Origin of the sequence: Desulfosporosinus paludis (genome assembly GCF_045689965.1) — a bacterium.
GTDB classification, from domain to species: Bacteria; Bacillota; Desulfitobacteriia; order Desulfitobacteriales; family Desulfitobacteriaceae; genus Desulfosporosinus; species Desulfosporosinus paludis.
Genome location: NZ_CP144211.1, coordinates 5,370,343 through 5,424,553, shown reverse-complemented (window position 1 = coordinate 5,424,553; position 54,211 = coordinate 5,370,343). Strand labels below are relative to the sequence as shown.

General features: G+C 40.8%; 57 protein-coding genes and 3 pseudogenes (1 of these 60 cut by a window edge). 6 read left to right on the top strand and 54 right to left on the bottom strand.

Annotation, left to right across the window (positions count from 1 at the left end):
• Positions 1–105: 105 nt before the first annotated feature.
• Positions 106–1,710, top strand: coding sequence for an IS1182 family transposase (locus tag VZF35_RS26895; protein WP_407307550.1), 1,605 nt, complete (start codon positions 106–108; stop codon positions 1,708–1,710).
• Positions 1,711–1,981: 271 nt separating this feature from the next.
• Here the strand turns inward: VZF35_RS26895 and VZF35_RS26890 are convergent, their stop codons facing one another.
• Both VZF35_RS26890 and VZF35_RS26885 read right to left on the bottom strand, forming a co-directional pair.
• Positions 1,982–2,968 carry an alpha/beta fold hydrolase gene (locus VZF35_RS26890; RefSeq protein ID WP_407309811.1) on the bottom strand — a complete coding sequence of 329 codons (987 nt, stop codon included), beginning with the start codon at positions 2,966–2,968 and terminating at the stop codon, positions 1,982–1,984.
• 71 nt (positions 2,969–3,039) lie between these two features.
• The gene (locus VZF35_RS26885; protein ID WP_407309809.1) at positions 3,040–3,498 is read right to left on the bottom strand and encodes an RrF2 family transcriptional regulator; all 459 of its coding nucleotides are present in this window, start codon (positions 3,496–3,498) and stop codon (positions 3,040–3,042) included.
• A 478-nt stretch (positions 3,499–3,976) separates the two neighbouring features.
• Between VZF35_RS26885 and VZF35_RS26880 the strand changes: the two genes are divergently transcribed.
• Positions 3,977–4,537 (top strand): flavodoxin family protein, encoded by a 561-nt coding sequence (locus VZF35_RS26880; RefSeq protein WP_407309807.1) that lies wholly within the window; start codon positions 3,977–3,979, stop codon positions 4,535–4,537.
• 160 nt (positions 4,538–4,697) lie between these two features.
• Here VZF35_RS26880 and VZF35_RS26875 read toward each other — a convergent pair whose 3' ends face one another.
• Complete coding sequence (locus tag VZF35_RS26875; RefSeq protein ID WP_407309805.1) at positions 4,698–5,042, bottom strand: hypothetical protein; 345 nt, start codon at positions 5,040–5,042, stop codon at positions 4,698–4,700.
• 462 nt (positions 5,043–5,504) lie between these two features.
• On the opposite strand from VZF35_RS26875, the gene VZF35_RS26870 reads away from it, so the two are divergent.
• Complete coding sequence (locus VZF35_RS26870) at positions 5,505–5,849, top strand: hypothetical protein (RefSeq protein ID WP_407309803.1); 345 nt, start codon at positions 5,505–5,507, stop codon at positions 5,847–5,849.
• Positions 5,850–5,895: 46 nt separating this feature from the next.
• Here the strand turns inward: VZF35_RS26870 and VZF35_RS26865 are convergent, their stop codons facing one another.
• The 28 genes and pseudogenes from VZF35_RS26865 to VZF35_RS26730 all read right to left on the bottom strand — a co-directional run bounded on the left by VZF35_RS26865 (position 5,896) and on the right by VZF35_RS26730 (position 27,113).
• Positions 5,896–6,591: an SDR family oxidoreductase gene (locus tag VZF35_RS26865; protein ID WP_407309801.1), complete on the bottom strand. Its 696-nt coding sequence runs from the start codon at positions 6,589–6,591 to the stop codon at positions 5,896–5,898.
• A 59-nt stretch (positions 6,592–6,650) separates the two neighbouring features.
• Positions 6,651–7,054 (bottom strand): annotated as a pseudogene (locus VZF35_RS26860) (cupin domain-containing protein).
• 182 nt (positions 7,055–7,236) lie between these two features.
• Entirely contained in the window at positions 7,237–8,352 is a 1,116-nt protein-coding gene (locus VZF35_RS26855; RefSeq protein WP_407309799.1) for an aldo/keto reductase, read from the bottom strand.
• A 31-nt stretch (positions 8,353–8,383) separates the two neighbouring features.
• Positions 8,384–9,772 carry an MATE family efflux transporter gene (locus VZF35_RS26850; RefSeq protein WP_407314854.1) on the bottom strand — a complete coding sequence of 463 codons (1,389 nt, stop codon included), beginning with the start codon at positions 9,770–9,772 and terminating at the stop codon, positions 8,384–8,386.
• Between the two features lie 64 nt (positions 9,773–9,836).
• Positions 9,837–10,766: a LysR family transcriptional regulator gene (locus VZF35_RS26845; protein ID WP_407309797.1), complete on the bottom strand. Its 930-nt coding sequence runs from the start codon at positions 10,764–10,766 to the stop codon at positions 9,837–9,839.
• Between the two features lie 180 nt (positions 10,767–10,946).
• On the bottom strand, positions 10,947–11,693 hold the full coding sequence (gene larB / locus VZF35_RS26840; RefSeq protein WP_407309795.1) for a nickel pincer cofactor biosynthesis protein LarB: 747 nt from the start codon (positions 11,691–11,693) through the stop codon (positions 10,947–10,949).
• Positions 11,694–11,715: 22 nt separating this feature from the next.
• A complete protein-coding gene (larC, locus tag VZF35_RS26835; protein WP_407309793.1) occupies positions 11,716–12,984 on the bottom strand; it encodes a nickel pincer cofactor biosynthesis protein LarC in 1,269 nt (422 codons plus the stop codon).
• Positions 12,985–13,283: 299 nt separating this feature from the next.
• A complete protein-coding gene (locus VZF35_RS26830) occupies positions 13,284–14,387 on the bottom strand; it encodes a DUF362 domain-containing protein (protein ID WP_407309791.1) in 1,104 nt (367 codons plus the stop codon).
• Between the two features lie 57 nt (positions 14,388–14,444).
• On the bottom strand, positions 14,445–15,206 hold the full coding sequence (locus VZF35_RS26825; RefSeq protein ID WP_407309789.1) for a carboxymuconolactone decarboxylase family protein: 762 nt from the start codon (positions 15,204–15,206) through the stop codon (positions 14,445–14,447).
• A 171-nt stretch (positions 15,207–15,377) separates the two neighbouring features.
• The gene (locus VZF35_RS26820; protein WP_407309787.1) at positions 15,378–16,010 is read right to left on the bottom strand and encodes a flavodoxin family protein; all 633 of its coding nucleotides are present in this window, start codon (positions 16,008–16,010) and stop codon (positions 15,378–15,380) included.
• A 25-nt stretch (positions 16,011–16,035) separates the two neighbouring features.
• A complete protein-coding gene (locus tag VZF35_RS26815; protein ID WP_407309785.1) occupies positions 16,036–16,572 on the bottom strand; it encodes a flavodoxin family protein in 537 nt (178 codons plus the stop codon).
• 3 nt (positions 16,573–16,575) lie between these two features.
• On the bottom strand, positions 16,576–16,962 hold the full coding sequence (locus VZF35_RS26810) for a MerR family transcriptional regulator (protein ID WP_407309783.1): 387 nt from the start codon (positions 16,960–16,962) through the stop codon (positions 16,576–16,578).
• Between the two features lie 296 nt (positions 16,963–17,258).
• Positions 17,259–18,811, bottom strand: a pseudogene (locus VZF35_RS26805) (recombinase family protein).
• A 13-nt stretch (positions 18,812–18,824) separates the two neighbouring features.
• Complete coding sequence (locus VZF35_RS26800; RefSeq protein WP_407309780.1) at positions 18,825–19,619, bottom strand: zinc ribbon domain-containing protein; 795 nt, start codon at positions 19,617–19,619, stop codon at positions 18,825–18,827.
• Positions 19,620–19,644: 25 nt separating this feature from the next.
• Positions 19,645–19,965, bottom strand: coding sequence for a recombinase family protein (locus VZF35_RS26795; RefSeq protein ID WP_407309778.1), 321 nt, complete (start codon positions 19,963–19,965; stop codon positions 19,645–19,647).
• A 49-nt stretch (positions 19,966–20,014) separates the two neighbouring features.
• Positions 20,015–20,293, bottom strand: a complete 279-nt coding sequence (locus VZF35_RS26790) for a hypothetical protein (RefSeq protein ID WP_407309776.1) — start codon at positions 20,291–20,293, stop codon at positions 20,015–20,017.
• Position 20,294: 1 nt separating this feature from the next.
• A complete protein-coding gene (locus tag VZF35_RS26785) occupies positions 20,295–20,741 on the bottom strand; it encodes a DUF6838 family protein (RefSeq protein ID WP_407309774.1) in 447 nt (148 codons plus the stop codon).
• Positions 20,734–21,147: an HK97 gp10 family phage protein gene (locus tag VZF35_RS26780; RefSeq protein ID WP_407309772.1), complete on the bottom strand. Its 414-nt coding sequence runs from the start codon at positions 21,145–21,147 to the stop codon at positions 20,734–20,736. The genes VZF35_RS26785 and VZF35_RS26780 overlap by 8 nt, the downstream gene beginning before the upstream one ends.
• On the bottom strand, positions 21,140–21,469 hold the full coding sequence (locus VZF35_RS26775; protein WP_407309770.1) for a phage head closure protein: 330 nt from the start codon (positions 21,467–21,469) through the stop codon (positions 21,140–21,142). The genes VZF35_RS26780 and VZF35_RS26775 overlap by 8 nt, the downstream gene beginning before the upstream one ends.
• Positions 21,470–21,483: 14 nt before the next feature.
• Positions 21,484–22,077 (bottom strand): head-tail connector protein, encoded by a 594-nt coding sequence (locus tag VZF35_RS26770; RefSeq protein ID WP_407309768.1) that lies wholly within the window; start codon positions 22,075–22,077, stop codon positions 21,484–21,486.
• A gap of 85 nt (positions 22,078–22,162) precedes the next feature.
• Positions 22,163–22,429: a hypothetical protein gene (locus tag VZF35_RS26765; RefSeq protein ID WP_407309766.1), complete on the bottom strand. Its 267-nt coding sequence runs from the start codon at positions 22,427–22,429 to the stop codon at positions 22,163–22,165.
• Positions 22,430–22,445: 16 nt separating this feature from the next.
• On the bottom strand, positions 22,446–22,640 hold the full coding sequence (locus VZF35_RS26760; RefSeq protein WP_407309764.1) for a hypothetical protein: 195 nt from the start codon (positions 22,638–22,640) through the stop codon (positions 22,446–22,448).
• Complete coding sequence (locus tag VZF35_RS26755) at positions 22,624–23,025, bottom strand: HNH endonuclease signature motif containing protein (protein WP_407309762.1); 402 nt, start codon at positions 23,023–23,025, stop codon at positions 22,624–22,626. Before VZF35_RS26755 ends, VZF35_RS26760 begins: the two co-directional genes overlap by 17 nt.
• Before the next feature lie 464 nt (positions 23,026–23,489).
• Entirely contained in the window at positions 23,490–23,918 is a 429-nt protein-coding gene (locus VZF35_RS26750) for a phage major capsid protein (RefSeq protein ID WP_407309760.1), read from the bottom strand.
• Positions 23,870–24,766, bottom strand: coding sequence for a phage major capsid protein (locus VZF35_RS26745; RefSeq protein ID WP_407309758.1), 897 nt, complete (start codon positions 24,764–24,766; stop codon positions 23,870–23,872). Before VZF35_RS26745 ends, VZF35_RS26750 begins: the two co-directional genes overlap by 49 nt.
• Positions 24,756–25,832 (bottom strand): head maturation protease, ClpP-related, encoded by a 1,077-nt coding sequence (locus tag VZF35_RS26740; protein ID WP_407309756.1) that lies wholly within the window; start codon positions 25,830–25,832, stop codon positions 24,756–24,758. Before VZF35_RS26740 ends, VZF35_RS26745 begins: the two co-directional genes overlap by 11 nt.
• Complete coding sequence (locus VZF35_RS26735; RefSeq protein WP_407309754.1) at positions 25,819–26,613, bottom strand: phage portal protein; 795 nt, start codon at positions 26,611–26,613, stop codon at positions 25,819–25,821. Before VZF35_RS26735 ends, VZF35_RS26740 begins: the two co-directional genes overlap by 14 nt.
• The gene (locus VZF35_RS26730) at positions 26,577–27,113 is read right to left on the bottom strand and encodes a phage portal protein (RefSeq protein ID WP_407309752.1); all 537 of its coding nucleotides are present in this window, start codon (positions 27,111–27,113) and stop codon (positions 26,577–26,579) included. The genes VZF35_RS26735 and VZF35_RS26730 overlap by 37 nt, the downstream gene beginning before the upstream one ends.
• 112 nt (positions 27,114–27,225) lie before the next feature.
• On the opposite strand from VZF35_RS26730, the gene VZF35_RS26725 reads away from it, so the two are divergent.
• Positions 27,226–27,813, top strand: a complete 588-nt coding sequence (locus tag VZF35_RS26725; RefSeq protein WP_407309750.1) for a hypothetical protein — start codon at positions 27,226–27,228, stop codon at positions 27,811–27,813.
• A gap of 23 nt (positions 27,814–27,836) precedes the next feature.
• Here VZF35_RS26725 and VZF35_RS26720 read toward each other — a convergent pair.
• The 8 genes and pseudogenes from VZF35_RS26720 to VZF35_RS26685 form a co-directional block, all read right to left on the bottom strand.
• Positions 27,837–28,046 (bottom strand): annotated as a pseudogene (locus tag VZF35_RS26720) (terminase TerL endonuclease subunit); the annotation flags it as partial.
• Positions 28,003–28,617, bottom strand: coding sequence for a DUF3102 domain-containing protein (locus VZF35_RS26715; RefSeq protein ID WP_407309748.1), 615 nt, complete (start codon positions 28,615–28,617; stop codon positions 28,003–28,005). The gene VZF35_RS26715 and the pseudogene VZF35_RS26720, both read right to left, overlap by 44 nt.
• 11 nt (positions 28,618–28,628) lie before the next feature.
• Positions 28,629–29,312 (bottom strand): HAD family hydrolase, encoded by a 684-nt coding sequence (locus VZF35_RS26710; RefSeq protein WP_407309746.1) that lies wholly within the window; start codon positions 29,310–29,312, stop codon positions 28,629–28,631.
• A gap of 554 nt (positions 29,313–29,866) precedes the next feature.
• A complete protein-coding gene (locus tag VZF35_RS26705) occupies positions 29,867–32,953 on the bottom strand; it encodes an efflux RND transporter permease subunit (protein ID WP_407309744.1) in 3,087 nt (1,028 codons plus the stop codon).
• Between the two features lie 12 nt (positions 32,954–32,965).
• Positions 32,966–34,123, bottom strand: coding sequence for an efflux RND transporter periplasmic adaptor subunit (locus VZF35_RS26700; protein WP_407309742.1), 1,158 nt, complete (start codon positions 34,121–34,123; stop codon positions 32,966–32,968).
• Positions 34,124–34,422: 299 nt separating this feature from the next.
• Positions 34,423–35,454 carry a sensor histidine kinase gene (locus tag VZF35_RS26695; protein WP_407309740.1) on the bottom strand — a complete coding sequence of 344 codons (1,032 nt, stop codon included), beginning with the start codon at positions 35,452–35,454 and terminating at the stop codon, positions 34,423–34,425.
• On the bottom strand, positions 35,451–36,128 hold the full coding sequence (locus VZF35_RS26690) for a response regulator transcription factor (protein ID WP_407309738.1): 678 nt from the start codon (positions 36,126–36,128) through the stop codon (positions 35,451–35,453). The genes VZF35_RS26695 and VZF35_RS26690 overlap by 4 nt, the downstream gene beginning before the upstream one ends.
• Before the next feature lie 80 nt (positions 36,129–36,208).
• Entirely contained in the window at positions 36,209–36,346 is a 138-nt protein-coding gene (locus VZF35_RS26685; RefSeq protein WP_407309736.1) for a hypothetical protein, read from the bottom strand.
• Between the two features lie 445 nt (positions 36,347–36,791).
• Between VZF35_RS26685 and VZF35_RS26680 the strand changes: the two genes are divergently transcribed.
• Positions 36,792–37,718: a phosphodiester glycosidase family protein gene (locus VZF35_RS26680; RefSeq protein ID WP_407309734.1), complete on the top strand. Its 927-nt coding sequence runs from the start codon at positions 36,792–36,794 to the stop codon at positions 37,716–37,718.
• A gap of 38 nt (positions 37,719–37,756) precedes the next feature.
• The gene (locus VZF35_RS26675; RefSeq protein ID WP_407309732.1) at positions 37,757–38,113 is read left to right on the top strand and encodes a hypothetical protein; all 357 of its coding nucleotides are present in this window, start codon (positions 37,757–37,759) and stop codon (positions 38,111–38,113) included.
• 192 nt (positions 38,114–38,305) lie between these two features.
• Here VZF35_RS26675 and VZF35_RS26670 read toward each other — a convergent pair whose 3' ends face one another.
• The 15 genes from VZF35_RS26670 to VZF35_RS26600 form a co-directional block, all read right to left on the bottom strand.
• A complete protein-coding gene (locus tag VZF35_RS26670) occupies positions 38,306–38,770 on the bottom strand; it encodes a DUF4829 domain-containing protein (protein WP_407309730.1) in 465 nt (154 codons plus the stop codon).
• 83 nt (positions 38,771–38,853) lie between these two features.
• Complete coding sequence (locus VZF35_RS26665) at positions 38,854–39,417, bottom strand: GNAT family N-acetyltransferase (RefSeq protein ID WP_407309728.1); 564 nt, start codon at positions 39,415–39,417, stop codon at positions 38,854–38,856.
• Positions 39,418–40,056: 639 nt separating this feature from the next.
• Positions 40,057–41,511: a hypothetical protein gene (locus VZF35_RS26660; protein WP_407309726.1), complete on the bottom strand. Its 1,455-nt coding sequence runs from the start codon at positions 41,509–41,511 to the stop codon at positions 40,057–40,059.
• A gap of 193 nt (positions 41,512–41,704) precedes the next feature.
• On the bottom strand, positions 41,705–41,989 hold the full coding sequence (locus VZF35_RS26655; RefSeq protein WP_407314852.1) for an AAA family ATPase: 285 nt from the start codon (positions 41,987–41,989) through the stop codon (positions 41,705–41,707).
• An 850-nt stretch (positions 41,990–42,839) separates the two neighbouring features.
• Positions 42,840–43,400: an arsinothricin resistance N-acetyltransferase ArsN1 family B gene (locus tag VZF35_RS26650; RefSeq protein ID WP_407309724.1), complete on the bottom strand. Its 561-nt coding sequence runs from the start codon at positions 43,398–43,400 to the stop codon at positions 42,840–42,842.
• A gap of 37 nt (positions 43,401–43,437) precedes the next feature.
• Positions 43,438–43,632 (bottom strand): HAD family hydrolase, encoded by a 195-nt coding sequence (locus tag VZF35_RS26645; RefSeq protein ID WP_407309722.1) that lies wholly within the window; start codon positions 43,630–43,632, stop codon positions 43,438–43,440.
• Positions 43,633–44,109: 477 nt separating this feature from the next.
• Positions 44,110–45,258 carry a hypothetical protein gene (locus VZF35_RS26640; protein ID WP_407309720.1) on the bottom strand — a complete coding sequence of 383 codons (1,149 nt, stop codon included), beginning with the start codon at positions 45,256–45,258 and terminating at the stop codon, positions 44,110–44,112.
• Between the two features lie 121 nt (positions 45,259–45,379).
• The gene (locus VZF35_RS26635; protein WP_407309718.1) at positions 45,380–46,504 is read right to left on the bottom strand and encodes a radical SAM protein; all 1,125 of its coding nucleotides are present in this window, start codon (positions 46,502–46,504) and stop codon (positions 45,380–45,382) included.
• 247 nt (positions 46,505–46,751) lie between these two features.
• Positions 46,752–47,330, bottom strand: coding sequence for a CHAP domain-containing protein (locus VZF35_RS26630; RefSeq protein WP_407309716.1), 579 nt, complete (start codon positions 47,328–47,330; stop codon positions 46,752–46,754).
• A gap of 321 nt (positions 47,331–47,651) precedes the next feature.
• The gene (locus VZF35_RS26625; RefSeq protein WP_407309714.1) at positions 47,652–48,227 is read right to left on the bottom strand and encodes a flavodoxin family protein; all 576 of its coding nucleotides are present in this window, start codon (positions 48,225–48,227) and stop codon (positions 47,652–47,654) included.
• Between the two features lie 230 nt (positions 48,228–48,457).
• Positions 48,458–48,967 (bottom strand): MarR family transcriptional regulator, encoded by a 510-nt coding sequence (locus VZF35_RS26620; protein ID WP_407309712.1) that lies wholly within the window; start codon positions 48,965–48,967, stop codon positions 48,458–48,460.
• A gap of 203 nt (positions 48,968–49,170) precedes the next feature.
• Complete coding sequence (locus VZF35_RS26615) at positions 49,171–50,523, bottom strand: APC family permease (protein WP_407309710.1); 1,353 nt, start codon at positions 50,521–50,523, stop codon at positions 49,171–49,173.
• A gap of 190 nt (positions 50,524–50,713) precedes the next feature.
• The gene (locus VZF35_RS26610) at positions 50,714–52,195 is read right to left on the bottom strand and encodes a long-chain-fatty-acid--CoA ligase (RefSeq protein WP_407309708.1); all 1,482 of its coding nucleotides are present in this window, start codon (positions 52,193–52,195) and stop codon (positions 50,714–50,716) included.
• A 403-nt stretch (positions 52,196–52,598) separates the two neighbouring features.
• Complete coding sequence (locus VZF35_RS26605) at positions 52,599–53,243, bottom strand: flavodoxin family protein (RefSeq protein WP_407309706.1); 645 nt, start codon at positions 53,241–53,243, stop codon at positions 52,599–52,601.
• A 351-nt stretch (positions 53,244–53,594) separates the two neighbouring features.
• Positions 53,595–54,211, bottom strand: the 3' portion of a protein-coding gene (locus tag VZF35_RS26600; RefSeq protein ID WP_407309704.1) for an ABC transporter permease subunit. It continues 181 nt past the right edge of the window; 617 of the gene's 798 nt are visible here — the last part of the coding sequence; the start codon falls outside the window, past its right edge — the gene reads right to left on this strand; the stop codon is at positions 53,595–53,597.

The following is a 54,211-nucleotide window of genomic DNA, read 5'->3' as shown; positions in this document are numbered from 1 at the left end:
GCGTTGCAAAACGAACTAAAATAGTTCGTAAGCAACGCCCCTTTTTCCTACTAGAAACAAAACTGCAGGTCCCAAAGAACCCGCAGTTGTCGTATAATTTGAGTTATGCTAACAACCAAATTACACTCTAAAAATTATACTGAATTAAGTGGACACTATCAATTAGTTCTACCATTTAATTTTGATGTGTTAATACCGGAGGATGACTCAGTTCGACTGCTAAGCCACATTTTGGAGGGATTGAATTACGAAGCGTTGTATCAGGCCTACTCTTCCACTGGAAGAAAACCTGTAGTCGAACCCAAAATCCTGTTCAAAGTAGTAGCCTATGCCTATATGAACAACATTTACTCAAGCCGCAAGATTGAAGTTGCTTGTAAAAGAGACATTAACTTCATGTGGTTGTTGGAAGGATGCAAGGCACCAGACCACAGCACCCTTGCTCGATTTCGGAAGAACTATTTAAAGGAATCCATAGAAGACCTCTTTTTCCAAATGGTGACGTATTTACACAAGCTTGGGGAAGTAGAGTTTAAGAACCTTTTTGTCGATGGAACAAAAATTGAAGCCAATGCTAACCGTTATACGTTTGTCTGGAAGAAAGTTGTTACTAAGAATGAGACCAAAATGTTCTTGAAAATTCAATCCTGTCTTGAGGAGATCAATTTGACCTATCTAAAGGACTTCAAGGCAACCAAAGAAACGTTACTTAAGGACCTTAAGGCGGCCCTCTCCTACCTAGAAGAAAAACGTCAGCAAGAGCAGATTGAATTTGTCCATGGTATTGGAAAACGGAAATCAAAGCTACAAAAGTTTACAGAAGACCTGAAGGAATTCTATACCCGTCAAGAAAAGTACAACAGACATCACCAATTCTTCGAAGGAAGAAATAGCTACTCCAAAACCGATCCTGATGCGACCTTCATGCATATGAAAGATGACCATATGCGCAACGCTCAGTTAAAGCCGGCTTACAATGTTCAGATTGGCGTGGAAAGTGAATATGTAACAGGGGTTGGGATTTTCCAGGATCGTAACGACATAGCCACACTCATCCCTTTCTTAAACACGCTGGAATCTAAACTACAGGCCCATTATGAAAATGTTACTGCAGACTCTGGTTATGAGAGTGAGGAGAATTATCTTTATCTCGAAGGGAAAAAGCAGACCTGCTACATAAAGCCGCAAACCTATGAACAATGGAAAAAGAAACGCTTCAAAAAGGATATCAGCAAGCGAGAAAACATGGTTTACAATGCAGAAATGGATGAATACACCTGTCATAACGGAAAACAACTCAAACTAGTGGGAATTACCCATCGAACATCGGCAACGGGCTACCGATCTGAAATCACGATCTATGAATGTGAAGACTGCCGTGATTGTCCTTGTAAAAGTCAATGTACAAAAGCTAAAGGCAATCGAAGAATGCAAGTATCTAAAACGTTTGTGGCCAAACGCCAGGTATCGTACGGAAACATTACCACCGAAAAAGGGAGACTACTCAGAGTAAATCGATCCATACAGGTCGAAGGAGCCTTTGGGGTACTCAAGAATGACTATAACTTTAATCGCTTTTTGACACGAGGTAAAAACAGTGTAAAAACTGAATTTATGCTGCTGTGTTTTGGGTATAACGTGAATAAACTTCACGCTAAAATACAGAATGAACGAATTGGTAAACCCCTTCATCCATTAAAAACGGCTTAAAAAGGGGTCGAAAAAACAGTCTCATCTAGAAGGCTTATTTTGCTATACACAAATTTAAGTAGAAAATAGAGATTGAGCATTGCAATCAAACCACTTAATATTTTCCACAGTAAAAAGAAATGGGGAGCATCGCTTGCTACTTCAAAATAGTAGTTTTGCGACACTCCCTTTTTCTTAGTAAAGTTAATAATCTTGAGAGGCAACGCTTCTGGATCAGCATTCTTCGCGGGTGACCACGTAGCGATCTTAGAACAAGCCACTAGAATTATCCCTACGACCTAGAGAGGCTTTGCAGGAACGAAATTATTGCAGTGCTGACCTCTTGAGGTTTCTCCTGTTGAGTCCAGTGTCCGCAGCCCGGGAGTATGATCGTTTGATCGAGCATTGGCACAAGACTAGGCATCTCAGAAATTATTTCCCTCATCCCAGGGATACTGAGACCGACGTCACGTTCGCCCACCACATACAGGGCGGGAATCATTATCTTCATTCCACTAAAACAAGCTAGTAGTTCCCAGTTGCGATCTAGATTACGATAATAGTTCAAACCCCCACGAAACCCGGTCGCGCTGAACGCCTCGGAATAGACGGCCAAGTCGACTTCTGTAAGCCAGCAAGGCAATGAAGGGGCGGGCAGCGGCGCGAGCAAACCCTTACTTCGGGATACCATACTAAAGGGATTCGGAGTGCCATCGTTTTCTTTACGAGGTCCTGCATCTCCGGAAGCAGCAAAGAGCAGGTTAAGCATTGTGAAGCGAACGTCGAGCTCAAACTCCTCCTCTGGCAGGCCTGGAGTCTGGAAGTAGAGCGTATAGAACAACTCATCTTCCTTCTGAGGAAAGATTTTGGAGGGAGGAACAGGGGGTTGGCCCATCATCGGTACGCATAATGCGATCACCCCACGGAAGCGGTCAGGCCGTAATAAGGCCGCATGCCACGCGAGCGTTGCGCCCCAGTCATTCCCGACGATTACGGCTTTTTCAACGTCCAATGCGTCGAGCAGACCCACCATATCGCCGACAAGATGCAGAAGGGTGTACTGGTCAATTTCTTCCGGCTGCTCCGTACCGCCGTAGCCACGTAAATCAGGGGCCACCACGCGAAACCCCGCCTCAGCTAGCACAGGGATTTGATGACGCCATGAGTACCATGTTTCCGGAAACCCATGACATAACAGCACAAGAGGACCTTCGCCCTGCTCAACTATATGCATCTGGATATTGTTCGCCTTAATCATACGGTGTTTCAAATTAGTCATCGTACTCTTCTCCTTATTAAGGGTTATGCCTCAATGCTCCATGTTTCACGGGGATAGCAATCTCAAACTAATTAATATTTGTCGTCTTTAGGCGTTGAGGAGATCGCCCTGTCGAGTCGGTAAACATCGGCAGCAATGTCGGCCAAGGTAATAGTCGCGAGGCGTCGATCCAGAACACGACTCGCCTCTGCGACGGCGTCATCTAGAGCAAGGTGAATCACCTTTTCGATGAGGCAGCCGGGGCTTTCATTGTGCGTCGAGGGGGAGGTGACCACCCGCTCGTCGAGAGCGCGTTGAACATCCTCTAAGGTAATTTCGGAAAGGGGCCGGACCAGTCGCCAACCGCCACCATGCCCCTTCAAAGACGAGACGATTTGTGCTTCACGCAAACCGGCGAAAGTGCGGCGGATCACTACCGCATTGGTGCCGGCGCAAGTGGACATCTCTTCTGAGGTCATCGCGGCGTCAGGTCGCTCGGCCATATGCAGTAGTACGTGCAGGGCAACTGATAAGCGTTTATTTCTTTTCATGTAACTTATATTATTACATGATATAAGATTAGTCAATTTATTATTTATGTTTATTTAGTGGAGTGAACTTCCCGTTATCCTACTAACTGTAATATATGGTAGACATATTATGATATCATTAAATTGTTTCGATAAAAAAATAACAAATCTCTTTGTTACCCCTTTTTGAGTCCGATAACGACTACTATGGCAAGTTGACGAAACATTCACTACCCAAAAAACACCAAAATCAGGCTTGAGGGGCCGATTTTGGTGTTTCAAATTCCGGTATTATTATGTTTTTGATTAAACTTAAAATCTTGCAAATACTCGTTATTGCTTCAATTCTCTATGCTGTTCTATTTTTCAATATTAGCAGTTTAAGAGCTTTGTCCATTGTAGACGGACTTCAAAATGTATTGTTTCTTTTGCTTTTAGCCTAATTATACTGATATAATCTTGCTATATTATAAAAATATTTAAAAGGCAGGGTCACAACATGAGTAAAATTATCGCATTCATCGGTAGTCCAAGAAAAAACGGATATACCTCTAAACTAATTCAGGAAGTAATCAAGGGAGCTCAATCCAAAGGTGCTGAAGTAAAAATCTATGACCTTAACGATGATGGTATCAAGGGCTGCCAAGGCTGTTTCTATTGTAGGAGTCACGAGGGCTGCGCTACAAAAGATTATTTACAACCAATGTATGAGGATATAAAAAATGCTGACGGTGTTATTTTTGGCTCACCCATTTATTTCATGCAAATCTCAGGACAATCCAAGCAGTGGCTTGATAGAATGTACCCTATGCTTGAAGGCACTGGATTCCCATTCCAAGCCCGTTATCCTGGAAAAAAAGCAGTTACTATTTTCTCACAAGGAAACGAGAACAAAGACGCGTTTCAAGCTACTATCCAGTTCGTCAATGGCGCCTTCTCCATGTTCGGTTGGGAGCTTACAGATAGCTTGCTTTGTTCACATACAGGTTCGCCTAATTTCAAGCTATCAGATGAATTATTAGAACAGGCATTTACTGCAGGAGAGTTACTTACTAAATAAGAATACATTCCTATTAAAATTCTCATTTCTACTGAACACTAATTCCATCACCGAGATTAGGATCTGAATCTAATTTCGGTGGTTTTTTGAATATACCTGACCAGCGATTTGCTAAGATAAAGAATGAAAGCTCTGGTGTTTACAAGGTTTCAACATTCATTCAAATCTTATACAAGAACCACTTACAGGTATTCAATTCGTACTTAAGCTCAAAATGCCTCATCTGCCCATGGATCTCACTTTGACACTCATAAATCTTCATTCGGTTTCCGACTATTTTCTCTTCAGATATTCTGACAATCATCTCAACTTTAACAACATTCCCCTCATGCCGAAAACGGATGGGGCGCGGTGTACCAGGAAGATCAAACCATGCGATCATTTCAATCGGACTCATTACGACTTTCATCTTAACCACACTTCGCCCAATCACCTGTAATGCACTCGGTACATCCTCCAATATGTAAAAGTTTGTTTCGGCACACTGGGCATTGGTCATGGGCAATTAGCCATTCTTCACAAGGTTCCATGCAATAGGATCCCCTATTACACTCAGCACAGACATCTCTCATTCTTATCGTCCATCAGTACGTATATTTGGTTATATATCGAACCTATGTTCTTACTGTATCCACTCTCAGTTTGAATATCAATCATTTCTTTCATAAAAATTATATCAACCCTCACCGACAAAAGATTGATGAAGGTTGATAACCTACAGCAATGTACCCGAAAATCATAGACATTTCAGTCTAATCCTTTATGATTAATACAACAAATGAAACAACATAAAGGAGCGATTCAAATATAATTTTCAATTCAAACCAAGAGAACTTGGTGATATGATATGATATGGTTTTATCCCAAATCCTAGATGATGAAGAATTCTTAGCTTGGCTTAAGTCAAGACGGTATCAAGTTAAGGTACAAATACAGAAGATAACAAGGTAGTTGGAGGTGTATAGGAATGAATTTTGGTGAGGTTTTTAAGGATATTTCTGCAGGACTTTTGGTTACAGATGCAGATTTCAATGTGATCTGGGCCAATAAATTCGAGGAACAGTTCTATGGGAAACCCGTTATGGGTTTGTGGGCTTTAGACTGTCACAAGGAAGAAAATCGCCAAAAGATTGCCGACTTTATAGCGCGGTTTAAAACTGGGGAATTAAAATCCTTTACCAAAATAGCCTTTGGGATGGTTATTACCTATAGTAGCTATTTCAAGGATGGGGAGTTTGTCGGAATGATTCGAACAAGAATTTATTTGCCTGAAGGGGCGGATGCAAAGGAGACAGCTCATTATCCAAAGTAAAAACTAGAAATAGAGTATTAAAGAGATGCTAATACCTTGAAAAGGTTCAGCATCTCTTTTTGTCATGTGAGTCTTTCATATTCTTGTAGAAATCACCTCTGGGGCCGTTAAACTCATCGATGGCCAGCGGGGTAACAATGATTCCCGGAGAGATAGAATTAATTCGCGCACCTCTGGCACCCCATTTTATAGATTCCGCCATAACCCTCTTTTCGTTGCAGCGTTTCGCCATCTGATAGGCGTGCAAGGTATCTTTGATATTCGACCGTTGAAGCACTTCCAGTTTCAGAAGATCTTCCGTCGGAGTGCAAGCCAACTGCTCATCCACTTCCGCACTCAGTGCAGGCATCCGGTGACCGGACTGGCTGGAAATCGTCACACCAGTACCGCCGTCTTTAATAACCCTCCCGACTTCCTCCAGCAGAACGGCAGTGCCGTACAAATCCACCTTCAAAATCGCTTCAATCGGTGCCTGACTGGGGGAAACACCAGCAGAATTAACCAACATGGAGATCTCACCATACTTCTGTGCTTCCGCAATCAGGCTTCGGATGGAATCTCTGGATGAGAGATCCATCTCCATCGGGACTACGTCAAATCCAGCATCAGTCATAATTTTAGCAATGGTCTGCGCATTCTCCAGCTTCTTATCGCCAACAACAAGCTTTTTGCCAAAGCCCATTCTTCTGGCAATAGCCATACCAATCTGACCGGCACCGGTCCAAATTATTACTTCTTTCATGCGACTTTTCCTCCTTCAAAGGCTTTCTTCCGGGATAATACAGGTTTCTTCCGTCGTCATTAAAGTTTGTTGTATTCTTCATCATTTACAGCTTCCAGCCATTCGTTGGAAGCTCCCTCTGCCGGAACTTCGACGGCCAGATGGGAAAACCAGCTGTCCTTTGCTGCCCGTGCCAATGTTTTACCTCAGGAGGTATGTTTACCACATCGCCTGGATTCAGTTCCCGAACTGGTTCGCCCCACGCCTGATACCAACCTTTACCGCCGGTTACAAGGAGAATTTGTCCACCTTTATGATGAATGTGCCAGTTGTTCCGGCATCCAGGTTCAAAGGTGACATTTGCAATCGGGCCGCCTTTGTCAGTCAGCGGCTGTAAATATGCCTGCCCGATAAAAAATTTACTGAACATTTCCGGCAGCTCGTTCCCCATTGGGAATACACTAGGATTTTCTTTCTTGTTCATTAGAATCAACTCCTCAAATTCTGTTATTTAACTTGACTTAGTTTGATTTTCGCCAGATTAATTTTTTCAGTTTTGCATCCTGCCTCCTTTGTACCTTTTAAAATTGATCGCATAATAAATCTGAATTGCCTGCAATTCTGGGATTTCCGCTAATCGCTATTACTTTCACGATGTTTACCTCTCTATCGTTTATCAAATATAGCGCTGACATCATCCAAATAATCCCTGATTTTTAAATGCTGAGGACATACCTTTTCACATTGACCGCACTTGATACAATCTGCCGCAATTCCCTTTCTCTTGGTATACACGCCGTAATACCATTCACTGTTCCAGTCTTTAAACTGTTTTTTGGCATTATAACAGGCAAATAAATCAGGAATCGGTATTTTCTTTGGACAGTCATCCACACAATACTGGCATGCCGTGCATGAGATCGTATCCTGCTTCTTAAGGATTTCTCTGACAAGATTTACAACCTGATATTCTTCTTCTGTAAAAGGGATAAAATCCTTCATGTAGCTGATATTATCTTCCATCTGTTCAATTGTGCTCATACCACTCAGTACCATGAAAGCCTTTTCAAAGGATGCGCAATATCGGATCGCATAACTGGCATAGCTAACTTCACTGTTAAAGTCATCTAAAATTCCCTTCGCTTCCTCAGGCAGATTGACAAGTCCGCCTCCTTTTACAGGTTCCATCACGATTACCGGTTTATTGTATTTTTCACACACTTGATAACACCGATAACTTTCAATCCCCGGGTCATCATAATCGGCATAGTTAAACTGAATCTGTACAACTTCAATTTCCGGCTGTTCACTTAGAATTCTCTCCAGTACGACAGCCTTGTCGTGAAAAGATATGCCAATGTGTTTGATTTTCCCCTCGTCCTTTAATTGCTTGGCTATGTCGAAAGCATGGCATCGTACATATTTCTGATAAAAGTCAGCATTCATCGCATGCATAAGATAATAATCAAAATAGTCAACTCCGGTATTGATAAGCTGCTGTTCAAACAGTGGTCTGATATCTTCCTCTTTTTGAAAGAAATGAGTTGTCAGCTTATTCGTAAGAATATAAGAATCTCGCAGGTATCTCTTTACCAGACATTCTCTGAGAGCAATCTCGCTTTTTCCTCCGATATAACCATGAGCGGTGTCAAAATAACAGAATCCTGCTTCGAAGAACTTGTCAATCATCTGGTTAAACTGTTCATAATCTACTTCTTTATTCATTTCCATGTTTCCAGATCTCATTGGAAGTCTCATACAACCAAAACCCAGCTTTTTCATTCTTCATTCTCCTTTCTAAACTATAGATGTCTTAAATTGCATTGAACCCTGTCCACTTTTCATTTTTATCATGCCATTCATAAATCAGTGATTTGACCCCCCAGTCTACAAACATAGCGACCCAAGTACCTAGCATACCCATATGGAACCCTATTGCAAATACATAAAAAAAAGCAATTCTGCAAAAAATCATGGATAAACTACTGATGATCATCGGAAATTTTGCATCCCCAGCGCTTCGAAATACAATAGGTAACATATATCCAGATGGCCAAATTAATATCATTAAAATTGCATGTGCAATGACGATCGTCCACGTTAAAAATGTAGCTTGTGTGGAAAGATTGTAAACATGCATGATTATCGGCATTAATAACAATACGATTGCAGAACTAATAATAAATCCTATGTGAATGATAGCTCTCACTTTTCTTTTATAGTAGTTTGCCTGTTCAAAATCATCGGCTCCAACGCATCGGGATATAATAACGGAAAGCCCCAAATTTATTGCTATACCAGGTAGAGCTTCAAACATAACAATGGTTCCAGCCACAGAATTAGCTGCAATTGATGCAGTTCCAAACATTGAGACAACGCTTAATACTATCAGCCTTCCAAGATAAAACATTCCATTTTCGAAGCCAAAAGGTGCTCCAATGTTTAAAATTCTTTTAATCATAGCCTTATCGAATGTTTCAGTAAAAAAGTTTGTAAGCCTAAGCTCACATTCCTTTTTATGTGCTAAGAAAAGGATAATCAGGGCTGCACCGATTCTTGAGACCAATGTAAGAATCGCAACACCGACAACTCCTATATGAAACCCTGAAACTAATATTGCATTACCTGCTACATTTAAAATGTTCATTGCCAACATAACTTTCATTGGTAATTTAGCATTACCAATAGTACGAAAAATCGCAGCACCTGAATTATATAAAGCTAAAAAGGGAACGGATATTGTAACAATCATGAAATAATGATTTGCAGCATCCGATACTTCTTTAGAAATAGATCCAAACAAATAATTTAATATCAGCGGTTTACCTAGATATAACAAAATGGTAATGACAACGGATAGTAGCAATGCAGATTTTACGAGTTGATTTGCTGCATTTGTAGCGTTCTGTTTATCTTCATGGCCAAGATACTGCCCAGCAATAACAGATCCTCCTGTTGCTAAAGCGGCGAAAATGCTAATGATAAGTGCCATAACAAAATCAACCAGCGACACACCGGATACAGCCGACTCACCAACTTGTGCTACCATCATTGATGCTGCCATTCCAACCGTATATTCAAGTCCCTGCTCAATAATTAGTGGTAAAAATAGAGTAAATAAAGAACGATTTGAAAAAAATCGTTTTTCATTAAAGCACTTTCCATCTCTTCGCCTCCTTTTTTCTGCGTGCTTTAATGTTATCTTTTTGACTTTGAATGAGCAATTTCACTTTCTAATCGAATTCATAAGTTAAACTTATCCGTAACTATTCTGTCTCACTCCTCAGAAAAAAGTCATGTAAAATATCTGCAAATTCTCTTATAGAATCGGAATCTTTATCTTTTTTCCAGAAAGCGTAATAATTACGCTGAATCTGACTCTCACCCCGAACTAAAGGCAGTCGTTTGATTGATAGTGTTGTCTGTCTATAATTTTTTCCGCCCTCCACTGGCATAAATCCCTTATTTCCCGCTACCATAAGTCTTCCTTCTTCCAAGTCTTCAGCAAACAGAAAATTTCCAGCAAATCCAAGAGTATTTTGATAGTATTCCTGCTCATTGCCCTGCTGCTCCTTTGATGCAACAAGGATACAGGGAACTCGCTTTAGTTCTTCGATTGTGATACTGTCAAAACTGCTTATCGGGCTTCTTCCGGCAACTTCTATATAGCTATAAGCTGTGCACAAATGATAATTAACATATTCATCGGACAGTGCACGCCTCTGGTCATTTATGACCAGGTTTACTTCTCCATTTTTTAGATACTGATATAATTCCTCATGATTTCCATTGATTATCTGTATATCTATGTTTGGATATTTTTCGGAAAAGGCTGCTATTGTTTGTTGCAACTCTTGTAATCCATATGACTTGCAATAACCTATGCTGATTCGATTATCCATATTTCTGGCAATATGACGCGTTTCTTGCTCCAATCGATCCACTTCATCCAGTAAAAGCAGACTGTGTCTGTAAAAATACTCCCCAGCAGGTGTTAAGGAGAACTTTCTATTTTCTCTAATAATCAGTTCCACCCCTAAATCTGCCTCAAGTGCTTGTATCTGTTGAGATATTGCTGATTGGGATATGAAACATTCTTCTGCTGCATCTGTAAAGCTATTACAATCCACTACTTTAACAAAATAATGTATCTGCTTGAATAGCACTTGAGTACACCTTCTTTTCAATGACAACATAGGTAAAAATAATTCAATCAGGTTCCCATCCAGTTATTGTACTTAATCCAATTAAAAAAACGTTACTACTTGAGTTAACTCAATGTCGTTTAACCATTTGCGTTAAGTATAATTTCCACTTCCTACTTTCCATAATCACTCTCCAAGCATTAGTAGACAAAGGTAAATTACCATATTCTCTTATAATTTATTAATTATACTTGCGCTATAAGCTGCGCCGAAGCCGTTATCAATATTAACGACAGTAACGCCACTTGCACAACTATTCAGCATTGATAACAAAGCCGCAAGACCACCAAAGTTTGCCCCATAACCAACACTCGTAGGGACGGCAATGACAGGTTTATCTACTAGTCCTCCGATAACGCTGGCAAGAGCTCCTTCCATGCCTGCAACTACAATAACTACCTTTGCCCCTCGAATAATGTCTATCTTAGAGAAAAGTCTATGAATGCCAGCAACTCCCACATCCATAATCTTTTCCACGCGATTGCCCAGAAGGATTGCTGTTTCTGCCGCTTCCTCAACTACGGACATATCAGAAGTTCCTGCTGCCACAATGGCAATATAACTGTCGGTGAGCACTTCTTCTCGCATTCTGATGGTGATTGTCCTTCCAAGAGAGTTATATTTGGCCTCTGTACAGACAGCTTTTACTGCTTCATACATCTTCTCGTTAGCCCGGGTTGCTAATATATTATTTTCCTTAGTCAGCATGAATTCGATGATATTTTTTACTTGTTCTACTGTTTTCCCTTCGCAATAGATGACTTCCGGATATCCTACCCTTATTTCTCTGTGATTATCTATTTTAGCAAACCCTAAGTCCTTATAAGGTAAATCTGAGATTATTTGGAAGGCTGCTTCAACTTCCATTTCGTTGTTCTTCACTTCTTGCAGCAGTCTTCTTATATCGGCCTTATTCATTATTTCCTCCATAGAATTTAAATCATTTATCATAATTATCATCTTCCATCATTTTAGATACTTCCCGATATACCCTGGCAATCGGTATATTTCTCTCAATTGCTATTCTTCTGCAGTCTTCATACTCTGGCTTATATTTAACCCTTTCCCCTTGATAATAAGCATTTTTTATAGTTACATTTCCGTACTGCGTACAGACCTTTTCGAAATCCCTTGGCAGCATAATTTTTTCGACCTTATACTTTCTCACCCCAATGGAAGTGGTTTCTCGAAAAATTATGTCCAGAACACTTTTCTCATTTTTCTCATTAACCAATATACTAAGTTTTGTGGCGGCCCTGCCTTTTTTCATGCTAATTGCAGTCTTATATACATCTAAAGCCCCTTGTGCAAAAAGCTTTTCTTCAATATACCCATAGAGTTCCGGGTTCATATCATCAATATTGGTTTCCAATATATATTGATCTTCTCTCGTTACGTCTTTCTCTTCGTAACCAAGATATATCCTTAAAACGTTAGGAATCTCAAGCTCTTTATGACCTATCCCGTAACCGATCTTTTCTATTGAAAAGTCCATATGATCTGTAAACGCAGCCACATTTGCCGCCAGTATTGCTGCTCCGGTAGGAGTCGTTGTTTCAAAAGGCACTATGCCGGATTTCACAGGAATATCCTTTAAAATCTCAACAGTTGCCGGAGCAGGAACAGGCATAATTCCATGAGCACATTTGACAAAACCCCCACCTACTTGAACTGACGAGGCCATAATTTTATCAACTTTCAGGTAATCTATGCACACTGCAGCTCCAACAATATCAATAATAGAGTCAACCGCCCCCACCTCATGGAAATGCACTTCATGTAAAGGCTTTCCGTGAACCTTTGCCTCAGCCTCTGCAACCTTCATAAAAATATCCAAGCTTAACTTTTTTACCCTATTATTCAGACTGCTGTTTATGATTATAGTTTCAATATCCTTTAAATTTCTATGAGCATGATTATGGTGATTATCAGACTCATGGGAGTTAGGTGCTTCATGATGGTGATGGCCATTATGATGGTGCTCATTTTGATGAGTATGTGCTGCATTTTTTAATAAAACATCCACCCTAGTTCCAGTTATTCCTTTTTTATTATCTTTTTTTGCCTGGAACTCATATTCAGCTTCTAAATTAAGTTTAGATAACTCGTGTCTTAAGTAATCTTCCTCCACTCCCAAATCCAGTAAGGCACCTAAATTCATATCTCCACTGATTCCACAAAAACAATCATAATATAAAACTTTTTTCATCGAGTTTCTCCAATACTAGTTTTCATTGTCTTTCTTCTATCATTTTTTAGGCTATTAACGACTATTCTTATTATTGTCCGACCGGATCAACTGGGGTAAGAAGTGTATTACTTATCCACTTTAAAGTTACAGACTACAGACATATTAGAATATCACTCTAATATGTCTGTAGTTTTCTAGTGTTTAATTTGAACAGTTCTTTGACAATCTTCACCTTACACTTTTTGGATAATAACTCTTGAGACTACCTATTCCCACAATTCTAAGGTAGGCCTTGGAATCGGTTCATTGATAACAAACTAAAGAACGATTAATTCATAATCCCGGCTGCCCATACCGATTTCTTCACCATGTCGCATCTGGATAGTACCGTCAATATAGGAACGCAAACCTTTAAACTTATCCGCTCCGGATTCATGATTGCAAGAAAGGTGAGAGTCAGAGAATCCGAGCTGTTTATTAACCAGATCATAGCTCGCCTGGTCAAGAGCCACAGGATCAGTGGAGGCTAAAAAACCGATATCAGGAACAATTGGTGCGTCGCTCCAGGATGCGCAATCACAATCAGGAGTAATATTTATGAGAAAGTTTATATAACCGATACGGTTTTCATGTGCCTTCACAAAGCCATATCCATATTCAGCCATCCGTTCAAGAAAAGCTTCTAAGTCTGTCTGCCAATCGATTCCGTTGGCCTTTACTGGACAAACGGTTAGACACTCGCCACAGCCGATACATTTATTCAAGTCAACTTGTGCTTTCTCATTCACAGTAATCGCATGTTCAGGACAAACTTCACTGCATTCACCACAGCCAATACATTTATCTTGATCGACTATAATCTTGGTACCATGCTGCTCTTTTTTACCAACCGCTGGTGCACCCCCCATGGCAAGATTTTTTATGGCCCCACCGTAGCCACCCATCTCATGCCCCTTAAAGTGAGTCAATACAATTACGCTGTCAGCATTGACAATATCTTTAGCCAGCTTTACGTTCTTAAAATGCTTTTGATTAATCTCTACTTCAGTAATATTGTCACTGCGCAGGCCATCAGCTATGATAATTGGTGCACCAGTAACCGTATAATCAAAACCATGTTCCAAGGCAGTCAGCAAATGATCAACTGAATTATGCCGACTTCCACCGTAGAGTGTATTAGTATCAGTTAGAAAGGGTTTGGCGCCCTTTTCCTTAATTTTATCCACCACTTGACGCACATAAAGAGGACTAATAAAGCCATCACTGCCGCGTTCTCCGAAGTGTAATTTAATAGCAGTGAGATCATCCTTTTGAACGAGCTCATTAAAACCCGCACGATCAAATAAGGTTCTGATTTTGCTGATTTTATTTTCCTTGTCTGATCTCGCCCGCAGATTTACAAAGTATACTTTACTGGACATTCTTTTTACCCCTCTCATAACATTTCTTTTACTTCACTCATTTACTGTCCATCACTCTTATTGACTTTCTGGAATCATCTCATTTAAATAACTGATTGCGCTTAATGTTCTTGGATAACCGAGGTAGGGCAGCAGATTTGTAACAACCTTTAATAAAAGCTGTTTATCATTTCCTACATTTAAGTTTGCCATTATGTGGCCTTTTGCCTGTGGTTCGCATCCCCCCATAGCAATCAGCATGGAAAACGTAAGCAGTTCTCTTGTCTTGATATCAAGTCCATTTCTTGTATAATAGTCTCCAAAACAGTTTGCAGATAAATATTTTTGAATATGAATCTGGCTTTCTGGAGAATTATCATACATCTTATCAATGGCTTCTGCTCCAACGATCTCTTTTTGGATATTTAATCCTTTCTCCATTCTGGTATCCGGATTAGTTGTTGACTGACCCTCCAAAGGAAGTTCAATACCTCTGCTTGTAAGAATTTCATTAGTAGCATGGATAAAATCAAAGGACTTTGCAATGCCGCAGTATGGTACGGACTGATAAACTATCTCTTTGGTTTCTATTGGCGTAACTCCTACATTTAACGCTGCTCCAAGCATTACCTTATATTCACTTAATGTCTGCATGGCAATCATTGCTGCTAAGATAACTTTCATTCTAAGCTTAATATCTAATTCACCATACTGTAACACCTCATCAAAGGCGAAGTTATCAAAGACTTCTATAAGTTCCGGATCTGTTACTTTTAGTGACGACTTATGATTTGGAAACAATTTTTCATGGTTTTGATTGGCTGTTTTAGTGATGGGCATTACCTACTGCTCCTTCAACAAAATCACTTTTGATAATAAATTTGGATGTAAATAGAAATGCCGATCCCCCTTAGATGCCTCATAATTGGCTTTTTTATCTTTCTAAATACATCTATTTAGTCTCACCTTCAACGGTCATGATAATTCATTAGTATAAAATACCAAAAATCTTTATCGAATAAAGTTAGTGGCGATCCTTTCTTCACGTGCGGGGAACGGAACACCTGCTTTGATACCAGCCTCTTTGCATTTTAAGAACCAGGCCATATTCCTTCCCAATATACGCATTATTTGCAATCCCTCTAAATCTTGTTTCACGTCTTCCGGTGTATGCCCGTGTACCATGTTCCAATACCTTGATGAAATAACAGGCATTTCCGATAGGGTGAAATATTTATTGAGCTGGTCAAATGTCGCGGTCGTCCCGGCCCTTCTGGCTGAAACAACAGCAGCTGCCGGTTTTAGGTAAAAAATTTGTTTTCCGGATTGTAAATCGGTATAGAAAGCACGGTCTAAAAATGAAGTAATGGCACCACCTGCTGACGCGTAATGCACCGGTGAACCGACTACAAACCCGTCGGCTTCTCCCGCAAGAGCGAGAAACTCATTGACTCTGTCAGAAAATACACAATGCCCCGTTTTCCCACAGGTTTTACAGGCAATACATCCGGATATCGGCTTGGTTCCGATCTGAAAAATTTCAGTTTCAATCCCTTCTGCATTCAGCGTCTTGGCCACTTCTTCCAATGCCGTAAAGGTACACCCCTTTTCATGGGGACTTCCATTGACTAATAATACTTTCATAGTTACCTCCGTTTGTGGTTTGTATTTATATATTCTTTCCCATTTCAAAGGCCTGCTTCATAGCTGCGCTGCCCTTAATGTCACCCTTATGCCATGCGCCAACACCGTAGACAACTCCCTTTTCTTTTGCATCGTTCAGACAGAATGTAAACCCGCGAAAACCGTCAAGCGTCCTTTCCATGGCCTGCTCACTGCTGTCGGCAGCCGCAACAATGAAATAGAACTCCTTGCCAGTGATTTCTTGATATTTAGGAACCGTTCTATCAATCAACGTTTTCATCTGAGCGTTCATCGTATAGAAGTAAACCGGTGTCGCCATGACAATGACTTCAGCGTTAATCATTTTTTCTAAAATTTCCGCCATATCATCTTTCTGAACACAATTATGGCTGGAATAGCATGACTCGCAGCCGGTGCAGTAACCAATCTTTTTATCTCTCAAGAAAATCTTTTCTGTTTGATTGCCTGCTTCGTTTGCACCAAGCATAAACTGGTCGCAAAGCAGATCAGAATTTCCACCTTTTCTCGGGCTGGCCGAAAGTACCAATACTTTTTTACTCATAAACTAATCCTCCGCTCTTTTTAACTCGTTTTCCTTTTTAACGACTGCCTCTTCGTATACCTTGATCTTATAATTCAAGCGCTCTAGCGTTTTCTGCATATCTTCCATTTTTTGAAATAGTTGCTTTCGCTGCTCGATTAAAAGTTCCTTTCTAGCCTCAACGGTTTCATCCCCCTGTTGAAATAGCGTAACATACTCTATCAATGCTTCAATTGGAAGACCTGCATTTCGCATACATTTGATAAATTCGACCCACCTGCAATCTTCTTCCGTATAATCTCTGTTTCCGCTTTTATTGCGGTTAACATGAGGAATCAGTCCGATGCGTTCATAATAGCGGAGTGTATCCTGAGTAAGATCATATTTTTCACTGACTTCTGCAATCGTCATATGAGTTTACCTCCTTATAGTTGATACCATAACACCTGGTGTTAACTCCAAGTCAAGTACTTTTTATTCAGATTTAGTGTATGAATATTATGCCTTTATGACCGTACCATCCCTAAAGTAAACTGCACGTCATCATTAGTGACTTTATCTATAACCGCGATCCAAAGCTCTTCATCAAACTCTGTCCAAACGGAATCCTGCCTCAATAACATGGTTATAAAGGTATCCAGCTGTTCCTGCTTTATCCGGCGAGTTTGCCGCTGTTGTTTCAGTATTTTCCAGCTTGACCCTAATTATCAAAGAATCTCCTTGACCTCAATTCCAGCTTTGAAAACACATACCACCTCAACCATAGATTGTACTTTCACTTTCTCAATTAGTCTGCGGAATAACTCCTCATCAAACTTATCAAGTAGCTCGCCATTCCTAGCATCTAGATAAGCTTTGAATTCATCCATCTTACTCTTCCGCCATCCCCCCTCCGCTTCAGCACTCTTCAACCCAACCCTACGCCCCCGCAAATTTTCTATCTCAGCTACCACTCTTAAATATTCCTTACTATCAATCCCCAAACTTCGTACCACATTCATCAACTCTTGTTGGAGTTCTGCCAATCTAGCATCGATGTCCTCTGTACTACCCGCACATATTCCAGGTTCCTCATTTAAAAAGCTTCCTTATTAGCTATGAGTTTGTTCATCGCCCGTAAGAAAGCTTTTTCTAAATCCTTTTCTCTAATTGATTTCATGCCGCAAGATTCCACCCCATTGATTTCCCGGTTAATACACCTCCACACGTACTTTCTATTTTTGCCACTACCCCAAGCTTGGCGTCTAAACTTCGAACCACAATTTTGGCAGAATAACTTCCTCGAAAAAGGGTACTCACTAGTAAAAGAACTCCTCCCACTTTTAGAATATCCACGCATATTCGTCCGCCTTTCGAATTCCAACTGCACCGCAGCAAACTCTTCCTTAATAACAATCGCTGGGTGAGAATCCTCGACATAATATTGGGCTGCATGACCGGTATTTTTCACACGTTTCTTAGACAAAAAATCGACCGTATAGGTTTTCTGCAACAGCGCATCCCCTTGATACTTTTCGTTCTTCAAAATCTTTATGACCGTACTATCATACCAACGAGAACCACCCGCCCCAGTGAGTATCCCATCTCTTTGCAGATTGCTTGCTATTTTATAAGGGCTTTTACCATCAAGTAACTCCCGATATATCCGACGCACTACTTCAGCTTCTTCCGGAACTATAACTAACTGCCCCTGTTCATCTTTGGTATATCCGAGGAATTTATTATGGTTAACTAAAACCTTACCCTCTTGAAACCTGTAACTTATACCCATTTTAGTGATCTGTGACAAGTTCGAACTCTCTTCTTGAGCCAGGCTTCCGAGCAAAGTTATCAGAAATTCTCCCTTGGAATCCAAAGTATTAATGTTCTCTTTTTCAAAATAAATAGCCACCCCCTTCTCCTTGAGCTGACGTACATATTTCAAAGTGTCGAGAGTGTTCCTTGCAAACCTACTGATGGATTTAGTAATGACCATGTCAATCTTCCCGGCCATACAATCCTCTATCATTCGATTGAATCCTTCGCGCTTCTTGGTATTCGTACCACTGATTCCTTCGTCCGAATAAACCTCAACAAATTCCCAGGCTGGATTGTTCTTTATGTTGGAAGTATAATGTTCGACCTGCGCCTGATAGCTTGAAAGTTGCTCCTCATTATCTGTAGAAACTCGCGCATAAGCACAAACTCTAAGTTTTGCCGTAGCCTCTAAACCTTTTAACTGCTGCATCGGTTTTGCTGGAATCACTGTTACATTGGCCATCTCTAAAACCTTCTTAGAAAATATCGTGGCCTCGCTTCAAGGTATAAGTTTCCTCAAAAGCAAGGCCATTTTTAAAGTTGAATATTAATTTTGTTCGTTCCTTGACCAAGATTTTTTCGACTAACTTCCTGTATAAGTCATCGCTGAATTCTGTGAGATTACCTTCCTGTGCCTCAAGTACAAATTCAAGCTCCAAAGTTCTTGCCATTCTGGTATCTCGCTTATTGATATCACCCATCCAATCGGAACGCTCCGTCTGAAGTTGGGTCAACCTAGTAATCAGTTCTTCGTGTTCCGATTTCACCAAATTATGATCCGCGTAACCTTTTTCTTCTATCACAAAGAGCGCCCGTTCTTGTTTGATGAGTTTCTCAATTTCCTCATCCAACTTCGCGATGCGCTCATTATCTAACTCAGTTAACTTTTCTCGTTCCAGCTTTGCCTTGTAATCCCCCAGCAGTCTGGCCCGGTCAGTATAAAGCCGGTTAAGCATCCTAACAAACAAGCCTTTAATAGTCTCTTCTTTAAGCCTCCCTACCCCACACGAATTTTTTCCTTCTATTAAATATGTGCTACAAATCCAACTAACTGATTCAGCGATTGTTCCGCAATTGTCTATATGCCTTTTAAATTTATTTCCACAATGCCCGCAGACAATAGTACCAGTCAATACATATCGGTTTTGGTATTTCTCTCGATCACCTTCAATGTTTCCTCTTGCTTTGGCCCGTATTACCATTAATTCTTGGACTTTCTCTAAATCCTCCCGGCTAATAATGGCTGGGTGACTATCCTTCACATAGTACATTGGGGCTTCACCGTAATTTTTCTTTCTATGTATATAGGGCCGTTGTAATGGTTTTTTGCAGGCGAGCATCACCACAATATTTTTCATTCTTGAGAATATCTCGTATGCTTGATTCGGCCCATTTAACATTCCCGGAGATATTTTCAATTTCATCAGCTTCAAGACCTTTGGCTATTCTGGAAGCTCCCAGTCCGGAAAGATAGTCATTGAAGATTCGTCTCACAATAGCGGCTTGCTCTTCGTTTATTATTAAATTACCCTCTCGGTCTTTATCGTAGCCGAGAAAGCGTTTTGTGCTGACCGAGAATTTGCCTTTCTTAAATCGACGTTGATTGCTCCAATGCATGTTTTGAGATATGGATGCCAACTCTTCCTCGGCCACCGAGCTTAGAATGCTAAGCGTAGGTCATGGCTGCTGTATAATCCGTTGCGTCACTCGCCTCGACGAAGACGATCACGCTCGTTGGAGTTTGCACCCCGCCCTTGAACGCCAGGTTGATTTGATTAAGATTGTATTCCGAGTAATCGCTGGGGATTAACGTTGGGTCCGTATATACGTTGGTCCCTATGTGAACATCGTCCTTGAGTACCAAGGCAACGATGCCGCTCGAACCTCTTGTGATGGCACTAGCCGCCAGGGTTTTAAAAACCACTTCAATATCGGGTAATCCCATGTCACCCACCTCCTAACGTAAGATTAAAGTTTAAGGTTTGCATCTCATCGGGTTCTGGGGTTGTGTCGAGAATCTCATCATAGAAATTGAGGTCAAACTTTACGGAGTAGATAAGGTCTGTACCATCTATGATCTCCGCTCTGAAGTTCAGTGTCATTTTCTTTCGGTTCCCGATGGTCAATGTCGGTGTTAGGAGCCCTTTCAAGGTGTCATACATTTGGAGGTTTTCCAAATCGGTTTTGTTAGCCGAAAAGTAAACCATCTCCACCATCAACGAATTTTCTCGGGTGTCTTTCTTAAAGATCTCACTCTTTACCGGAACGAGATTCACAAAAAAACAAGGCCGAGAGATCCCTCTTTGACCTCGTTGCCATAAATCTTGTGGCCTATGGGTGCCAGCACTTGGTTGATGGCTTGCTTTATTGCTACCAAAGTGACCATTACACACTGCCTAAGATGCCGTCTAACCAAGTCCCTACGGTATATGGTAAGGTCTGTTCCACTTCAATCATAGACGTCTCAACCATGTGTTTGCCCGATGCAAAGCCATGCTCCTGCCCGTTTTTGCCGACAATCTGATGGCCTTTTTCCACCAGATGAAAATGAGGGCTTGTATTCGTCATAGTGATAAAGGATCCGTTCCGGTCGTATTGAACCTTAGAAAGTTTGTATTGATTCTTCAGATGTTTTTTATGCATTCCTAAAGGTGTTTTCTCCTTAGAACTGGCCTTAAGTGTTGCTCCTAACTTCAGGAGTAGTTCTTCTTCTTTGTAAGGATAGCGTGCTCTTACTTCATTCAGCCGAGTCCGTAACGGGTCAAGGCCTTGGAAGGTTATTTCAAAATCATCAGCCATTCTTAACCACCCTCTCAATTGCCATGATTTCTAAGGTTTCGTTCGTTTCTAAAGGATTTAGGATGTCCTGGATAAGAAACAAGCGTCCTTTAAATTGTATCTGCATGTCCGGCGTAACTCCTGCAACGTAGCGGAGGATAAATCTATAGGTCAGTTCTGCTTGAAACTTTTTCGCTTCGAGGTAGTCTCTACCGGAAACTGGAGAAACACTGGCCCAGACACTTTTAAAGACCGACGGGATGAGAATGGTGTCCCCTGCTTCATTTGTTCCTTCCACTGTGGTCAGAATCATAATCTTATGCCGTAATGTGCCTGGATTCATTCGTTACCCACCTTTTATGCCACCACGATTCTGTCCTGCCATAACAAAGCCGATACTGTAAATGCGATCTCCGCTGGAGCTTGCTTTAGCTCCGTGAGAGGAGTACGATTCTCATACCAATGACTGACCAATAATTTCATGACCTGCTTCACTTTTTCAGGTACACTCTCTGCCGTATCGCCATAACCGCAAACAAACTCGATCACAATGGCATCCAGGGGAAACGGGATAAAGGGCGGCCAAGGTTGGGCGTAAGGTGGCGAGATCCTGCCTAGGACTCCGCGCGTGCTGACAACATATTGGAGAGTTTCTGTCAGGGTTGTTACAACACCCTCGGAATTTTTATAGGAAACAGAATTGATGGTCTGCAGGTTTCCGCGTGGGATATTGATGACATAACCCGGCCAATAGTCAAAGCTCATTTGCCAGGTCTGCGTGATATAGGCGCGGTTTTGGAACCCTTCACAGTACTCCCGGGCAGCAGTAATTAAAGCGCTCAAGTAATTGTCTTCTGTCGTATCGGTATCATCATCAATTCGAAGATAATCTTTCACTTCCAGAAGACTCAAGGGTTCAACGGCGGGAGGTACTGTTCGGACTAAGTTCACAGCATCCATCCTTTCCGTATTGATTCATTAAAATAAGAAGGCAAATTTCTGCCTCCCTATTTTTCAAATGAATCAGTTACAAGAATTAGTCCGTGATATCCGTTGGTGGAGTTGAACCGCCAAACCGCAGATCACTGAGGATATACTGGGCGGCGGTAATATTGGTCGGATCGGAAGCAGCCGTTTTAACGGTGATACAATCAAAGCCGTTCGTCACATCTAGGTGAGCCGGGTTAATCTGAAAGACTACCAATTTATGGGCAAGAGCAGCCGAGGTGGTGAAGGCGACATCGTCGGCCTGCCGGACCAATACGTCTGAGGCAACACAATCTTGGTCTGCCCAAATTTGCATAGAATTAGTGAGGGCTTTACTGCCCGCCCCCTTCTACGTCCGTGGCTTGCTCAAGGGTTATTGTCACAGTAGCAGCATTTTCTTGGTTGATATGGACCAGCACATAGCACGCTTCAGCATCTCGCAGGGAGACATAAGCCCCTGTAATAGCCCCTCCGGCTTGTGGGGTAATGGCTTCGATGGGTTTGTCCTTTTCAGGGATATTGCACATTTTTCACTACCTCCATCTTAAAAATTGAACCGGCCTTTTGGGACGGTACTGATTTTAGGATTGATTGGACTCTGAGTGGATCAATTTTATTCCACTTACGAAGATTTTCTTCAGCCCATAATGGTTGCAGGTTAGATAAAGACCAACATAATTTAAATCCGGGGTCGTCCGGATGAGAAAAATCAAAAGCGCTCCTTGGGATTATATGGTCAATGTGCCATAGTCCCATATTGTTCCAAGACATTCCGTCTTTAAAGAGGCCCTCTAAGTGTTTCTTTAAATCCGTTAAGGAATATCCAACAAGATCTTCCCATTTCAAACCGTTTTTAGTACCTTTGATTGAATACCACATTAAACTACCCATTCTGCCATTAATTTTCTTCATTGCGATTTCTTCTGGACTCCAATGTTTAATGCGGTGCTTCTGTTGACATAGTCTAGAGCAATATTTTGTAGTTTCAAGCTTATGCTCTGGAACTACATATTCTGTCTTGCAATGAAGACAAGTTACCGTTACCGACTTATTTTTGCTTTTTGCAGAACAGTTCCTTGAACAATACTTCCCTCCACCACGATTAACTTCAGCCTGTGATACTTGAAACTCTTTATTACAAATAGGACATTTTCGTGTAACTGGCCCACCATTCCAACTTGAGCTTTTCTCACCCGTCTGATTAGTTGACATCCATTCATAATGACATTTCTTGCTGCAGAAATGGTTTTTCCTATTACTTCGAGATGGCTTTACCTATACCGTTTTACCACATTGCGAGCAAGTCGATTCATATCCCCCACGCCAATTTGCATTAGCGCTCCCTTTTCTGGATTTATACAAAATTATAGTTTAAACTAAGATCTCGAAGCCAGTGCTACGAACGGAGAAAGCGTGTTCGATCCACGCGCCGGAGTTAAAGCTGTGTTCCACACAGGTTGTCCATCCACTCGGTAAATGAAGCGAAAGCAATTTTCATCATACAAAAATCTGACATGGATCGAAGATGCCGCACTAATTCCGCCCTTATCGATAATAAGGTACTGCGATAAATCAGCCAGTATGATGTCGCCCGTCGTACCGAGAGTTTGACATTGCTCCAAAGGAATGACCGGGCGACCATACAGAGTACTGTAAGGAGAACCGGAAATACCTCCTGCTGGCATATACACCGGAACACCACCCGTCCCTACTGCCAAGGCCATGGTATACAGTTGAGGTTCAATGTCCTGATTGATTAACCAGACTGCGTTCTGGCGGGACTTTCCCCAGCAACGGGACCACATTTTAACGATATTCTGAATGGTAATCGTACCCGCCGCTTGGCTGTTTCTTTGGATACAGCCACTAAAGCTTTGCTGTTCATGATTCCTAAAGGCATTCCAGCCCCGGTTCCGTTGAGAATACCATCATCCATTTTAAAGCCGAATTCTTCGGCGAACCCTTGAGAAATGACAGTCTCTAAAGCCGTCGCATCCAGGAGGAGTTCATCCGTGGCGTAGCATAATCCCGTTAATTTATGGAAGTTGAGTTCCATTTGACGAAACTTTGGTTTGCTACCTAAGAGTTGATCGGCTTCTCCTTCCCAGTAAGCCTGAATCCCACCCCAGCGAGATCCATTGGACCGGCTGCTCTCATCAATGGCGTTAATTTTTAGTCCTGTCGCGTTGGTGCTTAGCGGCACTTTATTGCAACGACTGGCGAGTACGCCCGTATCATAGGCACGCTTGAGGATCTCTTTGGAGAAATCATCATCGACTAAGAATCCACCGTCACTACCTACATTTTCATTAAGCACTGCAGCAGCTTTAATGGATAACCGATGATCCACGCTACCGCCGGGGCGAGCTGCTTCAATCACGGCCCGAAGTTGTTCCCCAAAGGAAGCGAATTTCTCTTTCTTCGACTTAGGTTCAGGATAGAGCGGCCGATTTACTGGGTTGGTGATCTCTTTTTGTCGGGCCTCCAGTTCTGCTGCAGCCTTGATGGTATTTTCCAAGTTGACAATCTCCGTTTGCAAAGTATCAAACTGGACTTGCTGTTCGGCGTTGAAGCCTATCCCTGCGGCCATTGCTGCGTCGATCAGTGTTTGCTGGGCATCAAGTTTTTGTTTAAGTAAGGCTCTAAAATCCATAGTCCAGTCTCCTTCGCGTTAAATTTAATTGCGCTTGGTAAAGTGAAACCCCGATGAGTCCGACATCCTCATCGTCCTCTCCGGGGTTCTCATCGCCGTCGGAAGTGGTATCCGAACCGTCACCATCCAAGCCCTGGTCATTGCTTTCCGTCTCGTCATCGCCACCATCGAGTTGAGAGAGGACTTCCGATAAACAATCCATGGCTTGGCGGATCCGAACTTCGTTGGCGGACGATAAAGTCCGACCTGCGTTACGTAACTTGGGCAAATAAATAGGCAGTGGTCTGCTTTCCACTGCCTGGTTGCTTGGTTCTTGCTTGGGTAATTTTTTGAGTTGTTCTTCGGGTTCTTTTTCGGATGGTTTATTAATTGGATCAGAGGAAGCCGAGGTTTGATGCTCGTGGTGAGCGAATTGTGGAGTCTTACGGAATCGGCTTAAATCAATACTTTGACCGTTAACCAAAAGATGTCCATGGCTTATCGAGGCCACAATCTGTTTACTTTCCTCAATTTCATCGGCAAATCCTAAGGCCACAGCTTCTTCGGCCTTCAGCCAGGTTTCAGCATTGACCATATCTATGATCGTTTCTGGATCTAGACCTGTCTTAGTTTGGTAGGTTGTTAAAATGCTTTCATCAATTTTGTCCATATCATCCGCAAGTTTCCTTAAGTCATTGGCATTACCAACAGCCAAGGTCCACGCTTTGTGGATCATGAGCATGGCGTTTCGCGGCATATAAACAGTGTCTCCGGCCATCGCGATCACAGAGGCAATACTGGCAGCCAACCCGTCGATATAGACATTTTTCTGAGCTGAGTGGCGTTTGAGCATGGAGTAGATAGCAAGACCCGCGAAAACATCCCCGCCGCCACTGTTGATATAAATATTGAGGGTTGAGATATCTCCAAGGTTCTTTAAATCCTGAGCGAAGGCTGCTGGGGTTACTTCATCCCCCCACCACGTCGTGCTGGAAATGTCTCCATAAAGTAAGAGCTCCCCGACGGAGGGAGCATCCGCTTTGGCTCGAAATTCCCAAAATAGCTTAATACTATCACCCTTTCTCACGGATCATGTTGTAGATTTGTTCGGCTAAAGCATTGGCAGAAACGGAGTCTGAAGTAACTGTAACTGGGGCTTTTCCTGCCTCTGAAAAATTAAGGGGCTGCATGTAAATGTCTCCGTTCGGAATGGGCGGCATATTTTCGAGCTTGCGAATGTCGTTGACTGAGAGCCAACCCCACTGTCTTCCTTGCGCATAAGCCATGGCTCGGCTTTGCATGTCGCCTCGGAGCAAGCTGTTGATATTAAACTCAATATAAAACCCCGCTTTGCGTTCAAGCGGGGTTAAAAGCTGCATGTTGATATTTTCTTCCCATCGTTTAAACCACGGGAGCATGGTGTACATCACAAATTCCAAGCTTTGTTGTTCGATGTTTGAGAACGTGGCTCGGTCAAGGTTCTGGATCAAGTGAAGGGGGACACGGTAGATTCGGGCAATGTCTTCCAACTGAAACTTTTTATTTTCGATGAGTTGAGCGTCTGCGGGCTTAATGGCTAGTTGGCTGAACTTGGCTCCGCCTTCTAGAATAATCGGCTTACCAGTGTTCGCCAGGCCCTGATAACTTTTAGCGAAATCCTTTTTTAAGCGTTCATAGGCGGTATCTGCCAGAGCACCGGGGTACTCAATCACACCTGAAGCGTTGGCCCCATTTTTATAGAAGTTGATCCCAAAACGTTCATAGGATAACCCCAAACGAATCGCTGAGGAAACGTATTCGATCGGAGACAGCCCAACAACGCCGTCCATACTCAGTCCGGCGACGTGAAACACTTGATCTCTCGGCAAATCCAGTTGTTTCGTTCCATCTCGGATTTTATACAATAACTTTTGGTGGTCATATCTCTTGTGATGGTCACTTTAGACCAATCGTAAGGGTATAGCCCGACGAGGTTTCCGTATTTGTTGACAAGTTTTTGACTCACCGAGTTCCCACCAAGGTTCAGTGAAACCATGCACGTCTCTTTGAAATTGAACGGGGACATTTCCTCATTGGGCTGGTTGTGAAGAACATCGTAGACAGCAAGATCGTTTCTGGTTTCGCGGTCTCCATTTTCTTTTTTGCGGTAAAGCATAATCGGAGTTCCAGCTAAGGCTTCTGCAAGAACCCTTACACAAGCAAAAACAGCCGTGTATTTCATGGCTGTTCTCGAATCGACTTGGCTGGGTGAGTTTATATCGGATACGTCATCACCGGATAGGAATCGTTGGATATAGTCGTCGAACCCTTGCCCGAAGAAGAATTTGGCACGTTGAAAAAATTTAATGCTATCACCTCTTTGATTCATCCATTAATCAAGATTTTGATTGAAAATTAATGGCGACTTCCTGCTTACAAAGATTACCTGATTAACTTATTCTGCAAAGAAAATACTAATAAAAACAACAGGAGGCTATACAATGCAAAAAATTAAAGATAGACATATCTTGGGAATCGTCTCAGGACTGTGTGGTTCAATAGTTAAAACTGCAATCGATGAGATTTCTCTGCGTAAAAAAATATCTCAACGCTCATATAGAGAAACTGCCGCTGGAGTTTGGGTTAGCTCGCGCAAGGAAGCGACCAGTTGGAAAGGCAATCTTCTGGGCGGAATGATGGATACCGGGTTAAGCATGTTAGGCGGAATAATAAAAGTCAATCTTTTGTCAAATAACGGAAGAGATCATTATATTACCAAAGGTGCGTTTTATGGAGTGACATACGGAGCTATTGTTGGTGCTTTAATGAGTGGATTCTCAACTAACAAGGTAAAACCCAAAGATGCGTCAAGTAATTTATCTTATATTCTAGGCAATGCAGCTTACGGAATGGTTACAACTGTTGTAGCTAGCAAAATTGGCGATGATTCTATTTTCGATTCCCAGCCCATTAATGATTCTGCAAAGCCAACAATTCAAACCACTGAGCAACGATTAAAATCGAATTCCCATACTTATTCACCAAATTATAATTCTGATAACGATGTACTAAATCAATATCTAAATTAGCAAAGTTACTAGCTCCGACGACGTCACAGGATTAGAAGTCCACGCTTATCGTAGACACTGCCACCATTATTCTCATGCCTTAGCGCTCTATCCAAGGCCATAATTAAAGCAACGGCACCGTCAATTCGCTCGGTGCTCTTTTCTTTGTCCGGTTTGATGTTACCCGCCGGGTCGGTTTTAACGTAGATGTTATCCATCATCCAGCGAAGCACCGGATGACCGGAGTGTGCTATAGTGCAGTCCGATGACTACATGAGGAGCTATCTTTAAGTTTGCTTCACGACAGAAGAGTATGGCCCGTAGGTAATCTTCAGATCTTCGGTCAAGATGGTACACCTGGTGAATCGTCTCCCTGTCACCAATCACATCTATTAAGACCTGATCGACATGCGCCGCTTTTAAAGCCATAGCCGTTTCGCGATTAATAATTCCGCTATGGACCAATACTTTTAGACCTTTCTGGCAGGCATAGGCAAGGGAATCCATAAAAGGCAGCAACGGTACTTCTCCCTGTGAATTTGCTCCCCCGCTTACGAGGATGCCCCGACAGCCTATGTCCTGAAGCTGATCAATCGCTTGACACATTTTCAGAGAGGTAGGCGTTGCCATCATACTCTGGAGAAGTTTGCCGTTGATCCCAAGGAGGATGAGCGCCTGGGTGTAAGTCAAATTCGTCACCAGTGACGAATCTGGCTGGCTGTCACTATCAGGGGAGGCAAGCAGTTTCGTCCCGTACTCTTCCCAGAGCTGCATTAGCCTATCGGCCGTTCGCTGAGAGTAACTGACCGATTCCTTATTTCCCAAGCATCATTTATTTATAATCTGAGGTTTAAGTTGCCTTCCAGCCCCTTTTTCAGGTGCGGTGAGTCCAAGTAGTCGTTAAAAGTTAACAGTTCTTCAAAACGATCAATGACATAATTATATTCTTCAACCTTACCAAAGCCATATCTTGCATAGACAAACGGAATTTCCGCCACTTTGGCTGACTGGGCATCTCCATTTGTATCTCCTACATAAATAGGTTTTTTCAGTCCATTTCTTGCCATGATGATTTTATTGGTTTCCCCCTTCGATAGCCCTGTTACACCCCAACATTCAAAATCACTGAAGTATTTTTTTAAGCTATGGGCCTTAAAGAAGGCTTGTATATAGCCGTCCTGACAATTACTGACTATGAACAATTTGTATTTTTGAGATAACTTTTCAAGGGTTTCTTCTAATTTAGGGTATAACATTCCGCCATGTTCCTCTAAATAAACTTGTTCTGTTTCACAGAATTCTTTCATTAATTTCCTTTGAAAAGCTTCATCTAATTCCGGGAACAACTTTTTGCCGATTTCGTCCATTGGCAGCCCCATGCATCCCTGCATGTCATCAGGTGTTACTGCTTTTGTAATGTTGGGAGATTTCGCCAAGACCGCTTGCCACGCCTCACAAATTCCTGCTATTGAATTCCAAAGAGTGCCGTCTAAATCAAAAATAATACTATCAATCTCCATTTTTATTACCATCCCTCTTAATAAATAATTACAATTCAATATGTTTGCTTCTCGGAAGAACAACGTCTCCGCAGGCCTTAAGTATTTATTTAGATTTCATTTAATCTACTTCCTTATGACAATTAATAATTATTACATGCATCTATCATATTACGGATTTTTGGGGTAATCAAGACGACGGTTTATTTACAAAATTAGACTTTGCCCTCCATATCTGCACGAATCTCACGGATTTTAGCCAAAAGGTCATGATATGAGGTCCATAAAAGCCCCGAACAGAAGTATAACTAAGGCAAATGTACGGCGTTTACTGTTCATACTTTCTCCTTGCATCATTGTGTCCTCCTCCGCTTGATTTTTGGAAAAAGAGAAGTTTGTTTCCTTGTCAATAATAAAGCGAGGCTGTATCATACGCTGATGTTTCAGCGTTCTGATACAGCCCCACTTTAGGCTATTTTTTGATAAAGCCCATTATTCAAAATCATTTCCAATTGTTATATCTAAACCTTTTGTTATATTTACACCTTGCTTCTTTATTTCCGCATCCAAATGCCTTACAGCTCATTTTTTACAGGGAAATCCGGAACCACTTTTGTTTCAGATTTCCTTCTGAATTTTCTCTTCATATCATCCAGCAGAGAATAAATTACCGGAACAATAAAGAGTGTCAGCAGGGTTGAGGTGATTAACCCGCCAATAACGGCATGTCCCATTGGGGCACGCATCTCTATGCCGGCTCCTGTTCCCAGGGCTACAGGAATCATACCAAAGATCATAGCAAGAGTCGTCATGAGAATTGGTCTTAGTCTAGCACCACCTGCTTCTACCAAGGCCTCATTAACACCAAGTCCTTCTTTTTTTCGCTGCTTTGTAAAGTCTATGAGCAGAATACCATTTTTAGCTACTAGACCCATGAGCAGAATAACCCCAATGAGAGACATAATACTGAGCTGACTGCCTGCGACATAAAGTCCCAAAACTGCACCGATAAGTGCCATAGGCAGGGAAAACATGATGGCAATAGGATCCAAAAAGCTTTCAAATTGCATGGTCATGACCAAGAACATGAAAAGTATGCCCATCAAAAGTGCCGTAACAAGATTACTGAAGCCTTCAGCCATGCCATCATTTATACCCCCGACTTCAACAGAAACGCCTTGGGGCAGATCCGGATCTTTCTGCAGCAGAGCTGTATACTTGTTTGAAAAATCTCCTGCAGCGACACCATCAAGGTTGGCCGAAAGTTCGATCTCCCTCAGCCTATCGTATCTGTTGATTGAGGAATGGGAAGTAGATAACACTTTTTTCGTAACTTGGTAGAGAGGAACCTGTTGATTATTGGAACCGTTGACATAAATACCGTTCAGATCATCTAAACTTTTACGTTGATTGTCCGGCAAGGAGACCCGTACATTATACCTATCACCTGCACTATCGAAATTTCCGGCATCTATTCCGCCAAAAAGCGCCCTTACCGTATCTGCCGCTAGTGCGGGATTAACCCCAAGATCCGATGCCTTATCTCTATCGACCTCTAATTTGGTTTCTGTGGCACCATTTGTAACATTGAGCGCCACATCTTTGGCATGAGGATCCTGACTGAGCATCTTTTTAGCTTTCAGAGCATATAACTGCATGGTTTCCTGATCGTTACCCTCGATTACAAAGGAGACATCCTTGCTGTCGGAGGGCCCAAAAGAACCAGGTTGAAGGGACAGTTCAAGGCCGGGGATTTTGTTTAAGTTATCTCGCATTTCTGAAGCTATCTGTTTGGAGGACTTTTGGCGTTCTTGCTTATCAGTCAGGGTTACATTCAGAGAGATGTTGTTTGATGCGACTGTCGTATATATATGCCGGACTTCAGGGAATTTTTTGAGGTCATGTTCTATTTCTTTAGCCTTTTCTCCTTCTGCATCCAATGTTAAACCGGAGTCCGTAGTTGCAGTGATATTAATAATTCCATTTTCACTGGCAGGCATAAAGCTAAAGCCCAAAAGGGGAATCAGTGTCATACTGGCAACAAAAAGCCCTGCAGTAATGATAAGGGTTATAAGGCGATGTCTAAGCACAACCTTTAAAAATTTAGCATACATCGAACCCAATGAATCAATTTTAGCATTGAACCAGTTTAAAAAAGACCCCAGGGGAGTTTTTTTAGTTTTTCTCTCCGCTGTTAATAATTTTGCAGCCATCAAAGGTACGAGTGATAATGATACAAAAAGTGAAACCAGCATACTAAAGGCCACTGTGAGTCCAAATTCAATAAAAAACTTACCAATAATACCTGAAACCATGGCAATCGGTATAAAAACCGATACAACTGCAAAGGTTGTCGCCAAAACCGCTAAACCAATTTCTGAGGTGCCGTCGAGTGCCGCCTGCAAGGGAGACTTCCCCATATGCAGGTGCCGGACAATGTTTTCTATTACTACAATGGCATCGTCAATTAACAAGCCGACTGCTAAGGACATAGCCATTAGGGACATGGTGTTTAGAGAAAAATTCATGACCTTCATGGCGATAAAGGTTGTAATAATAGACGTTGGCAAAGAAATCCCACTTATTAAGGTGCTTTCCCATTCATTTAAAAACAGGAAGACGATAATAACGGCAAGGATACACCCATCGAGGATAGTTTGTACGACATCATTGACCGAATCACGGATGGAGACTGAATTATCCGCAACAACATTAATAGTTATGACCTTAGGGAGAAGACCCTTAAGAACCTCTAATTGTTTTTTGATATTATCAGAGACTTGTACTGTATTTGAGCCTGATTGTTTGACAATATCAATACCTATAGCCTCTTGGCCATCGTAATACGATATGCTGTCCTTATCTTGTATTCCATCCGACACAATGGCTACGTCTCGAACCTTGATCTCCCGATCCCCTCGTGCGGCGACGGTAATATTATAAAAATCATCCAGGGACTTAACTTTGTTGTCAGTGCGGAGGGATATTTCGCTTTGCCCGTCCGTTGTCACTTTACCTCCCGGTTCTTCGAAGTTGCTGCTTTGTAGGCTGGTAACCAAATCTGCCGGAGTCAGTCCATAAGCGGTCAACTTGTCGAGATCAGGCTTGATCCTGACCTCTCTTTCCTCTGCACCGTAGATCTTGAGCGAGCCAACACCGTTTACAGTATATAAACTCTTGCTTATCTCATCATCTACAAGTTTGGAAATGGCTCGATTGTCCATGGTCCCGCTGACGGCCAGGGATAAGATAGGCTGTGCAGTAACATCGTATTTGGCAATAACCGGATCATCGATATCATCCGGGAGACTTTTTCGTATCGAAGAGACTTTGTCCCTTACTTCCTGAGCCGCGGTATCCGGTGGCTTTCCCAGAACAAATTCAACGATAATACTGCAGGAACCTTCATTTATAGTTGTAGTTATATGCTTTACACCGGAAACCTCTCCAATAGCATCTTCAACTTTCTTAGCCACATTAGTTTCTATTTGGTCGGGGGCCACACCTTGCTCTGTAATAGAAACTGTTACATAGGGCAAGTCTGCTTCCGGCATATCATTGATACTCAAGCTTCGATAAGACATGATTCCTATAAGAAGGAGAATCATTATTATAACGGTTATATATACTGGACGTTTGATACTAATCTTAGTTAAAAACACACATTAACCCCCCTATTTTGATACCACCGTGATGGCATCACCATCCTGAAGCGTGTTCAGGTTTGTTGCTATAATTTCTTCCTTACCGTTTAGTCCTGATTTGATCTCAGCCTGATTGTCGGTTAAGTTTTTAACTGTTACGGCTCGTTTGCGGGCAATTCCCTTATCATTTATGTATACATAATAATTACCCTCATTCCCGGCAAGCAGTGCAACAGGTAGGGCAAAACTCTGAGCTTTGGTCTCGTCGAGGAGCATAACCTTAACAGATTCCCCGGGTCTTAAGGATAATGACTGATTAATTAACCCTATTTTCACTTGGAAAGAACGGGAGGTGGCATCAGCAGATGTATTGATGTTTTTTACAACACCTTCATAGGGTTTTGAAGTATCTTCATTAATGATTACTTTAGCTTTTTGACCTAACTTGACATTCTGGATTTGAGATTGGTCTATCTCGATAACAGCATTTATCGAAGATGTATCTTCAACCTTTCCCAAAACATCACTAGGGGAAACATACTGTCCAATGCTGACATTTTTACTATCGATCTCACCACTGAAAGGTGCTCTAATGATCATATCGGTCAATTGAGAATTGAGATTGTCGATATTAGTTTGTGCGGTTTTAATACTGGCTTGACTAGAGGCAATGTCCGCCTGAATGGATTTCAAAGAAGTACCCGCATTATCTAGATCAGCTTGAGCAGCAGCACCCTGCTCGACCAGTATTTTGGTTCGGTCATATACACGCTGAGCATTTTCGAGATTAGCTTCCGGCCCTAGAAGAGATGCCTTGGAAGCCTCTAGTTGGCTTTCAGCAGACTTCAACTGTTTCTTAATATCCTCGTCATCTAAAATGACGAGTTCCTGACCTTGCGTGACTTTCTGGCCATCATCAAAGAGAATGCTGATTACCTTTCCGTTATTTTTAGAACTTACAATTCCCTCTTGTTTGGCTTCAAGTGATGATTTATAGGCTGACCCTGGACTTTGAGTCATCTCCGTCGGCTTAATGACCTCTACAGACACTTTGTTGCCTGTAGAATTCTCTCCACTTTGATTAACTTTCGACGCAAAGGGTAGTTGAACTTTGCTCCGAAAGAAGGCAACGCCGATAATTAATACAACTGCTATAACTGCAATAGAAAAAATTTTCTTTTTACTCATATCCTCAACCTTCTCCTTCAATAATGATGATTTAAACCCTAGCCTTGCTTCATCCATAACCTTGTCATTGAGAAATTTATATAGTTCACCTGAGTTCTTTTTAAAATGTTTTCATATAAGGTATTCTAAAAGCTATTTGATTCAAGGGTTGATATTGCATATAATTTACTTTCTTAACCTTCATCTTAGATGAGAAAATTAAACGGAGTTTAAACAGAGATCATACTTTTTGAAAAATACATGAACGCAAAAAAACGGTGGATTAACGTTCCACCGTTTCGTATCATTTTAAATTACCCTTAATATGGTAATGTGACCTTGAAGACCGTCCCTTTTCCCAAAGCACTTTCTACTGTGACATCACCTCTGTGTATATCTACAATCTTTTTCACAAGCGCGAGCCCCAGTCCGTTTCCACCCAATGATCGGTTGCGTGATTTATCTACTTTATAAAATCGCTCAAAAATATGCATTTGCTCTGAAGGCGCTATACCGATACCGTTATCGGAAATGATACAAACCACGGTTTCACCGTCCTGTTTTAAGCTGACGTTAATCTCTCCATTTTCAGGTGTGAATTTTATAGCATTCACCAAAAGGTTGATCCAAACCTGCTTTAACAGATCCTCATTTCCACTGACGGTAATTTTGGGCAGTATTGTTTCGGGTATAATATTTTTTGCTTTCCATTGCGGTTCTAAGAGTAATACAACGTTTTCAAGTTGTCTGTCCAACCGGAACGAGGCTTTCGTGATAGAGCCCTCCTCCGCTTCCAATGCCGACAGCCGCAAAAGATTTTCCGACAGTTTGGATAATCTCTTGCTTTCCTCTTCGATGATCGTGGCATATTCCAACTGCTTAAGGGTCGCACCGTCCTTTCGCAGCAGTGCGGCATAGCCGCTGATTGATGTCAACGGCGATTGAAATTCGTGAGATATATTAGAGATAAAATCCTGCCGTAACTGTTCCATTGTACCGAGTTCTTTGGCCATATTGTTAATACTTTCAGTGATCTCATTGAAGTGCCCACGTGCATCAGGCTCAATAAACACCTTAAAATTACCCTGCGCTATTCTTTCCAAAGCTTCAAGAGTTCTCCGCCGCAGGCGGGATTGATTGTAGTTGTTTATAATAGACGCTACAATAATACTCCCGACAATCAGAAATAAACTGATAATACCGTAGGTCCTACCCCTCCACGGTTCGGGCGGACTTCCTATGAACCGGTAAATCAGCAGCATCAGTAGATAGCTTGCAATAAAATACGCCCCAAGTATGCACACGCCAAAACACAGCCAGAGCAAATTTTGAAACCGGCTCTTTTTTTTCAAGAAATCACTTCCAGACGATAACCCAAGCTGCGGATGGTGAGAATTTGAAAGCCGAATCTTTCGGATGGAAATCGATCGCGCAGCCGTCCGACATGAACATCCAAAGTGCGTTCATTGCCGTCAAAATCGATCCCCCATATTTCCTCGATAAGCTGATTGCGGGATAAAGTTTTTCCCGGGAAGCTGCCAAGTTTAAAAAGGAGTTCAAATTCTCGCAAGGGAATACTTAGGCGTTCTCCTCCAACAGAAACTGTATAGCTGTTGCTGTCCACGTTAAGAGCACCTATTGCAATCGTTTGCTGTGAAACGATTTTATAGCGTTTGAGCAACGCTCTGATGCGAAGCAGCAATTCTTCAGCTTCAAAAGGTTTTGTCAGATAATCATCTGCACCCGATCCATAACTTTCAATTTTTGATCCTATTTCACTTTTCGCCGTCAACATAAGGATAGGCATATCCTTGTAATACTTGCGGGCATTCCGGCAAAAATCCAAGCCGTCCATATTTGGCATCATAATATCCACAACACAAAGGTCTATTTTATTATCGTCAAGTTTTATAAGGGCGTCGCGTCCTTCTGCCGCTTCGCAAACATCGAAACCCGCATCGTTCAATATAGTGCCTACCAGCCTGCGAATATTAGCATCATCATCAACTACCAATATTTTATTCATTATCGCACCTCTCTCATACAAAAGCGTATGAAATACAGTATAAAGTAAGTTTTTAAATAGAGTGTAAACGAGTCAATAATTTAAATAACTTTTTTACATCTGTCGCAGCTCCGGCATTTTTCAGCGTTAATCTGATACCGATAGGGAGCTGTGACCGGATTTGTTTTTGGCTTCTCATCAGCATTCTTTATGAAGCGAGATAGTATATCCTTTAGCATTTTGTACCTTCTTTCTTTAAGCAATCGATACATATCCCACATAGCTTCCGGTTGTAGCCTTTGGCTATAAACCGTTTTCCGCCTCTTAATTAAACTTTAATTCAGGATCGCTCTCTTGACACATAATCATATTCTTCAACCTTACCAAAGCCATATCTTGCATATACAAACGGTACCTCTTAATGCATGTTAGGTTATGTGATAAAATAAGGGTTATAATACTTCTATAACATTTACGGGAAATACTTATTTCCATTCTAATTTAATAGTTTTCCATGCCAATTCTGTAGAGTTACAAATATAGAATATAGTCTTCGGAGATGTAAGTAATATGGGTAGTACTGGAATCCCTAAATCCTCAAATTCGGCGATGCAACCACGACCCGAAAAGAAACCTTTTTCGGTCTACCATTATAAACATAAAAAAAGGTTATTCCCCCGCCTCATGGCATGGTCTTTTAGTATATTTCTTTTGCTCTTCACAGGGTTTCTTTATTGCCCCCTTCAACCCTTTGAGACGTTACGTAATTTTTGGGTAGAAAGTGCTATGACGTCTATGAATCATCAGTACTTGGCAAAATGGTTTTTTAACGATGCCAAGATTCAAAAAATACTGGACAGCGACCAAGCGAAAGATTTGGGAAACTCCGATCCGACCTTAATTAATACGCACGGGACGAATAAGAATAATAGCACCGAGCTTATTGACATTAATCAAAATGGGTTTACAGGGTACTTGCTTAAAGTCAGTAATCCTGGGCGCGTGAGAGTGGCAGCGACACGTTATCTAGGGAAAATCGGTGAAAGGGCTGAGGACATAGCCGCGGTTACTGGTGCTGTAGCAGTCATTAATGGCGGAGCTTTTAATGATCCAGAGGGCAATGGAAGCGGCGGCCACCCACAGGGTATTCTCCTCTCTCGCGGTAGACTTCTTTACAAGGATTCTGGAGTTTCAACCTACGATATCATTGGCATGAACCAAAAAAATGTTCTTGTACTAGGCCATTATACCTTAGCCAACATTAAACGAATGGAGATACGTGACGCTGTGACCTTCGGTCCTTTTCTTGTCGTCAACGGTAAACCAGCCATAACCCATGGAAATGGAGCATGGGCAATTGCTCCAAGAACAGCCATAGGGCAAACAAAGGACGGTACAATCTTAATGCTGGTCATCGACGGACGACAGATTGGATCACTAGGAGCTACTCTAAAAGACGTTCAGGATATCATGCTTAAAAATGGCGCCTACAACGTAGCCAATCTTGACGGCGGGGCATCAACCGTCCTCTATTATCATGGTAAGATTATTAATCATCCTTCCAGTCCATACGGTGAACGCCATGCGCCATCCTTTTTCATAGTGAAATAGGATCCGCCTTCATCTCAGGTACAGCATCGTGCTCAAACATGACATCTTTCGTAAATAGAATACTCGCATGGCGCGATTACTACCACGAAGTCGCAGGTGCGCTCGGTCGCACGTCACGCCTGATCTTCATGCCTGCGCAATGGATTCTCGCACAAGACCGAAAGCGCTTTCTCATGCTCGACGAGATCAGCGCGTTCCACAATGCTTATGATTCATCCAAAGCCGTGCGTAATGTGCCCGAGTTTAAGTGTGAGATTGGCTTGCGCGAGGGTGCGCTTGAGGTGTTTGCCGACCAGCGACGCAGAGGTGTGTGGAAGGATAGCGTTGCGGATGCGGAATACACTGTGTTGGTGGAAGCGACGAAAAGCTTTGGCCTGGAGCCTGTCGAGGTGTAAGGGCGACTCCGAGTTCTGATCCCGCAATATCGTATGGCTGGGCAGTTCACCAAGCGTACCTTCGGTTGCGTTGATGGCACGACGAAACCACGCGCCGTCGCCGCCGCGCCATTGTTCTCCTCAGTAAATATATAAGTAATCGAAAGCCGGTTTCTCCTTAGAGTATTGTTATATCTTAATATCCCCTCCGATTTAACCTTGACCAATGTCATCTATTAACCACGGCGCGTTATCATTTTCTCTAATCAAAGTAAATTTTTCAGTTTGAATTCCACTTAACCATGGACCTTTGCTATATAAAGATACATAAGTGACTTTGTACGCCATAACATTGTTCGGTTTAACTCCATTAACTAACCCGCGTCCACACCCCAAATAAGCATTAACTGTGGTCATATCGTTATTTCCAATACTCAAAAGCTTTATAAATAATAGATTGTCAAAACCAAAATCCACGTTTGATTGATCATGCCACCTGGTTAATGTGGATAATAAGCCCTGCCTATTTTTCCCATTGCAGAATTTAAAGTAGTTTTCTATTACTTGTTTTGGTTGGGATGAATTATTAGTGTTAATAGGAACGTTTTCACTGCCGCTTCTCATCAAAGTAAAAACGAATAGACTTATAAGTCCTAGGATTACTAAAGTCTTTTTCAAGATAACCCCCTCACCCTCGAAAGATGGTTTCTTCTCTTTTGCCTCAAAAGAAGCTCACCGAATCCATATTATTCAAGGTATTTTTATAATTCCTTTCGTACAATATCATAATGGCTAAATGATCTGTATAACAAAAATTCTGCCTTCTTATACATGGACATAGGTCCATGATAATGCTGGGCATTTGTAAGTTCTCCTTTCCTCGGATATGCCTCCACATATTCATATCCTCTGTTTGAGTAGTCATTACATATTGCTTCCAGTATTTGGCTGGCTACACCTTTCTTTCTATACTCTGGGGCAATAACAAAGCAAACAATAGAACAGGTTTTTCCCTCTGTACCATCCCATAACTCTTTATTTGAAACAAGCCTCAAAAAGTTAAATTTATCGTTTACATTGCACCACCCTATTGGCTTTCCATCAAAGTAAGCTAAATACCCCTTCATTCTACCCTCTTGGATTAATTTTATGGCAGACAGCCGATTTCTTTCCGCTGTCTGTCGTTTCCATTGCTCATCATCAAAATGATAAAACTGACAATAGCAACCAGACCACTCTTTATTATCAGTAAAAGCAACATTATCAAAAAAATGGAGAAAATCCTCGATTCGTTCCTCAGATATTGGATATATGGTAACTTCCATTTTTAAACCCCCCAGTTATTTTGTATCTTATGATCCACTATTTCGCATTCTATATCTTCTAAACCCGTCCCAACGCTCCCGTCGGGTAATTATCGCTCGATGGGGTTTTTCAGTGATAATTTAGGATGCCTTTCTCGTATCGTAGTAATTCCATTATTATCCTAAACTTCCTGCAATAAATTTAATTAATAAATATACCACTGAAAAATTCAAAATGAAGCTCCTTAAAAACAAAAAGCCAGACCATCCACATAATATGGAACAATCCAGAAATTCTTAACTCTTACAGTTTCTAAATTCATAACAGTCTCTACGTGCCTGGAGTTGCCAAATCGGCTCGATAGAAAACACATACATAAAACATTAGGTTTACGTATGTGTTCTACAAACGCGTTCAAATTAGATCACGTAGGTATAGTGAAAGTTTGCAGTAAGCCGAAGTCATAGCTGTTCAAACTCGACACGGTCTCAACGTGCCTGGAGTGCTTGATTTATCGGTTTGGAAAACACATTTTAAGAGGAGTTTAGAGATATTTTTAAAATTAACTGGTTCCTTGAAGGGGCCTTAGGTTTAAAAATGATGTATACCTATTTAACATTGTAGAACTTCTCTTCTAGTAAGACTTTAGGCCTAAGAAACTATACCTCCTTAGTGTAATCTGTATAATCAGGCTTATACCATTTAATCTCTATACTTTTTTTACCGTTCCCGTCCTGGGAATTATACTGTATCTCATCTGTAGATATCGGATTTAAGTTTAATAATAAGCAAGTATTGCTAGGATCATTTACATAAAAGGTAAGTCCACGGATATCGTCTATTGAAGGAACAGTCGAACCTAAAACCAGATCGTCTATGGAATTAATATTGATGTAGGTCTTACCGTCTAACTGTACAACCGAATAGTGAACATATTTATGACTTCTAGCATAATCCAATAAACGGGAAGTGCGAGCAACCAGTATTTTTCCCTCATCATTATAAGTCTTTAATAAATGAAGGGTTTGAATTCCTTCTTTGGTAAAAGGAAAACCATTACTCCCTTTACCTAAATGTTGTGTAACAACTGAATACTTTCCTTCCTGAACAAGTTGATCCAACCGCGTTTTTGTAATTTGTCTTGATATAAACTGAGTTTCCCAAGTCCAGTCAATCTTTCCTTTATTTAATTCATTCGTATAACGATAGAATCCCCATACATTTTGACCGTCACGTAGATGAAGGGGAAACAACGGGTCATCGTAGCTGAATTGATTTCCGCCCATGGAATTCCAAACATAACGAATCCCATTTTTGAGCGTCAAGTCTGTATGGTAATACGGTGATTTAGGGTTATCCCCTTGCTGATATTTAAAAAGGGTATGAGAATTATACACCCCAAAATTCTGAACATTGGTTTCGGACCCATGATTAATCCAAACTTCAGGTTTAAATCCGCTCTGATTCATCGCATCCCATGCGGCGACCGCTAAACTGCGTGTAAATTTAATTAAGTGATCGTTTCGGGAAAAGTCTCCAAAGGTATGCAATGAATCAATCCATCCAACTTTAAAGTAATGGACTATCTTCTTTGAATCCTTTAGCTTTTGGGGATCAACACCTTGAAAATAGGACATCGAATAATCAACAGAATGTCCATCTTTATCTACTTTTTCCGAAGTGTCATTTGCTATGTAAAACCATGTAGAATCTCCAATATCTAATCCTAAACCTTCCCCATAAGGTGTTTGTTCTTTAGTATTTAAAAATCTATGATACTCTTCAAACTCCTCTAACGTAGTCATATCTGCATCTGATGAAATAGCTAACATGGCATTAAAAGGATAGGGGAATTTCCTTAGTAAATCTGGGTGCTTTGCTAAAATTGCTCCTTGGAGAGCATTTTTAACAGCGTCGGGAATTTTAGAGGTTAAGGACTGAGTTGTTGTATTAGTTGTTGTGTTAGCTATTGCCTTACTACTCGTCATCTTTTCAGTGTGTTTAAACATTATTAAACAAATAAGAAGCAATAAGAAAGTAAATGCAATTAACGTGATCCTAGATCTTCGTCTACGTCTTATTGCGCGATGCCAAGCTCTGGAATGCTCTATCATTTTATTGCTCCTCCCTCACTGCAATCATTACGATATAATTCTACATACTTTATCTAATTTTTTCTAGACAACAAAACCTCCTACGTAGAAATTTGATTCTTCGTTAGGAGGTTTAACTTATCCATCATTTACTAATATTCAGCAACTCTGGGACTGTCACAAAGCTGTAGCCCTGATTTCTTAAATAGTAGTCTTAGGTAAACTTCCAAAAAAGACAGAGATATGGTTTATTCTTGACAGTAGTATTTTCATATATAAGGCACTCCAAAAATGCACCCCTTTCATCTTCGCTCAAATCTTTAAATTTGCACCTAATCGTTATTTCTTTTGTATTATATTCTCCATAAAAATCAGAAATGTCAATTCGATACCATCCTTGATCAGTTGTACCAAGTACAATTCTGATAGCATCAATTACCGCTGATTTTCCAGAATCTTTTTCTCCAACGAGAACATTTAGGCCTTTATTAAAACATATTGTTTGAATTGTTTCACCAAAAACATCTAAAATTTTGAATACTTATCTCAAATAAAAACAATATGTAACCCTCCATATTCAATTCTTTCTTGGCTTTACATTTTAAGTCGAACGGATATATGGATAATTGGCTGTTATCATGTTAATTAAAATCCTTAATAAATGTGCTAGATGCCGTACGATGAACAACTATCACGATCATTTAAAAACCACGTCCGACATACCTTAAAGCAGCTCCAAGGAATGGAGCCAATCACCAGCCCACGAATCTGCATTTTGACCATCTGCAGTTGTAATTGGAAGTCCTAATAAGGACAATCAAAAATGGAACTTTGTTCCTGACCAGGCGTCACCGACCATTATCACTGGTTCACCGAGCCATTGAATTTAATTAGCTGACAAGAAACTGTATGAGATCTGGGGGAATTTGTAAAAAAAGCTGTACGAGTGTTAAGAGAATGACCCCATAAACCATAATATAAATGATGAAACAAAACCATGCTGACTCTCTGTCATTGCCTTTTCTAAAATCATCCGATATACCTCATCTATAGTAGTGATCGGACTGATAATAGCGGATGACAATTAGCAAGATCAGCATTTAGCTCACCATTTTGTCCTTGTCGGCTATTCGAACTTTCGAAAGTGACCAACTAAAATCCCTTTTTTTTAAGCTTATGGGTAGAGATAAAACATAAGACTTTTTGCAATGAGTGAATTTAGTATACTTTAAACTTAACTGCCAAGACAATCAATAACTTCGGAAATTAGTCCACTAACCCAACCCACCGCCGATAAGACACGTACGTCCAACGCTCCCAGTGCGGTTATTTAACACGATCGGTTCATGTTAACCAAGTGCCAAAAGTATCTCGTATTGTTCAACCATGCTTAATGGAACTGGTTCGGTGGGTTCGAGCAAATGATGTTTAAGAAACAACTCCCACCACCCTACATCATGCCATTGGCCAAATTTGTATCCAGCTTTATTATATTGAGCTATCTTCTTAAAACCAAAATACTCGTGGATTCCAACACTTGATTCATTAGGCAAACATATCCCTGCGTAAGCATTGCAATAACCTTGGAGCTTTAAGAGGGAAAGCAAGGCTGTATATAACGCCTTACCGATTCCCTTTCCTCTACATTCCTTCCTAACATAGATAGAAACGTCGACCGACCATCTGTAGGCAGCACGCTCACGATGCTTAGAAGCGTACGCATAGCCTAAAATGGTATTACTTTCTTCATAAACTAACCATGGATTTTTAGGCAATACACGATCAATTCTTGTCTCCATTTCATCATGGGACGGAACATCAGTTTCAAAAGAAATTGATGTATTTTCAACGTATGGTCTATAAATGTCGAGAATTTGTACTGCGTCTTGCTTATTGGCAAGTCTTATCATAAGAGTACACCTCTTTTAAAGTATGAAAAAGACGCCGTCAGTTATCATAACTGTCACGGCGCCTTTGCCTTATATTGCTATGATAATTTTGAATTTCCCGTTTGTCAATTAAATCCTTCTCGCGCCTCCACCACGGGAATTTTGCTAAGACTGCCTGCCACGCCTCACAAATTCCTGCTATTGAATTCCAAAGAGTTCCGTCTAAATCAAAAATAATACTATCAATCTCCATTTCCTATTACCATCCCTCTTAATAATTACAATTCAATATGTTTGCTTCTCGGGAGAACAACGTCTCCACAAGCCTTAAGTATCTAAAGTTAATGGCGTCTGGGCCTGGATCTCTAGATATAGGGTGTACGTGCTATCATATCGCTGCTTCTGCTTAATTGCTCCTGCAGTGTGGTAGCTTTACAATGTGTTGATTGAATTGTTTTAGTCCGTTGATATCCATGACTTTAAGTGTATCTCTGATGGCATCAATCTGAGGAAGCTTTGTTCCTCGGGGAAATAGTTGATTAAATTTATGATTCTTGATTATCAAACTTAATTCATTAAAGCTTTTACCCTCTCTCTCCCTCTGATTTTAGCAGAATGAAAGGTCTGACAAAAGCTTGTAAAAACACCGAATTTGATACACTATGGAAATCGGTAAAACTACCGATGATATCAATGGTTTGACTGCGATAGAGGCTAAAGTGCCGATTATTCAGAGTGACAAGTAATGCTCCAAACACTGACCGAGGGATTTATTTACATAAATGCAAATACCTATTGACTTTAAAACGTCCCCAATCACCATTTGCCTATTGTTAACTATCATATTAATCAATTCACTAACACAAGGATTGATCTTGATTAGCACCAAGGGATCATAAAATGCCAGCAAACTCCAAGTTCCAATAGACGTACGGTAACTGCTTGATGAGAACTCTTTTCGGGTTGAAGACGGAGAAATGTTGTCATTTACCATTATCTGACCGCAGTGTACGTGTACAATTCTTTTAGCTGTATTGGCTACTCTTTGAAAGTCAATTGACGAATAGACCGAAAGACACGCTTCATGATGAGCAAGCCAAAAACTCATCATTGTTAGGCTGGCATGCGAAATATCTTCCCAGCCGCTTTCACCATAATAATACGGCCAGTAACTCCAATAATAGCTATTTGATGTTTCATCCAACCGAAAACACGTATAGAAATAGTTGAATCCTTTGATAACTTTCGTTTGATGTTTTGATGCAGCACATAATTTATCCAGAAGTGCACAGGCAGCAAGATAAGCATTACCTCTGTTAGGCATGGTGACCTTACCGGCTTCATCGAAAGTACCAAAATTCGGTTCAACAGGATAACCTGTTATTAGTGAGAAATCTATCCAATTATCGGGTGTATCGTGTGCCTCCAGCGCATCCCTACAAACCAACAAGTAGTTATCTAGTCGGTCAAAGTATCGTCGAATGCCTAATGTCATTACAACCTTAATAAAAAGAAGTATTGGAATACATATTACAGCAGTGTGAACGGGATAGGCATGTATACTACCGTACTGTCCCCCATCATTCCATACTGGTAATTTCATACGTGTACCCAAATAACTTTCTACATCCAGGTCGGTATCCCGATGGCTGATAACCCAATCAATTTGGGGAACCATCCAATCAAGGTATTTCAAGTTACCTGTTGCTTTAAACATATAGTATAAGGCAACCCCGACAGCACCCCAACCCCAAGCAAAATCGCCACCTCTATATGATGTATTCACTTCTGCAAACCATTTACCTGCAGACTCGCCAGTGTGGTATGGGTCCTTGTTTTTATATATCCAGTCGAAGACCTCTTGCACTGAATCTTTCATATAAACCTCCATTCCGCCGCTACCGCTGGCAGCACAAATAAGTGGTTCTATAAGATCGCAGGCTAATCATTGCAAGTACTGGTCAGCACCTTGTTTTTGCAACATTTGGTATCTTACCTTACTAAAAAACCATCTCCCCTGGTTTATAGCCGTCAGGCAATTCCTCTTCACTTAAAAATTTGAAATTGTCATCACGTAATATGGGTAAAAATACTTCGTAAGGTATCCTGAAAAACTCACAGGTATAATTACTGGATCCGACCCACCTACCCTCATTGCCGCTAAAATTCAAACCTCTGGCAAATTTCGTATAGTTTGAGCAATCATGAACTGCTAAATCCCAGCTTTCTTCAACGGCTATTTTCATGAATTTCAGAGTTAATTCCCTACTCCAAATCGGAGATATATAGCCATGTCTGGAAATATACATGTTTTCCCCGTAATAATTGTCTATGTTATTGGCATTTAGGTGCAATTCTGCACAATTGATAAAGTCGAGTTTTGTCTCTAAGATCGCTTGCTTCTTCTTGAAAAAAGTTTCGAAGAACTCAGGAGTCATTGGCGTTTCAATACCAACATTTTTAATGTATTTTTTTGCTATTGCAATAATTTTAATCACTTTGTCCGAACAATTTGAGGCACCCAGGTTGAAACGCAACTCGTCAAGACCGGCTTCACCTAAAGCTTTCAACGTCTCTTCCGTAGCTAAAGTGCCATTTGTATAGAGATGTTGATGAATCCCTGCATCACTGAATTTCTTTATAACCGGATAGTATTTTTCAATTTCCATGAATGGCTCTAAATAAACGTAGGAAATGCCCGTGGGTTTCTGTTGGATAGAAAGAAGTAAATCAATGTCCTTCTCATAAAATTTTGTGCCTCCGATTTCCCACATACCTTCGCCAACCGGAACAATATCATCCAGTTCTCCATAATGATAGCAGAACTTACACTCTAAGTTACATTTGTTGGTTTTCCTGATTGCACTCAAACCGGTCCCCAACAGACAAGAACGACATCCTTTGGAGAATTTGCTTTCATTTCCCACAAAAAAAGTTCTATTCTTCAAAGTTTTCAAGCCTCTGATTTCCGACATTAACGTATCATTTCTATGATCGATCGCAGTCTCAATTTGCGCAAAAGTAGAGTATATGATTTCTTGTTGTTTTGTCATAACTTCCTCATCCTCTGGCAATATTGAAAAGAATTCAAACCAGGTCAACGCATCTTTCTTTGAAATTTTCATAACATGTCCTCCTTAATTAATCTACTAACGATTCGATTCCTATCTTCCTGCTATGCTTTTTCACATAGTCTTCTTCAAAAGACATACGCACTCCACATGTAAATTTTTTATCGCAATTCTACTAATTATACCATCGAGATTCCCCAGATGATATTTTTGAAAGCGACATCATAGAAATATTTCATTTTTAGCTATTCCCAGTTGTCGTTTTGCATCCTTGCGATAATGCTTTCAGCCCCATGAATTATTATTTCCTGAGCCAACCAACAGGCTTCCAACTTGTGCCTACAAAGAAATGACCTTTATTAACTATAAGTGTAAATACTTGTCGAGAGCTCTTTGCATTTTGTTGGATAACTTCAATGGAGTTTGTTGTCACTTTGGTCACAATTGCCACATGCCCATAGGGTGGATTAGTGAATACCAAAATATCATCTAATTCCGGTTTTTCGTTTCCACCGTTTATGTATTGTTTTAATCCTCTTTGCTGGTTCAATCCCCCTTGGGGTACTGAGGGGTCAAAAAAGTCTTTAGCATCGCCATATCCATCAGGCATCCTATGATGTTTTGCAACATAGTAAAATCGCTTTACATATTCTACGCACTGCCATTTAAGACCACAATAGTATCCATCGGAACTAAAGCTTTCCTCTTTGTCTTTTGTATAATCTTGTCCGTTATAATAAACAGGAACATTTTTATAGTTATCTATTATTTTTCCGAGAGGGCGTCCTTCTAAGGGGTTTCTCAAGAAAAAATGTAGCCCTAGCCCTAAACTCAATAGAAGTATGCCAATTAGGGCTAACTTAGCAGCTTTTTCAGTCACGTCAAAATCACCACACTATTAAAGGTAATAGGGTATAATAATACTCACCTATCAAGTTGGACATTCCTTTTTCGATGGTGAATCTAAACGCAGACTTTTTTACGATGTGATGATGTATTTGGTTTAGATCCCGAATTTAATACATTTTTTAAATCGGTAAAAATACCAGTGAAATCAAAGGGTTGACTGTGGTTGAGACTAAAGTGCTGATTTTTACAGGCTGTCAGTATGCTGTCAATAATAAAGCAGGGCTGTATCATACGCTTCTGTTTCAGCGTTTTGATACAGCCCCACTTTAGGTTACTTTTTGATACAAGCCCATTATTCAAAATCATTAACCAACGATGAACCGATATCCTTCAAGACAATGTGCAGATCTTCTCTTTCATGCGCCGGTTCATTTCGCATACCGGTAACGACAGGTACCTCTTTAACATCAAATTCCAGCAGCTCAAACATGTGTTTCGTATAATCAATATACGACTGGAACAGGTTGGAATCAGGATTACCCTGATTAAACGTAAGAATCAGCTTTTTTTCGGCGGCATTTTCTTCTTTGAAATACGGAGAGTATCGCGGAGAGAATCGTGCAAACATCCTATCGATGAATATCTTCGCCTGGGCACTCATTTGCATCATGTAAATCGGCGAGCCGAAAACAATGGCATTGGCATGATCAATCGCATCATTAAGTTTTTGCATGTCGTCTTTGATAACACAACCCTGATCGCCCTTATGGCAGCCCCAACAACCCCGGCACGGTTGGATATCAAGATCGCTGAAATTGAAGGATTGAGTTTCGGCGCCCTGTTCTTTCGCACCTTCAAGTATTTTGTTTACTATCCAGGCGGTATTGCCTTCTTTCCGCGGACTTGCGATAAATCCGATGATTTTCATCTTTCCTCTTTCCTCCTTATCGGCGGTTTGTCGGTAGATTGTGTGTTTATTGATTTAAATCTATACATTTAAAATTCACGCATCTCGAAAACATGGTTATGTTTCCTCGGCAACATAACCATGTTATCATTTTATTGTTTCCTTGTCAATAATAAAGCGGGGCTGTATCATACGCTGATGTTTCAGCATTTTGATACAGCCCCCTTTAGGCTACTTTTTGATACAACCCGTTATTCAAAATCATTTCCAATTGTTATATCTAAACCTTTTGTTATATCTAAACCTTGCTTCTTTAGTTCTGCATCCAAATGCCTGCTATACTTTTCCACGAAGCTAAGCATACTGTCAAATTGTTCCTCGGTTACCTGCTCAAATACGGCTTTATCCCGCTCTTGAAACTCTTTGTGCAGTTCCTCATGGACTTTGTTAATTACTTTCCCTTGCGGAGTCAAGCGAAAATAGATTTCTTTCTTGTTATCCGGCTTCTGATAGCTTTCGATAAGGCCTTTTTTTATGAGCTTCTTAGATAGTTTGCTTATGGCCCCCCTAGTCATATAAAAGGACTCCGCAAGTTTTGTCACGTTGGAGTCCACGTTTCTTCCAATGTATTCGATGCAATGTATTTCAGAAGACTTATACTCCTTAAGACTGTCTTCTATCTTAAACTTAAACTTATTAAGAAAAACCCACTTGTTAAATAAGTCCCTGAAACTCATTAAGACCTGTTCTTCTTTGTTCATGGCCTGTCCTCCCACCCGTTGGTGCACTAACAATATTATATTAAATTTTTGTTTCTGCTGCAACAATGTTAAAATAATTATTCTAAGAATTGAGCTACATCTGAAAAAATAGAGACAAAGACGTATAACCGAGTAAGCCCGGGGAATTTCACCCCGAGCTCGAAGAAATACCAGTGCTGGTCTAAAACCGAAATATAAAAATACTATTTCTTTCTGAAATTTAGTATTATCCCAATTGCCATAATTAAACAGAAAATAATAAGGTAGAAAATAATTTCCTTGCTGTGGGCATAGCATGCAGCAATCACCATGAAGACACAGGCGCATACAGCAAGCGACGGCATAAGGAACCGTTTAAAAAAGCTTAGAGATTTCTCTTTTGCCATCATCATGATGAAAATAGGGATGTACATGGCGTAGATAGTAACAATAGGAAGTTCAGAGCTATCAAAGCTAAACGGGCCAAACCACGAGACAGGCGTCAAATTTGCGCCATAGAAGTATAGAAGCCATACGCCACTGAGTAATACACCAATAATAGAAGAGTTAGTCGGCATATTCGTGTTTTTATCAATGCTTTTGAACACTTCCGGTTTTGGCCCCATGTCTCTAGCCGCCAGAGAGTAGAGGCCACGGGTGCAGCCCAACATCAGGCCATTCAAAGTTCCCAGGCAGGAAATTACAACGAAAACAAACAGAACTATACCTCCCGCATTAGAGAAAACAGTGGAAAACGCTAATTTTGCTCCAGTTTCGCCACCTTTCATCATAATGCTGTTTTTAACTGCTCCAGCAAGTCCAGTATAATATAGGATATAGATTAGGACCACAAACAACGTTCCGAAGGTAAGAGCTCGAGGCAGGTTTCTTTTTGCATCCTTAAGCTCAGCATTGATACTGGTTGCAATAATCCATCCTTCGTATGCGAAAGCGGTAGCAACAACTGCGGTAAATAGAGGGTTGCTACTAGTCGCATTGGCGATGGGGCCACTTGTAAAATTGCTAATCAAGATACCGTTTTTGAGACCAACGATTGTTCCGACAAGAGCCATTAGAACCAGAGGAATAATTTTAATCATAGTGGTGGAGACCTGGAACTTACCGGCAAGCCTTGGAGAAAGAGCGTTTAAAGCATAACTTGCGACTAGAAAAAAACCTGAAATAGCCATTGCTTCGCCACCTACGATATTCCATCCCAGTAATACACAAGTGTATCTCGCAGAAACCCATGCAAGTACAGAGGTAAGCGTTGGATAATAAATGGTCGCCATAAACCATCCGATAAAATAACCATAGCTACTCCCGAGAGTAACCTCAGCGTAGTCTACGATACCATTTACTTTTTCATATCGAGTGGCCATTGTTGCGAAAACATAGGCACAAACGATCATGATTATTCCACCTATGATCCAGGCTAGGATACCCAGCGGAAGATCTCCTCCAGTAGCCACCAAAATCTTCTCAGCTTTAAAAAATACACCACTGCCAATTACAATACCAATAACCATTGCGACAGCGGTCAAAAGACCATACTTCTTTTGTAGTTCGTTCTCCATAATTTTATCTTCCCTTTCCTAGATATTTGTTTGTAGCCAAGGGCTATTGTATCATTGTTTTGAAGCTACTCCACAAGATCAGGGATTCACTCTGACCAGGGCAAGAAATTGTCAACCTGATCCTAGGACCTTCAAATCTATGTTTGGAGTTTTTTTAGCTTCGCTTCTTTTTCCTTTTCATAGATTGTAATTAGTGTATTTTAAGCACTTTTTTTAGTATTTTACCGCTACTATTTTTGGGGAGTTCAGAAATAAATTCTATTTCGCGGGGTAACTTATAACCTGCCATATATTCTTTCAGATAGCTGGCTATTTCATTTGAAGTACATTTTTCACCGTCTTTCAGAACAATGAATGCTTTCACATACTCGCCTCTCAATTTGTCGTCAATTCCGACAACCGCAGCCTCTTTCACCTTCGAATACTGATATATGACTTCCTCAACTTCCCGTGGATATACATTCAGGCCTCCAGCTATGATCATATCTTTTTTCCTGTCCACGATGAAAATATATCCGTCTTCGTCCATCTTCGCCAGGTCTCCGGTATGCAGCCAACCATTCTTCAATGCCTCTTTTGTTTCTTTCTCCTGCTTGTAGTACCCCAACATTACATTTTCGCCCCATACTATAAGTTCGCCGACTTCTCCAACAGGCAGTTCCTTATCGTTCACATCAACAATCTTGCATTCAACATTAAAGATAGGCAGACCGACAGAACCTTCTTTTTTGATTCCATCCAAAGGATTAAAACTTACTACCGGGGATGCTTCCGTCAAACCGTAGCCTTCAACGACAGGAAGCTTCAGAATATCCTTTGCCTGTCTAAGTACTTCAATAGGCAATGCCGCTCCTCCGGATACCGCCAAGCGAAGTTTAGAGAAAGTAATATTATTCTTGCACGCCTGCAACAATAATACATACATGGTAGGAACTCCCATGAAGACTGTAATATCGTCATTTAACAAAGATTCTATGACTTCTTTCGGCTGAAATTTTTCCAGTATAGTAACCGTTGCACCGCTTAATAACGGGTTCAGAACACAGGTTGTAAATGCAAAAACATGGAACATTGGAAGCACGCACATATAGTTGTCAGTTGCTTTTCCATGAAATGCAAGCCGACTTTGTTCAGCATTTATAACAAGGTTTTTATGAGTAAGCATTGCTGCCTTCTGTTTTCCGGTAGTACCGGAAGTATATAATAACGTAGATACTGCATTTTCATTCGAGAATTCACCAGATTCTCCCAAGGAGACTTCAGAAATGGCCCGCCGAAACTCCTCATCCAGAACAATAACCTTGATGCCCAAAAGCTCTTGGATAGATTCTTTTGTATGCTTCATTTTTTGAAAAATAGCAGAATGAATAATCATAAAATTGGCTTCAGAATCCTTAATAAAATAAGTGATTTCTTCCATGGTAAGCTGCAGATTAATTGGAACTATAATTCCTGCATTTTTTGCCACACTCAGGTAGGAATAGATAAATTCAGGTGAATTCAGACAGCTGAGTAATACTCGTTCTCCGGCTCTCACTCCCAAAATCTTTAAAAGACTTGAATATTGATTAACTGTTTTATCAAGTTGTGCGTAGGTGATGCTATCTTTCTTGAATTTTATCGCGATAGCATCGGGATTATAAACTTTTTTATAAATGTTGCCTACAATCATGAAGACCCCCTAGTAATATAATTTTGATGATTTAATCGAATAATTATTATTGCAATAATAATTATTCGACATATTTTTTCTTTCACCTTTGGCGGATGAAGACTATTTTTTTATCTTTATCTCACTTTAGAGGTGCCTAACGAAACCCCTGAGTATATTATACAAAGCATTCTATTATAAAATAAAAGAAGGCCGACCAAGGTGAAAAAACTCACCCCGCAATCGGCTTACTTTTTGCTCCTTCAATCCCACACCCTGCTTCACCCCCCTAAAGAAACCTGATAACAACCAGCAATTTCGCCTTTTTATGGTTTTTCAGTCGTCTAAATAACAACTTGCATGATATTCGATGCGAGAAATATCAAATAAAGCATCGCCTGTACTGCTTTCAAATGTCAATTAATTACGATTTAATAAGTCTGACTCCTAAATCAAATGCCTTCTTCATATTCTCAGCCGAAATTTTTTCGACGCGACTTGATTTTTCTTCTATATCCGGCATCTGATAAACGTACTTTGAATAATCGTCAAATAGAACGGTATCAGTCAAAGCTAATAATTCACAACTACCCAATGTATGGCCAATCATTTCTGATAAACTAACTAAAGTATCCTTAAACCCTCTCTTAACATAAATCTCATCATTCACATTCATTGTTGCAATCAGGGCTGTTTTAAAGTTTTTGGGTTTAGGCCCTGTACCCGTACCACCATAATCAAGATATTGAAAAAGCAATCTATCTGTAAATGAACGCATTTGACCTGATAGATTACCATAATAAATAGGCGAACCAAGAACAATTACATCTGATTGTTCAATACGTTCCAGCAAGGGCTTAAGTTCATCATTTACTATACAATGTCCAAAAGATTTACTATTTTTCAATTTGCAAGCATAACAACTGATACAGTCTCTGTAGTTAAGGTCAAAAAAATTTACAAATTCAGTTTCAGCTCCTACTGATTTTGGGCCTTCAATGACTTGGTGTAACATTTTTGCGGTATTGCCTTGTTTTCTTGCACTACCACACAAAGCTATGAGTTTCATAAATTATCCTCTTCTTTCTATCATTAAGTTAAAAATGATTTGTCAGTCAATCTTAAATTTACACATTCGCCCATACATGCCAAATACCCTCGGCATATTCCAATCGTGGGAGAGAAGACTGGATACGCTACTCTCGAAAAGTATAGTTATGTTTCCCGGGCAACATAACTATACTATTACTCTATTGTTTCCTTGTCAATAATAAAGTGGGGCTGTATCATACGCTGATGTTTCAGCGTTTGATACAGCCCCCTATGTAAATACTGCCTTACCCTTTAAAACCCCCACGTCAAAACCAAATAATTAGACACCTCAGCTAATGCCAAGGTGTCTAGTTTGATTTGAATTTAATTAAAGCGGTAAATCTCTTTTAGAAAAAGCAATTATCCCTGAACCATACAAAGCAATAGCAATTATTGCCAATATAATGGATTGAAACGTTACATTTTTCCCTGCAACAATATCGCTTGCATTAAAAAGAGAAAAGATTGTGAAATATTTCAGACTAGCTAATTTGTCACCTATATTAGCAAGCATTTGAATCAGAAAGAAGGCAAAAGGTATGCCAGCACCAATTGTAAATGAACGTTTTGTGTCGTTGCTAATACTTGAAGCAAAAAAACATATTCCGCTTATTGCGATGTGCAAAAAGTAAATCTCTACATTCATAACAACAAGTTTACCTATATCAAGCAGGCCGGGGTGCATCAATGCTGAAAACCCAATGATTGCAACAGTAGCGTAAGTGATCAGTATACCAACACTAACCCACATGCACAAAGCTTGTGTCAATGCGACTTTTATTCTTTTGTTTGGCGTCGCTAAAAGGTAAGCCATAGAACCACGGTCCACATAACCACAAATTAGCTTATTTCCTAGTATTATTGAAAATATCATTGGAACCACAAGAACAATCATTCCATATAAGTTTGTCGCGATAAATCCTATGAGAGTATTTCCACCGGGAA

Excerpts from the sequence above, each read along its gene's own strand:
- VZF35_RS26895 (WP_407307550.1), top strand. The coding sequence starts at position 106 with ATGCTAACAACCAAATTACACTCTAAAAATTATACTGAATTAAGTGGA.
- VZF35_RS26890 (WP_407309811.1), bottom strand. The coding sequence starts at position 2,968 with ATGACTAATTTGAAACACCGTATGATTAAGGCGAACAATATCCAGATG.
- VZF35_RS26885 (WP_407309809.1), bottom strand. The coding sequence starts at position 3,498 with ATGAAAAGAAATAAACGCTTATCAGTTGCCCTGCACGTACTACTGCAT.
- VZF35_RS26880 (WP_407309807.1), top strand. The coding sequence starts at position 3,977 with ATGAGTAAAATTATCGCATTCATCGGTAGTCCAAGAAAAAACGGATAT.
- VZF35_RS26870 (WP_407309803.1), top strand. The coding sequence starts at position 5,505 with ATGAATTTTGGTGAGGTTTTTAAGGATATTTCTGCAGGACTTTTGGTT.
- VZF35_RS26865 (WP_407309801.1), bottom strand. The coding sequence starts at position 6,591 with ATGAAAGAAGTAATAATTTGGACCGGTGCCGGTCAGATTGGTATGGCT.
- VZF35_RS26855 (WP_407309799.1), bottom strand. The coding sequence starts at position 8,352 with ATGAAAAAGCTGGGTTTTGGTTGTATGAGACTTCCAATGAGATCTGGA.
- VZF35_RS26845 (WP_407309797.1), bottom strand. The coding sequence starts at position 10,766 with ATGTTGTCATTGAAAAGAAGGTGTACTCAAGTGCTATTCAAGCAGATA.
- larB (WP_407309795.1), bottom strand. The coding sequence starts at position 11,693 with ATGAATAAGGCCGATATAAGAAGACTGCTGCAAGAAGTGAAGAACAAC.
- larC (WP_407309793.1), bottom strand. The coding sequence starts at position 12,984 with ATGAAAAAAGTTTTATATTATGATTGTTTTTGTGGAATCAGTGGAGAT.
- VZF35_RS26830 (WP_407309791.1), bottom strand. The coding sequence starts at position 14,387 with ATGTCCAGTAAAGTATACTTTGTAAATCTGCGGGCGAGATCAGACAAG.
- VZF35_RS26825 (WP_407309789.1), bottom strand. The coding sequence starts at position 15,206 with ATGCCCATCACTAAAACAGCCAATCAAAACCATGAAAAATTGTTTCCA.
- VZF35_RS26820 (WP_407309787.1), bottom strand. The coding sequence starts at position 16,010 with ATGAAAGTATTATTAGTCAATGGAAGTCCCCATGAAAAGGGGTGTACC.
- VZF35_RS26815 (WP_407309785.1), bottom strand. The coding sequence starts at position 16,572 with ATGAGTAAAAAAGTATTGGTACTTTCGGCCAGCCCGAGAAAAGGTGGA.
- VZF35_RS26810 (WP_407309783.1), bottom strand. The coding sequence starts at position 16,962 with ATGACGATTGCAGAAGTCAGTGAAAAATATGATCTTACTCAGGATACA.
- VZF35_RS26800 (WP_407309780.1), bottom strand. The coding sequence starts at position 19,619 with ATGTACTATGTGAAGGATAGTCACCCAGCCATTATTAGCCGGGAGGAT.
- VZF35_RS26795 (WP_407309778.1), bottom strand. The coding sequence starts at position 19,965 with ATGCATTGGAGCAATCAACGTCGATTTAAGAAAGGCAAATTCTCGGTC.
- VZF35_RS26790 (WP_407309776.1), bottom strand. The coding sequence starts at position 20,293 with ATGGGATTACCCGATATTGAAGTGGTTTTTAAAACCCTGGCGGCTAGT.
- VZF35_RS26780 (WP_407309772.1), bottom strand. The coding sequence starts at position 21,147 with ATGGCTGATGATTTTGAAATAACCTTCCAAGGCCTTGACCCGTTACGG.
- VZF35_RS26775 (WP_407309770.1), bottom strand. The coding sequence starts at position 21,469 with ATGAATCCAGGCACATTACGGCATAAGATTATGATTCTGACCACAGTG.
- VZF35_RS26765 (WP_407309766.1), bottom strand. The coding sequence starts at position 22,429 with ATGCAAATTTGGGCAGACCAAGATTGTGTTGCCTCAGACGTATTGGTC.
- VZF35_RS26760 (WP_407309764.1), bottom strand. The coding sequence starts at position 22,640 with ATGTGCAATATCCCTGAAAAGGACAAACCCATCGAAGCCATTACCCCA.
- VZF35_RS26755 (WP_407309762.1), bottom strand. The coding sequence starts at position 23,025 with ATGAAGAAAATTAATGGCAGAATGGGTAGTTTAATGTGGTATTCAATC.
- VZF35_RS26750 (WP_407309760.1), bottom strand. The coding sequence starts at position 23,918 with ATGTGGTCCCGTTGCTGGGGAAAGTCCCGCCAGAACGCAGTCTGGTTA.
- VZF35_RS26745 (WP_407309758.1), bottom strand. The coding sequence starts at position 24,766 with ATGGATTTTAGAGCCTTACTTAAACAAAAACTTGATGCCCAGCAAACA.
- VZF35_RS26730 (WP_407309752.1), bottom strand. The coding sequence starts at position 27,113 with ATGAATCAAAGAGGTGATAGCATTAAATTTTTTCAACGTGCCAAATTC.
- VZF35_RS26725 (WP_407309750.1), top strand. The coding sequence starts at position 27,226 with ATGCAAAAAATTAAAGATAGACATATCTTGGGAATCGTCTCAGGACTG.
- VZF35_RS26710 (WP_407309746.1), bottom strand. The coding sequence starts at position 29,312 with ATGGAGATTGATAGTATTATTTTTGATTTAGACGGCACTCTTTGGAAT.
- VZF35_RS26700 (WP_407309742.1), bottom strand. The coding sequence starts at position 34,123 with ATGAGTAAAAAGAAAATTTTTTCTATTGCAGTTATAGCAGTTGTATTA.
- VZF35_RS26690 (WP_407309738.1), bottom strand. The coding sequence starts at position 36,128 with ATGAATAAAATATTGGTAGTTGATGATGATGCTAATATTCGCAGGCTG.
- VZF35_RS26685 (WP_407309736.1), bottom strand. The coding sequence starts at position 36,346 with ATGCTAAAGGATATACTATCTCGCTTCATAAAGAATGCTGATGAGAAG.
- VZF35_RS26680 (WP_407309734.1), top strand. The coding sequence starts at position 36,792 with ATGGCATGGTCTTTTAGTATATTTCTTTTGCTCTTCACAGGGTTTCTT.
- VZF35_RS26675 (WP_407309732.1), top strand. The coding sequence starts at position 37,757 with ATGACATCTTTCGTAAATAGAATACTCGCATGGCGCGATTACTACCAC.
- VZF35_RS26665 (WP_407309728.1), bottom strand. The coding sequence starts at position 39,417 with ATGGAAGTTACCATATATCCAATATCTGAGGAACGAATCGAGGATTTT.
- VZF35_RS26660 (WP_407309726.1), bottom strand. The coding sequence starts at position 41,511 with ATGATAGAGCATTCCAGAGCTTGGCATCGCGCAATAAGACGTAGACGA.
- VZF35_RS26650 (WP_407309724.1), bottom strand. The coding sequence starts at position 43,400 with ATGATAAGACTTGCCAATAAGCAAGACGCAGTACAAATTCTCGACATT.
- VZF35_RS26645 (WP_407309722.1), bottom strand. The coding sequence starts at position 43,632 with ATGGAGATTGATAGTATTATTTTTGATTTAGACGGAACTCTTTGGAAT.
- VZF35_RS26640 (WP_407309720.1), bottom strand. The coding sequence starts at position 45,258 with ATGAAAGATTCAGTGCAAGAGGTCTTCGACTGGATATATAAAAACAAG.
- VZF35_RS26635 (WP_407309718.1), bottom strand. The coding sequence starts at position 46,504 with ATGAAAATTTCAAAGAAAGATGCGTTGACCTGGTTTGAATTCTTTTCA.
- VZF35_RS26625 (WP_407309714.1), bottom strand. The coding sequence starts at position 48,227 with ATGAAAATCATCGGATTTATCGCAAGTCCGCGGAAAGAAGGCAATACC.
- VZF35_RS26620 (WP_407309712.1), bottom strand. The coding sequence starts at position 48,967 with ATGAACAAAGAAGAACAGGTCTTAATGAGTTTCAGGGACTTATTTAAC.
- VZF35_RS26615 (WP_407309710.1), bottom strand. The coding sequence starts at position 50,523 with ATGGAGAACGAACTACAAAAGAAGTATGGTCTTTTGACCGCTGTCGCA.
- VZF35_RS26610 (WP_407309708.1), bottom strand. The coding sequence starts at position 52,195 with ATGATTGTAGGCAACATTTATAAAAAAGTTTATAATCCCGATGCTATC.
- VZF35_RS26605 (WP_407309706.1), bottom strand. The coding sequence starts at position 53,243 with ATGAAACTCATAGCTTTGTGTGGTAGTGCAAGAAAACAAGGCAATACC.